This is a genomic window from Pseudomonas sp. OV226 (assembly GCF_003148705.1).
GTDB lineage: Bacteria > Pseudomonadota > Gammaproteobacteria > Pseudomonadales > Pseudomonadaceae > Aquipseudomonas.
The window spans coordinates 59212-116335 of record NZ_QGGS01000020.1; the positions used below are offsets into that span (position 1 = coordinate 59212).

General features: G+C 60.1%; 52 protein-coding genes (1 of these 52 cut by a window edge). 35 read left to right on the forward strand and 17 right to left on the reverse strand.

From position 1 onward, the window contains the following. Positions 1 to 1757 carry the 3' portion of a mechanosensitive ion channel family protein gene (locus tag C7534_RS24680; RefSeq protein ID WP_109787322.1) on the forward strand. The gene continues 367 nt to the left of window position 1, outside the view, so 1757 of the gene's 2124 nt are visible here — the last part of the coding sequence; the start codon falls outside the window, past its left edge; it ends in the stop codon at positions 1755 to 1757. Positions 1758 to 1872: 115 nt separating this feature from the next. Here the strand turns inward: C7534_RS24680 and C7534_RS24685 are convergent, their stop codons facing one another. Further along, a complete protein-coding gene (locus C7534_RS24685) occupies positions 1873 to 6189 on the reverse strand; it encodes an Lhr family helicase (protein WP_109787323.1) in 4317 nt (1438 codons plus the stop codon). A 325-nt stretch (positions 6190 to 6514) separates the two neighbouring features. Between C7534_RS24685 and C7534_RS24690 the strand changes: the two genes are divergently transcribed. After that, positions 6515 to 7399, forward strand: coding sequence for a sugar nucleotide-binding protein (locus C7534_RS24690; protein WP_077431185.1), 885 nt, complete (start codon positions 6515 to 6517; stop codon positions 7397 to 7399). After that, positions 7392 to 8321: an NAD-dependent epimerase/dehydratase family protein gene (locus C7534_RS24695; RefSeq protein ID WP_109787324.1), complete on the forward strand. Its 930-nt coding sequence runs from the start codon at positions 7392 to 7394 to the stop codon at positions 8319 to 8321. The genes C7534_RS24690 and C7534_RS24695 overlap by 8 nt, the downstream gene beginning before the upstream one ends. A gap of 97 nt (positions 8322 to 8418) precedes the next feature. Here C7534_RS24695 and C7534_RS24700 read toward each other — a convergent pair whose 3' ends face one another. The 5 genes from C7534_RS24700 to C7534_RS24720 all read right to left on the reverse strand — a co-directional run bounded on the left by C7534_RS24700 (position 8419) and on the right by C7534_RS24720 (position 12527). After that, positions 8419 to 9120 carry an OmpW/AlkL family protein gene (locus C7534_RS24700; protein WP_109787325.1) on the reverse strand — a complete coding sequence of 234 codons (702 nt, stop codon included), beginning with the start codon at positions 9118 to 9120 and terminating at the stop codon, positions 8419 to 8421. 177 nt (positions 9121 to 9297) lie between these two features. Then, the gene (locus tag C7534_RS24705; protein ID WP_109787326.1) at positions 9298 to 9816 is read right to left on the reverse strand and encodes a DUF3299 domain-containing protein; all 519 of its coding nucleotides are present in this window, start codon (positions 9814 to 9816) and stop codon (positions 9298 to 9300) included. 11 nt (positions 9817 to 9827) lie between these two features. Continuing rightward, the gene (locus tag C7534_RS24710; protein ID WP_077431186.1) at positions 9828 to 11093 is read right to left on the reverse strand and encodes an ABC transporter permease; all 1266 of its coding nucleotides are present in this window, start codon (positions 11091 to 11093) and stop codon (positions 9828 to 9830) included. Position 11094: 1 nt separating this feature from the next. Next, complete coding sequence (locus tag C7534_RS24715; RefSeq protein WP_046028882.1) at positions 11095 to 11805, reverse strand: ABC transporter ATP-binding protein; 711 nt, start codon at positions 11803 to 11805, stop codon at positions 11095 to 11097. Between the two features lie 131 nt (positions 11806 to 11936). Then, a complete protein-coding gene (locus C7534_RS24720; protein ID WP_109787327.1) occupies positions 11937 to 12527 on the reverse strand; it encodes a DUF2796 domain-containing protein in 591 nt (196 codons plus the stop codon). Between the two features lie 134 nt (positions 12528 to 12661). Here C7534_RS24720 and C7534_RS24725 point away from each other — a divergent pair, with 134 nt between their 5' ends. Further along, positions 12662 to 13015 carry a hypothetical protein gene (locus tag C7534_RS24725; protein ID WP_109787328.1) on the forward strand — a complete coding sequence of 118 codons (354 nt, stop codon included), beginning with the start codon at positions 12662 to 12664 and terminating at the stop codon, positions 13013 to 13015. 63 nt (positions 13016 to 13078) lie between these two features. Here C7534_RS24725 and trxA read toward each other — a convergent pair whose 3' ends face one another. The 3 genes from trxA to C7534_RS24740 are packed head-to-tail and all read right to left on the reverse strand — an operon-like array spanning position 13079 to position 15108. Continuing rightward, on the reverse strand, positions 13079 to 13951 hold the full coding sequence (trxA, locus tag C7534_RS24730) for a thioredoxin (RefSeq protein ID WP_109787329.1): 873 nt from the start codon (positions 13949 to 13951) through the stop codon (positions 13079 to 13081). Positions 13952 to 13990: 39 nt separating this feature from the next. After that, complete coding sequence (locus tag C7534_RS24735) at positions 13991 to 14647, reverse strand: class I SAM-dependent methyltransferase (RefSeq protein ID WP_109787330.1); 657 nt, start codon at positions 14645 to 14647, stop codon at positions 13991 to 13993. Continuing rightward, on the reverse strand, positions 14644 to 15108 hold the full coding sequence (locus tag C7534_RS24740; protein ID WP_046028791.1) for a YbaY family lipoprotein: 465 nt from the start codon (positions 15106 to 15108) through the stop codon (positions 14644 to 14646). Before C7534_RS24740 ends, C7534_RS24735 begins: the two co-directional genes overlap by 4 nt. Before the next feature lie 127 nt (positions 15109 to 15235). Here C7534_RS24740 and nrdR point away from each other — a divergent pair, with 127 nt between their 5' ends. The 12 genes from nrdR to C7534_RS24800 all read left to right on the forward strand — a co-directional run bounded on the left by nrdR (position 15236) and on the right by C7534_RS24800 (position 24080). After that, on the forward strand, positions 15236 to 15700 hold the full coding sequence (nrdR, locus tag C7534_RS24745) for a transcriptional regulator NrdR (RefSeq protein WP_003228656.1): 465 nt from the start codon (positions 15236 to 15238) through the stop codon (positions 15698 to 15700). Continuing rightward, positions 15697 to 16830 carry a bifunctional diaminohydroxyphosphoribosylaminopyrimidine deaminase/5-amino-6-(5-phosphoribosylamino)uracil reductase RibD gene (gene ribD / locus C7534_RS24750; protein ID WP_046028789.1) on the forward strand — a complete coding sequence of 378 codons (1134 nt, stop codon included), beginning with the start codon at positions 15697 to 15699 and terminating at the stop codon, positions 16828 to 16830. Before nrdR ends, ribD begins: the two co-directional genes overlap by 4 nt. 46 nt (positions 16831 to 16876) lie before the next feature. Next, complete coding sequence (locus C7534_RS24755) at positions 16877 to 17554, forward strand: riboflavin synthase (protein WP_109787331.1); 678 nt, start codon at positions 16877 to 16879, stop codon at positions 17552 to 17554. A gap of 16 nt (positions 17555 to 17570) precedes the next feature. Continuing rightward, entirely contained in the window at positions 17571 to 18662 is a 1092-nt protein-coding gene (gene ribBA, locus C7534_RS24760; RefSeq protein WP_007944233.1) for a bifunctional 3,4-dihydroxy-2-butanone-4-phosphate synthase/GTP cyclohydrolase II, read from the forward strand. 91 nt (positions 18663 to 18753) lie between these two features. Continuing rightward, positions 18754 to 19230 (forward strand): 6,7-dimethyl-8-ribityllumazine synthase, encoded by a 477-nt coding sequence (gene ribH, locus C7534_RS24765; protein ID WP_003185938.1) that lies wholly within the window; start codon positions 18754 to 18756, stop codon positions 19228 to 19230. Continuing rightward, positions 19227 to 19727, forward strand: coding sequence for a transcription antitermination factor NusB (gene nusB / locus C7534_RS24770; protein WP_008033741.1), 501 nt, complete (start codon positions 19227 to 19229; stop codon positions 19725 to 19727). Before ribH ends, nusB begins: the two co-directional genes overlap by 4 nt. An 18-nt stretch (positions 19728 to 19745) precedes the next feature. Then, complete coding sequence (thiL, locus tag C7534_RS24775) at positions 19746 to 20711, forward strand: thiamine-phosphate kinase (RefSeq protein WP_109787332.1); 966 nt, start codon at positions 19746 to 19748, stop codon at positions 20709 to 20711. Further along, positions 20708 to 21211: a phosphatidylglycerophosphatase A family protein gene (locus C7534_RS24780; RefSeq protein ID WP_109787333.1), complete on the forward strand. Its 504-nt coding sequence runs from the start codon at positions 20708 to 20710 to the stop codon at positions 21209 to 21211. Before thiL ends, C7534_RS24780 begins: the two co-directional genes overlap by 4 nt. A gap of 21 nt (positions 21212 to 21232) precedes the next feature. After that, a complete protein-coding gene (locus tag C7534_RS24785) occupies positions 21233 to 21964 on the forward strand; it encodes a substrate-binding periplasmic protein (RefSeq protein ID WP_109787334.1) in 732 nt (243 codons plus the stop codon). Positions 21965 to 22246: 282 nt separating this feature from the next. Then, complete coding sequence (ribA, locus tag C7534_RS24790; protein WP_046028778.1) at positions 22247 to 22864, forward strand: GTP cyclohydrolase II; 618 nt, start codon at positions 22247 to 22249, stop codon at positions 22862 to 22864. Next, positions 22861 to 23280: a hypothetical protein gene (locus tag C7534_RS24795; RefSeq protein WP_046028775.1), complete on the forward strand. Its 420-nt coding sequence runs from the start codon at positions 22861 to 22863 to the stop codon at positions 23278 to 23280. Before ribA ends, C7534_RS24795 begins: the two co-directional genes overlap by 4 nt. Further along, a complete protein-coding gene (locus tag C7534_RS24800) occupies positions 23280 to 24080 on the forward strand; it encodes a cobalamin-binding protein (RefSeq protein WP_109787335.1) in 801 nt (266 codons plus the stop codon). The genes C7534_RS24795 and C7534_RS24800 overlap by 1 nt, the downstream gene beginning before the upstream one ends. A gap of 166 nt (positions 24081 to 24246) precedes the next feature. Here C7534_RS24800 and C7534_RS24805 read toward each other — a convergent pair whose 3' ends face one another. The 4 genes from C7534_RS24805 to C7534_RS24825 form a co-directional block, all read right to left on the reverse strand. Beyond that, entirely contained in the window at positions 24247 to 26130 is a 1884-nt protein-coding gene (locus C7534_RS24805) for a TonB-dependent receptor domain-containing protein (RefSeq protein ID WP_077431190.1), read from the reverse strand. Between the two features lie 187 nt (positions 26131 to 26317). Beyond that, complete coding sequence (gene dxs / locus C7534_RS24815) at positions 26318 to 28216, reverse strand: 1-deoxy-D-xylulose-5-phosphate synthase (protein WP_109787337.1); 1899 nt, start codon at positions 28214 to 28216, stop codon at positions 26318 to 26320. Positions 28217 to 28308: 92 nt separating this feature from the next. Then, positions 28309 to 29196: a (2E,6E)-farnesyl diphosphate synthase gene (gene ispA / locus C7534_RS24820; protein WP_046028769.1), complete on the reverse strand. Its 888-nt coding sequence runs from the start codon at positions 29194 to 29196 to the stop codon at positions 28309 to 28311. Next, positions 29193 to 29435, reverse strand: a complete 243-nt coding sequence (locus tag C7534_RS24825) for an exodeoxyribonuclease VII small subunit (RefSeq protein ID WP_007894317.1) — start codon at positions 29433 to 29435, stop codon at positions 29193 to 29195. The genes ispA and C7534_RS24825 overlap by 4 nt, the downstream gene beginning before the upstream one ends. Positions 29436 to 29956: 521 nt before the next feature. Between C7534_RS24825 and C7534_RS24830 the strand changes: the two genes are divergently transcribed. The 6 genes from C7534_RS24830 to C7534_RS24855 are packed head-to-tail and all read left to right on the forward strand — an operon-like array spanning position 29957 to position 40143. Further along, positions 29957 to 30748, forward strand: coding sequence for a YfaP family protein (locus C7534_RS24830; protein WP_109787338.1), 792 nt, complete (start codon positions 29957 to 29959; stop codon positions 30746 to 30748). A 51-nt stretch (positions 30749 to 30799) separates the two neighbouring features. Then, positions 30800 to 32512 carry a DUF2138 domain-containing protein gene (locus C7534_RS24835; RefSeq protein WP_046028766.1) on the forward strand — a complete coding sequence of 571 codons (1713 nt, stop codon included), beginning with the start codon at positions 30800 to 30802 and terminating at the stop codon, positions 32510 to 32512. Beyond that, positions 32482 to 33147: a DUF1175 domain-containing protein gene (locus tag C7534_RS24840; RefSeq protein ID WP_046028765.1), complete on the forward strand. Its 666-nt coding sequence runs from the start codon at positions 32482 to 32484 to the stop codon at positions 33145 to 33147. The genes C7534_RS24835 and C7534_RS24840 overlap by 31 nt, the downstream gene beginning before the upstream one ends. Continuing rightward, positions 33144 to 37709, forward strand: a complete 4566-nt coding sequence (locus C7534_RS24845) for an alpha-2-macroglobulin family protein (protein ID WP_109787339.1) — start codon at positions 33144 to 33146, stop codon at positions 37707 to 37709. Before C7534_RS24840 ends, C7534_RS24845 begins: the two co-directional genes overlap by 4 nt. Position 37710: 1 nt before the next feature. Next, the gene (locus C7534_RS24850; RefSeq protein ID WP_109787340.1) at positions 37711 to 39330 is read left to right on the forward strand and encodes a DUF2300 domain-containing protein; all 1620 of its coding nucleotides are present in this window, start codon (positions 37711 to 37713) and stop codon (positions 39328 to 39330) included. 3 nt (positions 39331 to 39333) lie between these two features. After that, on the forward strand, positions 39334 to 40143 hold the full coding sequence (locus C7534_RS24855; protein ID WP_109787341.1) for a YfaP family protein: 810 nt from the start codon (positions 39334 to 39336) through the stop codon (positions 40141 to 40143). 78 nt (positions 40144 to 40221) lie between these two features. On the opposite strand, the gene C7534_RS24860 is transcribed toward C7534_RS24855, so the two are convergent. Further along, the gene (locus C7534_RS24860) at positions 40222 to 41283 is read right to left on the reverse strand and encodes a PDDEXK nuclease domain-containing protein (protein ID WP_109787342.1); all 1062 of its coding nucleotides are present in this window, start codon (positions 41281 to 41283) and stop codon (positions 40222 to 40224) included. A gap of 475 nt (positions 41284 to 41758) precedes the next feature. Here C7534_RS24860 and C7534_RS24865 point away from each other — a divergent pair, with 475 nt between their 5' ends. The 12 genes from C7534_RS24865 (at position 41759) to C7534_RS24920 (ending at position 51559) form a co-directional block, all read left to right on the forward strand. After that, complete coding sequence (locus C7534_RS24865; protein ID WP_109787343.1) at positions 41759 to 43015, forward strand: tyrosine-type recombinase/integrase; 1257 nt, start codon at positions 41759 to 41761, stop codon at positions 43013 to 43015. Between the two features lie 13 nt (positions 43016 to 43028). Further along, a complete protein-coding gene (locus tag C7534_RS24870) occupies positions 43029 to 43442 on the forward strand; it encodes a hypothetical protein (RefSeq protein ID WP_109787344.1) in 414 nt (137 codons plus the stop codon). Between the two features lie 83 nt (positions 43443 to 43525). Then, positions 43526 to 43915 carry an AlpA family phage regulatory protein gene (locus tag C7534_RS33160; RefSeq protein ID WP_109787345.1) on the forward strand — a complete coding sequence of 130 codons (390 nt, stop codon included), beginning with the start codon at positions 43526 to 43528 and terminating at the stop codon, positions 43913 to 43915. 110 nt (positions 43916 to 44025) lie between these two features. Further along, positions 44026 to 44718, forward strand: a complete 693-nt coding sequence (locus C7534_RS24880; RefSeq protein WP_109787346.1) for a KilA-N domain-containing protein — start codon at positions 44026 to 44028, stop codon at positions 44716 to 44718. After that, the gene (locus tag C7534_RS24885) at positions 44715 to 45611 is read left to right on the forward strand and encodes a toprim domain-containing protein (RefSeq protein WP_109787347.1); all 897 of its coding nucleotides are present in this window, start codon (positions 44715 to 44717) and stop codon (positions 45609 to 45611) included. Before C7534_RS24880 ends, C7534_RS24885 begins: the two co-directional genes overlap by 4 nt. After that, complete coding sequence (locus C7534_RS24890) at positions 45598 to 47187, forward strand: YfjI family protein (RefSeq protein ID WP_177412276.1); 1590 nt, start codon at positions 45598 to 45600, stop codon at positions 47185 to 47187. The genes C7534_RS24885 and C7534_RS24890 overlap by 14 nt, the downstream gene beginning before the upstream one ends. A 320-nt stretch (positions 47188 to 47507) precedes the next feature. Continuing rightward, positions 47508 to 48041: a hypothetical protein gene (locus C7534_RS24895; protein ID WP_109787348.1), complete on the forward strand. Its 534-nt coding sequence runs from the start codon at positions 47508 to 47510 to the stop codon at positions 48039 to 48041. Then, entirely contained in the window at positions 48038 to 48463 is a 426-nt protein-coding gene (locus tag C7534_RS24900) for a hypothetical protein (protein WP_109787349.1), read from the forward strand. The genes C7534_RS24895 and C7534_RS24900 overlap by 4 nt, the downstream gene beginning before the upstream one ends. After that, positions 48460 to 50121 carry a terminase large subunit domain-containing protein gene (locus tag C7534_RS24905; protein WP_109787350.1) on the forward strand — a complete coding sequence of 554 codons (1662 nt, stop codon included), beginning with the start codon at positions 48460 to 48462 and terminating at the stop codon, positions 50119 to 50121. Before C7534_RS24900 ends, C7534_RS24905 begins: the two co-directional genes overlap by 4 nt. 5 nt (positions 50122 to 50126) lie before the next feature. Continuing rightward, on the forward strand, positions 50127 to 50546 hold the full coding sequence (locus C7534_RS24910) for an HNH endonuclease signature motif containing protein (RefSeq protein WP_109787351.1): 420 nt from the start codon (positions 50127 to 50129) through the stop codon (positions 50544 to 50546). Positions 50547 to 50896: 350 nt separating this feature from the next. Next, positions 50897 to 51301: a hypothetical protein gene (locus C7534_RS24915; protein ID WP_109787352.1), complete on the forward strand. Its 405-nt coding sequence runs from the start codon at positions 50897 to 50899 to the stop codon at positions 51299 to 51301. Positions 51302 to 51310: 9 nt separating this feature from the next. Beyond that, positions 51311 to 51559: a hypothetical protein gene (locus tag C7534_RS24920; RefSeq protein ID WP_109787353.1), complete on the forward strand. Its 249-nt coding sequence runs from the start codon at positions 51311 to 51313 to the stop codon at positions 51557 to 51559. Between the two features lie 260 nt (positions 51560 to 51819). Here the strand turns inward: C7534_RS24920 and C7534_RS24930 are convergent, their stop codons facing one another. Beyond that, entirely contained in the window at positions 51820 to 52353 is a 534-nt protein-coding gene (locus tag C7534_RS24930; protein ID WP_256594814.1) for a hypothetical protein, read from the reverse strand. A 270-nt stretch (positions 52354 to 52623) separates the two neighbouring features. On the opposite strand from C7534_RS24930, the gene C7534_RS24935 reads away from it, so the two are divergent. Continuing rightward, positions 52624 to 53349 carry a hypothetical protein gene (locus tag C7534_RS24935; RefSeq protein WP_146206193.1) on the forward strand — a complete coding sequence of 242 codons (726 nt, stop codon included), beginning with the start codon at positions 52624 to 52626 and terminating at the stop codon, positions 53347 to 53349. A 162-nt stretch (positions 53350 to 53511) separates the two neighbouring features. Here the strand turns inward: C7534_RS24935 and C7534_RS24940 are convergent, their stop codons facing one another. Next, the gene (locus tag C7534_RS24940; protein WP_109787356.1) at positions 53512 to 54675 is read right to left on the reverse strand and encodes a hypothetical protein; all 1164 of its coding nucleotides are present in this window, start codon (positions 54673 to 54675) and stop codon (positions 53512 to 53514) included. A 111-nt stretch (positions 54676 to 54786) separates the two neighbouring features. Next, positions 54787 to 55971, reverse strand: a complete 1185-nt coding sequence (locus C7534_RS32395) for an HNH endonuclease signature motif containing protein (RefSeq protein ID WP_146206194.1) — start codon at positions 55969 to 55971, stop codon at positions 54787 to 54789. Positions 55972 to 57124: the final 1153 nt, after the last annotated feature.

Below are 57124 nucleotides of genomic sequence, written 5' to 3' on the forward strand. Positions count from 1 at the left end.
GGTTGTTGGCCAAGCGACTGAGCGAGCACCGCTTGCTGCTCACACGAGAACGCGGCCAAGCCGTGCTCGGTTATGCATTGCCTTACAGCATTCCAGCGCTGGTCAGCCTGCCGCTGACGATTTTTGTCAGCCACTTCCTGCCCGTGTCAGCCGGGCGGGCGCTGGCGCTGTGTTTCGCCTATGCCACCAGCAGCGGGATCTTTGCCGCCTCGCTGGTCATGACGCTGGTGGTCCTGTTCAACACCGGGCACAAGCGCCGGGCGGTGCAGATCCTTCGTCAGTTCAGCCCGCGACCACTGTTTGGCATCGGCTTTCTGGTCGCGATCAGCGATGCCCTGACCAGCCCGCAAATCGCCCACCAATTGGGCGGCAATCTCACCAGCAGCATCGCGGTATTGACCGGGCTGGGGGCGTCGATTTCCTTCGGTTTGCTGGTGATCAAAATGCGTCGTCCAGTCGCGCATCTGATCCGCGTTCTGCCGTTGGCCCAGCGTCAGAGTCAGCCTGCACTGCGCGAGACGCTGCGGATATTTTCCGGCCTGTGGTACTGGCCGATCCTGTTGATGGTGATGGTGTCGATCATGAACCTGGTCAGCATCAGCGATGACAATCAGCAGGTGTTGCGCAGTGCACTGCTCACCACGGTTCTGTTGATCGCGACGGTGTTCCTCAGCACCACGTTGCATCACCTGTTCAAGTCCCGCAGCGAGCAAGCGGTACGGCGCAGCAATGCCTATAAAGAGCGCTTCCTGAGCCTTTCTCACGCCTTGCTGCGGATCGGCATGGCAATTGTGTTCATCGACATCCTGGGACGTATCTGGGGGGTGTCACTCTTCGAGTTCGCGGTGAGCAATTCGGTCGGCCGGGCGATCAGTGATTCGCTGAGCCGCATCGGCTTGATTTTCCTGATGACCTGGATGGTCTGGGTGGTGCTCGACACGGCGATTCAGGAGGCCCTGAAACCACCGGTCAGCAAACGCTCGGCACGCCAACCGAGCACGCGGGTGAAAACCATCCTGCCGCTGCTGCGCAATGCGATCAAAATCCTGCTGGTGGTGATCTGTGCGATCACCACCATGGCCAATCTCGGGATCAATGTCGCGCCGTTTCTGGCCGGCGCCGGGGTGGTGGGGCTGGCCATCGGTTTCGGCTCACAGCAACTGGTGCAGGATGTGATTACCGGGCTGTTCATCATCATCGAAGACACCCTGTCGATTGGCGATTGGGTGGTGCTCGATTCCGGGCATGCCGGCACGGTCGAAGGCCTGACCATTCGCACCCTGCGTCTGCGTGACGGCAAGGGCTTTGTGCACTCGGTGCCGTTCGGCCAGATCAAGGCGGTGACCAACCAGTCCCGACAGTTTGCTTATGCGTTCTTCTCGGTGCAGTTCACCTACGACACGGATGTCGACAAGGCGATTGAGTTGATTCGCGAGGCCGGGCATTCGATCAGCGACGACCCGTTTCTCAAGTACAACCTGCAAGGACCGCTCGACGTATTCGGGGTCGACAAAATGGACCTCAACGGCGTGGTGCTGACGGCGCAGTTCCGTACGGTGTCGGGCGGGCAGTATGCGGTGAGCCGAGCCTTCAACCAGCGATTGAAAAAGCTTGTGGATAACAGCCCTTGGGTGCATTTCGCGCAGACTTATCCACAGCAGGTTTTTATTCCCCAGCGGCAGGTGGATGAGGGAGAGGGCGGGCTGGCGCCGGAGCATTCGTCGGTTTTGCTGCCGGATCAGCCGCGTACCCAGTAGTACCAGGACAGATCGTTCCCACGCTCTGCGTGGGAATGCCTCACCGGACGCTCCGCGTCCACTCTTGAGACGCAGAGCGTCTCTGGCTGCATTCCCACGCAGAGCGTGGGAACGATCAATGCCGGATCAGTTTGTTGTGCAATTCAGCAGTCGCCTGCTGATCCAGCTCCATCCAGAAATGCTGCTTGCCGGCAATCTCCGCCGCCCCCGGCAATCCATCGCGGTACACCAACCGATTACTCGCCAACGCCGGCACTTTCACGCCCGGTAAAAGCGTGCCTGCCAGGTTCAGCGGGTCAACCCCGCACACCGCGATCAAACTGCCGTCATGCGGCCGTCGGCGTACTTCGCGTAGTAACGGGATCGCCTCGGGCAGCGCAAACTGCTCCCCCGCCAGACCACTGACAAACCGCCCGCCACGTATTTCGCCCCGTGCCTCCAGTCGGTGAAATGTGCGCAGCAATTCGCGCCAACTTGGCAGCCAATCCGCCTCACGCTCCAGCAAGCGCCAGAACACCACGCCATAGCGCCGCAGCAAGGTCATGGCGATGTGTTCCAGGGTTTCGTTGGGTGTGGGCGCCGGGCGTTTGTTATCCACAACCGGCGCGGCAGGCCCGCGTCGCAACAGGGTCCAGCGACCGGCATCGTCCATGCCGCCCACAAACGCTCCGCGCCCGCGTCGGCTGCTGCGATTCTGGCGTTTGCTGGCCGGGGTAATCAGCGCCCGCAACCCGGCGAAGCTGTCAGCGTTCACAAGCCCCGCACCGACCAATTCCTGCAAGGCGATTTCCAGTTCCGAGCGCAACAGGTGCGCTTCATGAATCAACTCATCGAAAAACAGCGCGCCATGTTGGCTGAGCGCTTCATAGACCTTTTGCGTCTTGGGCGACAACTCGCTGACCGGTGTCTGCTCGGTCAAGCTGACCCATAACCCGATCTGGCCGCGCGGCAACAACACAATGGGTGTGCTGCGCAGTGCCGTGCTGGCGCCTTTGTTGCGAGCGGTCAGGCGTGTCCAGACGAGTTTTCCGCTTCGGCACAGGTCATCCAGCCAGCCCGGCGAATAGTCTTTGATACGTCCGGGCAACATATCGCTGTCCCAGGCTGACGCAGCGGCCGGGTAGCCTTCGAACTGACTGATGATCGCCGGCAATACGGCACTGCCCTGGCCTTGAGTCGCCGCCGACAGGTGCTGCCAGTCGAACAGAAAACGCATGAAGTCCTGCAACGCCACCGGCTCGATTTCCCGACGTAGACGCTTGACCGTGTAGCGGTGAATTCGTGCCAGCAGATGCCGTTCGCACCATTGCTCCACACTGGCGCCGGGTGTGAAGCGACCGCGCAATACATAGCCTTCGCGTTCCAGTTGGGCCAAGGCCTGGGTGACTTGATTCACTGTCAATCCAAGCGGTTCGGCAATGGCATCGAGCGGTAACGGCCCGAAGGCGCTGAGCCGCGCGCGGATCACTTCAAGCATCGCTTCGTCGGGCTCCCAGACTTCATCGAAGCCGGGTAGCGCTTGCAGTGCCGGCAACAACCTGGCCTGTGGATAAATCGATTTGAAACAGGTGAGTCGCTCCAGTGCCAGCCACAATGATTGCCTGGCGTTGATCCGCAAAAGGCTGGCGCGACCGCTGTCGGCCAAGGCGTTCAGCCAATCGAGCCAGTGCGGATTGGCCTGCGCTTCCGCGTCGGTGATGCACGCCAGGCTCATCAATGCCTCGTGCATCTCATCGATGCCGGAAGGTGTCGGCCAAGCCTCATCGCGCACCGCTTGAATCGCCTCGGCATCCAGCGCGCCGAGGTCGTCAGTGGATTGCGGGTCGGTCCAGCGACGGTTGAGCACCGCTTGCGTGCGGCGTTCTTCCAGCGGCGCATCGTCGAGAAAAGTGTAGGGCCGGGCGCTGAGGATTTCGGCCGCCAAAGGGGAGGGCGCCGGCAAGTCACGGCTGATCAACCGCACATCGCCACGTTCCATGCGCCGCAGCAGCGCCAGCCAGCCGTCACTGTCCATCGCCTCGTGCAGGCAATCGTCGAGGGTTTGCTCCACCAGCGGATGGTCGGGAATTTCGCGCTCGCCGGCGAGGTTTTCCACGCAGGCAATCTGGTCGGGGAAGACGCTGGCAATCAAGTCTTCGCTTTTCATCCGCTGGATCTGCGGCGCGACTTTGCGTCCGCCGCTGTAGCGCGGCAATGCCAGGGCGACGCCGGCATTCCAGCGCCAGCGCACACCGAACAACGGCGCGTCGAGCACTGCTTGAATCAGGATGTGCTCGGCGCTGTTGCTGTGCAGGTAGCGCCAGACATCGTCGAGTTCGAAACTGTGGCTGGTGGACAGCGACAGGACAATGGCGTCTTCGCTGGCGGCGGCCTGCAATTCGAAGTTGAAGGTGCGGCAGAAGCGTTTGCGCAGGGCCAGGCCCCAGGCCCGGTTGATGCGGCTGCCGAACGGCGTGTGGATGATCAGTTGTGTACCGCCGGACTCGTCGAAAAACCGCTCCATCAGCAGCGTGTCTTGTGACGGCAGGGCGCCGAGCGTCAGGCGCGCTCGGGCGAGGTAATCCACCAGTTGCCCGGCGCTGTCGAGGTTGAGGCCGAGGGTGTCGGTCAGCCAGTCGAGGGCCGGTTGCAGATGGCCCTGTGTGGCGCCGAGCAGGTCGTCGAGGTGCGCCTGCAAGCGAGCGACGGCAAAGGACAGTTCGGCGCTGCGACCGGGCGCTTCACCGAGCCAGAACGGAATGGTCGGCGGTTGCCCCTGAGCGTCTTCGACCCGGACCTTGCCAGTGTCGACCCGCAGGATCCGGTAGGAGGTATTGCCCAGCTGGAACACATCCCCGGCAATGCTTTCCACCGCAAAGTCTTCGTTGACGCTGCCGATGTTCAGCCCTTGGGGCTCCAGCAAGACGCTGTAGTCGGCGTTGTCCGGAATAGTCCCGCCACTGGTCACGGCGGTCAGTTTGGCCCCCCGACGACCGCGTAAAGTACGGGTCACGGCGTCGCGATGCAGGTAAGCGCTGCGGATACCCTGACGACCGTTGTAACCCTCGGCAAGCATGTGCAGCAGCGCCTGATAGTGCTTTTCGTCGAGCCCGGCGTAGGGCGAGGCGTTGCGCAACATCTCCAGCAGCGCCTGTTCCGGCCATTCCTGGCAACTGACCTCGGCAATGATTTGCTGGGCGAGCACGTCCAGCGGTGCCTCGGGGATCTGCAACGTATCGAGTTCACCGCGTCGTACACAATCGAGCAGGGCGGCGCATTCGATCAGGTCGTCGCGAGTGGTGGCAAACAAACGGCCCTTGGGCGTACCGCCGACTTGGTGCCCGGAGCGGCCGACCCGTTGCAGAAACCCTGAAATCGAGCGCGGCGAGGCGATTTGGCACACCAGGTCTACGTCGCCAATGTCGATGCCCAATTCCAGCGAAGCGGTGGCGATCAGCACTTGCAGGTCGCCGCGCTTGAGCCGTTGTTCGGCGTCCAGGCGAAACTCTTTGGCCAGGCTGCCGTGGTGGGCGGCGACGGCGTCCTTGCCCAGGCGTTCGCTCAGGTGCCGGCTCAAGCGTTCGGCGAGTCGCCGGGTGTTGACGAAAATCAGTGTGGTCCGGTGTTCGCGGGCGAGGGCGGCGAGGCGGTCATAGACCAGCTCCCACACATCATTGGCCATGACCGCCGATAGCGGCACCGGTGGCACTTCGATGTCCAGGTCCCGTGGACGGGCGTGGCCGATGTCGACGATCTCGCAAGGGCGGTCACGGCCCACCAGAAAACGCGACACCGCTTCGATGGGTTTTTGCGTGGCTGACAGACCAATGCGCACCAGCGGATCTGCGCACAGCGCCTGCAATCGCTCAAGGCTCAAGGCCAGGTGGCTGCCGCGTTTACTGGCGGCGATGGCGTGAATTTCATCGACAATGACCGTGCGCGTGGTGCCGAGCATTTGTCGGCCGGAATCGGAGCCGAGCAGCACGTAAAGGGATTCTGGCGTGGTCACCAGAATGTGCGGTGCGGTCTTGCGCATGGCCGAGCGATCTTTTTGCGGTGTATCGCCGGTGCGCACGGCGGTGTTGATCTGCAAGGGGGGCAGGCCCATCACGCGCAGTTGCTCGGTGATCCCGGCGAGCGGGTCTTGCAGGTTGATCTGGATGTCGTTGGACAACGCCTTGAGCGGCGAGACATAGACCACCAGGGTTTCGTCTGGCAGCCCGTCGTCGGTTTCCAGGCCCCGGTGAACCAGGTCGTCGATGACCGCGAGGAAAGCGGTGAGGGTTTTGCCAGATCCGGTGGGCGCGGCGATCAGGGTCGAGCGGCGCTGACGGATCAACGGCCACGCCCGGGCCTGGGCGGCGGTGACCGTCGGGAAGGTGCTGCTGAACCAGGCGCTGACGGCGGGGTGGAAGCCTGCCAGTGCAGCGTCCGTGGGAATGGGCAGATTCATGGGGTAATTTATGCGGGTGGGGTGGTTCAGATGCAAGTACCATTCAAGCCCTTCGCCGAGCCTGAGGGCCTCATCGCGGGCAAGCCCGCTCCCACAGTGGTTTCTGTTGTTCATAAATTTTGTATTCATAGGAGATCCCTGTGGGAGCGGGCTTGCCCGCGAAGGGGCCATCACCGGCGGCACAAATCCCGGGCATCTACACTTTACGGATGACGGTTGCGCACTAAACCCGCAAAATGCAACGATTCCGGCAACTATCAACGGCATTGCCTGCGGGCATTGTCGATAAAGCCATCGTTCCAATCAGACTGGGCCTGCTGACTCTATGCGAATGCGCCTTATGTTACTGGGCGGCGGAAATGCCCTTGGGCAGGCGCTGATTCGCCTCGGTGCGGAGGAAGACATCGGTTTCCTCGCCCCCCGCCCCCCGCAAGACGGCTGGGATGCCGCGAGCCTGACGCAACTGCTCGACGACACCCGTCCGGACGCGTTGATCAACCTCGCCTACTACTTCGACTGGTTTCAGGCAGAGACGGTCAGCGAAATGCGTCTGGCCGGGCAGGAGCGGTCGATCGAGCGTCTGGCCGAACTGTGCCAGCATCACAACATCGTTCTGCTGCAACCCTCGAGCTATCGTGTGTTTGATGGCTCGCGTGCCACCGCCTACAGCGAAAAAGATGAGCCGGTTCCTCTGGGGCTACGCGGTCAGTCACTGTGGCGCATCGAACAAAGCGTTCGCGCAACCTGTCCACAGCACGTACTGCTGCGTTTTGGCTGGTTGCTCGATGACAGCCCTGACGGCACGCTCGGGCGCTTCCTTGCACGAGCGGAAACGCCTGACGAACTGTTGTTGGCCGACGACCGCCGGGGCAACCCGACTCCGGTCGACGATGCAGCCCGGGTGATCATTTCGGTGCTCAAACAACTCGATTGTGCAGCGCCGCTGTGGGGCACCTATCATTACGCCGGGCATGAGGCGACCACGCCGCTGGCGCTGGGGCAGGCCATCCTGACTGAAGCACGCAGCCTGCATCCGTTGGCCATCGAAGCGCCGACGGCCCAGGCTCACGCCGCGCGACCGGATGCCGCCGAAGAGCCACAACACGCGGTGCTGGCCTGCAAGAAAATTTTGCACACGTTCGGGATCAAGCCCCGCGCCTGGCGCGCGGCACTCCCGGGCTTACTGGACAGGTTTTATCGCCATGGCTGACGGCCCTGTTTTTATCACCGGCGGCGCCGGTTTTATCGGTTCGCACCTGACCGATGCCTTGCTCGCCAAAGGGCATTCGGTGCGCATTCTCGATGACTTGTCCACCGGCAAACGCAGCAACCTGCCGATGGATAACCCCAACCTGGAATTGATTGTCGGTGATGTCGCCGATGCGTCGCTCGTGGCTCAGGCGATGGTCGGTTGCAGCGCTGTGGCGCACTTGGCGGCAGTGGCCTCGGTGCAAGCGTCGGTGGATGATCCGGTGAAGACTCATCAGAGCAACTTCGTCGGCTCGCTGAATGTCTGCGAAGCCATGCGCCAGGCAGGCGTCAAACGCGTGCTGTTCGCTTCCAGCGCGGCGGTCTACGGCAACAATGGCGAAGGTGAATCGATCGATGAGGACACCCCCAAGGCGCCCTTGACGCCCTACGCGTCGGACAAGTTGGCGAGTGAGCACTACTTCGATTTCTACCGCCGCCAGCATGCGCTGGAACCGGTGATTTTCCGCTTCTTCAACATTTTCGGCCCGCGTCAGGACCCGTCCTCGCCGTATTCCGGGGTGATCAGTATTTTCGGCGAGCGGGCGCAAAATGGCCTGCCGATCACTGTTTTCGGTGACGGTGAGCAGACGCGTGATTTCGTTTACGTCGAGGATCTGGTGGACCTGCTGGTGCAAGCCATCGAAATGCCGCAGGTTGAAGTCGGCGCGGTGAATGTCGGCTGGAACCAGGCGACCAGTCTCAAGCAAATGCTCGAAGCCCTTGAGACGGTGGTGGGCCAGCTGCCCCCCGTGAGCTTTGGCCCGGCACGTTCCGGTGACATCCGTCATTCGCGAGCGAGTAACCGGCGTTTGCTGGAGCGTTTTGTCGTACCCGGGCAAACACCGATGAGTGTTGGATTGGCCCGGTTGCTGGGACGATAGCCAATAGAAAAGGCGCCTGTTAAGGCGCCTTTTTTGTTGCTGATCGTTCCCACGCAGAGCATGGGAGCGATCGATTCACCACCACGTGAATGTACCTTTAGAACTTGTAGCCCAGGCCTACCATGTAGACGAACGGGTCTACATCCACGTCGACCTTGGCCCGAGTGCCCGGCGCAATCCCGTTGTTTTCCACGGTCGCAGTGGTGTCGATGTCGATGTAGCGCACCTGGGCGTTGAGCAAGATGTTGTCGGTGATCATGTAATCGGCGCCGACCTGGAACGCCATGCCCCAGGAGTTATCCGCTTCGAAGTTGCTGAAGCCCTTGGCCTGCGCTTCGCTGCCGACGTGTTCGTCGTAGATCACGGTGTAGTTGATACCGGCGCCGAGATACGGCTGGAAAGCGGACTTCGGGTCCAGCGGGTAGTACACGACGCTCAAGGTCGGTGGCAGGTGTTTCAGAGTGCCGAGTTTACCGTTGGCCGCTGAGCCCAGGGCAGTGCCTTTGAGTTTCACGTCATGCTCGAACGGAGTGGCCGCCAACAGCTCGATCCCCCAGTGGCTGTCCAGCATGTAGGCAAAGTTCAGGCCCAGTTGCGTGTCGCTGTCCATGGTGGCCTTGCCACCCAGGTTGGTACCGGCCAACGGGCCCTGGTCGACCTTGACGCTGGAGCTGTCGGCTTTAGGGTTGACGGTGATTGCACCGGCACGAATCAGGATATCGCCTGCCTCGAAGGCGTGGGCGAGCGGGGCGGCGAGCGCGAGGGTAATCAGCGAGGCACTGAGCAAAGACTTGTGCATGGGAGGCTCCAAAGGACGTTAAAAATTTTTGATGTCCAATGGTACAAAGCTGCCTGATACGGTCTTTTGATTCAGCTCAATGAAACTGTGATGACCGGGTTTTGTGGTGAATTTGATAGCCCCATCGCGGTCATGTCGAATCGTCGCACCCTTGTGAGTGACTCAGAATTACCGGATTCATTCGGGCAATTCATACACATAAATCTTGTCCGCTTCCATCTGATACCCGGCATCCGCCAGCTCACTGGTCGACGCCTTGACCTGCATCGCGCCCTCGATCCAGTACGGCTGATACAGCTCATCAAGCTTCACGCCGACTTCGCTTTTTACATGCACGATCTGGTTTGACGGTGGTGGCGGCACATGGATGCAGGCGCCGAAATACGGCACCAGCAAAAACTCGGTGGTACGCCCGTCTTCACCGACTTCCAGCGGCACGATGTAGCCCGGCAGGCGAATGTTCTGGCCATCAAGGCTGCTCACCACCGGCGCATTGGGCATGTCCTGCTTGGCGGCGGGCGCTGACTCGGCAGACAGCGTGCTGCTCATCTGCGACAAGTCGTGCAGCGGCGTCATGTTCGGCACTTCCGGCGCGGCGTCCGGCGGGATCATTTCCGACCAGGTCAGGTCTTTCGGCTCGGCCGCCCACAGGGGCAGGGCGACCAGCATCAGCAGCGCAAGCAAGGCGCGGGGCATGTTCAACGTCCTCATAGTCGGATCGACAGGCCATCGGCCAACGATTGGCGATACGCGCGCCAGGCCGGCACGCTGCCCATCAACAAAGCGGCGATCAGGATGCCACCGAGCAGCGTCCATTCATACTCGCTCGGCCACGCCAGCGGCAGGTACAAACCGTAATTGGCTTGCACGTAACCCTGGGCGGCGGCGATGCACACATACAGCAGCGCCACGCCGGCAATCACCCCGGACAGCGCCAAGGCAAAGGCCTCAAGCACCAGCAAGGTCGCGATGTGCCAGGGCCGGGCGCCGACTGAGCGCAGAATCGCCATCTCGCGGCGACGTTCATTCAGGCTGGTGAGAATCGCCGTGAGCATGCCGATCAACCCGGTCAGCACCACGAACAGTGAAACCACGAACAAGGCTTTTTCCGCCGTGCTCATCAAACTCCACAGCTCTTGAAGCGCCACGCCGGGCAGGATCGCCAGCATCGGTTCACCACGGAATTCGTTGATTTCACGTTGCAACGCAAAGGTCGAAATCTTGCTGTTGAGGCCGAGCATGAACGCGGTGATCGCTTGCGGCGTGAGGTCCATGTTGCGTGCCTGATCGGCACTGATTCGGCCTTTTCCTTGTGCCGGCACGCCGTTGTGCCAGTCGACATGGATCGCCTCCATGCCGCCAAGGCTGATGTGCAACGTGCGGTCCACGGGCGTGCCGGTGCGTTTGAGGATGCCGACCACGGTGAACGGTTTGTCGTCGTGCTTGACCAGGCTGATCACCGCCACGCCGTGGGCCAACACCAGTTTGTCGCCGAGTTTGTAGTGCAGCGCATCCGCGACTTCGGCGCCGAGTACTACTTCAAACGGGTCGGTGGCGAAAGCGCGGCCGTCGGCCAGTTCCAGGTGTTGCTGATGGCCGTACTGGTAATGCTCGAAGTACGCCTCGGTGGTGCCCATCACCCGGTAGCCGCGATGGGAGTCGCCGAGGGACATTGGAATCGCCCACTTCACTTTCGGGTTGTTGGCGAAGTGTTCGAAGCTGTCCCAGCGAATATTGTTGGTGGCATTGCCGATGCGAAACACCGAGTAGAGCAACAGGTTCACCGAACCGGAGCGTGCGCCGACGATCAGGTCGGTGCCGCTGATGGTGCTGGCAAAACTGGCTTTGGCTTCGGTGCGCACGCGCTCCACGGCCAACAGCAGGCACACCGACAGGGCGATGGCGAACGCGGTGAGTATCGCGGTGAAGCGCCGGTTAGCCAGACTGGCCATGGCAAGACGAAACAAATACATCTCAGACCTCTGCAGGCGTGGCGGCGCGATTGAGTTCGGCCAGCGACAGGTTGCGATCAAACAGCGGTGCCAGGCTCTGGTCGTGGCTGACAAACAACAGGCTAGAGCCGGCTTCACGGCATTCGGCGAACAACAGGCGAATGAAGTTTTCCCGAGCGTCGTAGTCCAGGGCTGATGTCGGTTCGTCGGCGATGACCAGTTCCGGCTGGCCGATCAGCGCTCGCGCGGCGGCCACTCGTTGCTGTTGGCCGATGGACAGCGAATCGGCGCGTCGGCTGAGGATGCTTTCGTCCTTCAAACCCAAATGGGCGAGCAGGGTGGCCGCCGCCTGATCGACACTGCCGTGGCGCTGTTTCGCCCGTTCGGCGCGCAACCTGGAGAAGTGGCAGGGCAGTTCGACGTTTTCGCGAACCGACAGGAAGGGCAGCAAATTGAATTGCTGAAAGATGTACCCGGTGTGATCGACGCGGAAACGGTCGCGTGCGCCGGCACCCAGTTCGGTCAATTCCTGTCCGAGCAGCCGAATGCTCCCGCGATCAGGTTTCTGCACGCCGCCGAGCAGGCCGAGCAGGGTGGTTTTACCACTGCCGCTGGGGCCTTTGAGGAACAGGGTTTCGCCAGGCTCCAGGCGAAACGCCGGGATGTCCAGCAACGGCGGGTGACCGGGCCAGCTGAAGCCCAGGTCGGACAGTTCGATGAGTGCTTGGGTCATAGCGCCGATTTCATGGGTGTTGATGACCTGTAGGAGCATGGCTTGCCCGCGATGAACGATGACGCGGTCTAATCGAAACCTGCGACGTCTTTATCGCGGGCAAGCCTTGCTCCTACAGGATCGGGGTGGATTCAGTATTTCAGGGCAGCAGTCTTGGCGGTCACTTCGACGCCTTGCTGGCCGCTCGGGCTGATCAGTTGTACCTGAATTTTCTGGGTCGCCGGGAACGTGTTGAAAATAGTTGCCAGGTCGAGGTTCTTCAGTGCACCCGGAGCTGCGCAGGTGAATTGGTAATGAGCGTGGATCTCGCTGTGGTCGTGATGATGTTCATGACCGTCCTTGTCCGTTTCATCTTCGTCGTGATCATCATCGGCGTCAGGTTTGTCGCCGAACAACGGGCTTTCCAGTTCCTGCATGGCGACTACGCAACCGGCGGCTTTCGGCAGATTGAACAGCGCCAGCGGTTTCTCCAATTGTGCCCGGGCCGCAGCGACCTTGGCTTTATCGGCGTCGGTGGTGGCCGCGTGTTCGAAGCCCACCAGGTTCATCGCCGGGCTTTCCAGTTCAAGCTCCAGGGTCTGGCCGTCCAGCGCCGCGTTCAAGCGCGCGACACCATGTTCGTGAGCGCCAAGGCTGCCGTGCTCGTGATCATGCTCCTCGGCGGCGTGGGCGGCGGCCAATGGCAACAAGGCAAACGGCAAAGCGAGCAGCAGACGGTGCATGGTGGGTCTCCGGCAGTAAGATGAATAATTTGTTATGTAATCTTATAACGTAAGCGTGGAGAGTTTGACCGCCTGCTTGGCGTTGCACAAGTCCCATGGGAGCATGCAAGTCAGAAATGTGCAGGAGCAGACTCATGTTGCGAATACGCGGAAGCATCGGCGACTGGCCGGTGGATTTGACGCTGGAGATGGATGACGGTGATTGGGCGCGGCTCGGTGCGCAGTTGCAGGTGAGCAAGCCCGAGGCTAGCGCGGCTGCGGCCAAACCACTGAATCAGGATGATGCGCTGTGGCAGATCGCCAAGGACTTGTTGCGCAAGGCCGGACAAATGAGCGGGCCGGATTTGCTCGAGCAACTGGAAGGGCTGACCGGTAGTGCGGCGTCGGGCAAACGCCTGTTGGTGCGCTTGCGCCATAGTGCCGATGTGAAGGTGTCGAGCGGCGGGGATACGCCGCTCTACAGCTGGCAAGCGCCAGGTAGGAGCTGAGCTTGCTCGCGATGGCGATATTTAGGGCGCCATCGCCGGCAAGCCGTGCTCCTACAAGGTGACTTAATACAGCGCGGCAAACAGTTTGCGACGGTACGTAGTCACCAGCGGGTGGTCATTGCCCAGCAGTTCGAACACTTGCAGCAAGGTCTTGTGCGGCAAGCCTTCGCTGTAGCTGCGATTGCGGATGAACAGCTTGAGCAACGCATCCAGGGCCGCTTCGTACTGCTGGCGAGCCAATTGCTGAACCGCCAGCTGATACACGGCTTCATCATCCAGCGGGTTTTTCGCCAGCCGTGCTTTCAGGTCCGCCGCATCCGGCAGGTCCTTGGCCTGGCCGAGAAACTGGATCTGCGCCTTGGCGCCGGCCAGGGCCGCTTTGTGTTCATCGCTCTTGACCGCGTCGAGCACGGTTTGCGCTTCACCCAACTCGCCACGCTCGGTGAGGCAGCGGGCGTAGAGGATCAGTGCTTTGGCATTGGTGTTGTCTTCGCCCAGCAGCACTTTGAGCACGGCTTCGGCGTCGGCGAAACGACTGTCATCGAACAAGGCCTGAGCCTGCTCGAACGGGTCGGAGGCGGCCGGAGGCGGCATTTGTACGTGAGGCTCAAGCATCGTGCGCACGGCGGATTCCGGTTGCGCACCGGCAAAACCGTCAACCGGTTGGCCATCCTTGAACAGCACCACGGTCGGCAGGCTGCGAATACCGAAACGGGCAACGATGTCTTGTTCCAGGTCGCAGTTGACTTTGGCCAGCAGCAACTCGCCCTGATAGCTTTCGGCGATGGTCTGCAGCATCGGCATCAGCACTTTGCAGGGCGCACACCATTCGGCCCAGAAATCCACCAGCACCGGTTTGTGGAAGGAGTTCTCGATCACCGACTGGTCGAAATCGGCAGTCGTGGCGTCGAAGATGTACGGCGTTTCCTGACTCATGGGGGATCTCGTAAAAGCGTGAATGTGGCAACTATAAGGCTAGGTACGCCGCGCGTGGTAGAGGCTCACATGCCGAAACTCTTCGGGTTCGGCCAGATCCGGCAGGGTCATCGCTTCCAGCATCTCGATGCGTTGATACAACGGGTGACGGAAATCCCTGACACGCGAGTCGGCCACCAGCGCCTCATTGCCGCGCGTTAAAAACTCATCGAGCAAGGGCAAATTCGCCCGGTCGTACAGCACGTCCGCTACCAGAATCAGATCGAACCGGTCGGCCTCGGCGAAAAAATCTGCCGAATAGTTGAGCTGTACGTCATTGAGTTCGGCATTCGCCCGGCACGCGGCAATGGCCAGCGGATCGAGATCACAGGCCACAACTTCGAGGGCGCCGGCTTTCACCGCGGCAATTCCCGCGATACCCGAACCCGCGCCGAAGTCCAGTACCCGCTTGCCTTTGACCCACTCGGGGAATTCGACGAGATAGCGCGCCACCGCCAGGCCGCTGGCCCAGCAGAAACTCCAGTACGGCGGCTCATGCAGAATCCGTCGGGTTTCTTCAGGGCTGAACGCACGGTCCATGTTGTCGCCGTCGATTAGCCAGAGCTTCAGGTCGGTATCGGGCAATGCAACAGGGACAAGGTGCGCATCACCCAGCAGTTCACCCAAGGCCTGTTGCAGGTCGAGCGGTGCAATCATGGTGCTTTGACAAATTGCAGCTGACCCAGTGCCTGTGTCGTTGGCTGCGAAATGACCTGCGACGGCAGATGCAAAATCAGCTGGCCGGACTGGCTGGCGCGGCCGCGCAGTTCAACGCGAGCACCGCTCGGGAAGGAGTCCGGGTTGAAGCGTAGATGAAACGGCAACACTTGATTGGTGCCGATCAGGCTGGAACTGGCGAGCAATTGCTGCGGGCGATCTTTCTCGTCGATCACCAGCAACGCCAGTTCGACTTCGGCGCCGGCCGGCACGCCTTGCAGGGTGCCGCTCAACTCACGTTGATACGCCGGCAGCGGTCCGAGGTTGGCCGACTCCTGCGCTTTTTTCTGCGCAGCTTGCGGTGCCGGGCCGGGTGTCGGTGGCTGGGGCTTGGGCGCATCGCTGCCGCAGGCCACCAGCAGGCTGAAAAGACTGAGCAAAACGAGCGGTCTTAAGGACATTTATGGCTCCAGCAAGATGAAATCCACGGATCAAGCGCTATAGCCGACTGTATACCGCAAACCCTATGGCTTGTCTTGCCACCGGGATGCGCTACCATGGCCCTCCCTTTTTTTGTTGCCTGCCACCATGCACTGTCCCTTCTGCGGTGCCAACGACACCAAGGTCATCGACTCGCGTCTGGTCGCCGAGGGCGAACAGGTGCGCCGCCGGCGTGAATGCCTGGCCTGCGGCGAGCGTTTCACGACGTTTGAGACCGCCGAACTGGTGTTGCCGCGCCTGATCAAAACCGACGGCAGTCGCCAGCCGTTCGACGAAGAAAAACTGCGTGCCGGCATGCAGCGAGCGCTGGAGAAGCGCCCGGTGAGTGTCGAGCGCCTCGAATCGTCGCTGGTGCACATCAAACACAAACTGCGCGCCACTGGCGAACGCGAGGTCAAATCCCTCGTGGTCGGTGAGCTGGTGATGGCCGAGCTGCAAAAGCTCGACGAAGTCGCCTATATCCGCTTCGCTTCGGTGTATCGCCGCTTCCAGGACCTCAACGAGTTCCGCGAAGAGATCGATCGCCTGGCCCGTGAGCCGGTGAAAGAATGAGCACACCCGCCGAACTCGCCATCCTCGACGCCCATTACATGGCCCGCGCGCTGGAACTGGCGCGCAAAGGTCATTACACGACGCATCCCAACCCGCGGGTCGGCTGTGTGATTGTGCGTGACGGGCAGATTGTCGGTGAAGGCTGGCATGAGCGCGCCGGTGAGCCTCACGCCGAAGTCCACGCCTTGCGCGCCGCCGGTGAATTGGCCCGGGGCGCCACGGCCTACGTGACACTTGAGCCTTGCAGCCATCACGGCCGCACGCCGCCCTGCGCCGATGCGCTGGTGACTGCCGGGGTTGCCCGTGTGGTCGCGGCGATGCAGGACCCGAACCCGGACGTCGCCGGTCGCGGTCTGCAACGTCTGGCCCAAGCCGGTATCGCCGCCGAAAGCGGCGTGCTGGAAGGCGAAGCGCGCAAGCTCAACGAAGGCTTCCTTAAGCGCATGGAACACGGCTTGCCGTTCGTGCGGGTCAAGTTGGCCATGAGCCTGGACGGTCGCACGGCGATGGAAAGCGGCGAGAGCCAGTGGATCACCGGCCCCGCCGCGCGTTCGGCGGTGCAGCGGCTGCGTGCCCAGGCCAGCGTGGTGCTGACCGGCGCCGACACGGTACTGGCGGACAACGCCCGTCTGACCGTGCGCGCTGACGAGTTGGGCCTGGATGCGCAGCAAACCGCGTTGGCCATGAGCCGTCCGCCGCTGCGCGTATTGATCGATGGTCGCCTGCGGGTGCCGCTGGATGCGCCGTTCTTCAAGGCCGGCCCGGCGCTGGTCGCCACCTGCGTGGCAGTGGAAGAACAGTACGCCAACGGCCCGGAATGCCTGATCGTGCCCGGCTACGATGGTCAGGTCGATCTGCGGCAATTGCTGGTCGAGCTCGCCGCCCGTGGCGTCAATGAGGTGTTGGTCGAAGCCGGCCCGCGCCTGGCGGGCGCATTCGCTCAGCAAGGCCTGGTGGATGAGTTCCAGATTTTCATCGCCGGCAAGTTTCTGGGTTCTTCGGCGCGACCGCTGCTCGACTGGCCGCTCGCGCAAATGAAGGATGCGCCCGAGCTTAAAATCACCGAAATTCGCGCGGTTGGCGATGACTGGCGGGTCACAGCCATTCCTTCGCCAGCCGCGAGCGTATAATTCCTGGCCGCAGCCTAGCGACGGCTTTGTTCTCGAGGAGGACTCCATGTTTACCGGCATTATCGAATCCATCGGCAGTATTCGTGCATTGACCCCAAAAGGCGGAGATGTGCGGGTCCACGTAGAAACCGGCAAGCTCGACCTGAGCGACGTCAAGCTGGGTGACAGCATCGCGGTCAACGGCGTGTGCCTGACGGCGGTTGAACTGCCGGGCAACGGCTTTGCCGCCGACGTCAGCCGCGAAACCCTCGACTGCACCGCCATGAACGACCTTAAAAGCGGCAGCCCGGTGAACCTGGAAAAAGCCCTGACCCCGACCACTCGCCTCGGCGGGCATCTGGTCAGCGGTCACGTCGATGGCGTGGGTGAAGTGGTTGCCCGCACCGAAAACGCGCGTGCCGTGGAATTCCGCATCCGTGCGCCGAAAGAACTGGCCAAGTACATCGCCCATAAAGGCTCGATCACCGTCGACGGCACCAGCCTGACCGTGAACGCGGTCGATGGCGCCGAATTTATGCTGACGATCATCCCGCATACCCTGAGCGAAACCATCATGGCGTCGTACCAGCCAGGTCGCCGGGTGAATCTGGAAGTCGACTTGCTGGCCCGTTACCTGGAGCGCCTGCTGTTGGGCGACAAGGCCGCCGAGCCGAGCTCTTCGCAAAAGCCTGGCAGCACCATTACCGAAAGCTTTCTGGCCGCCAACGGCTACCTCAAATCCTGACTCAAGGGGGTGCCTTGTGGCGCTCAATAGCATCGAAGAACTGGTTGAAGACATCCGCCAAGGCAAGATGGTCATCCTCATGGATGACGAAGACCGCGAGAACGAAGGCGACCTGATCATGGCCGCCGAGTGCTGCAAGCCCGAGCACATCAATTTCATGGCCAAGCACGCCCGTGGCTTGATCTGCATGCCGATGAGCCGCGAGCGTTGCGAGCTGCTGAAGCTGCCGCTGATGGCGCCACGCAATGGTTCCGGTTTCGGCACCAAGTTCACCGTCTCCATCGAAGCCGCCGAAGGCGTGACCACCGGCATCTCCGCTGCCGATCGTGCGCGCACCGTGCAAGCCGCTGCCGCCAAAGACGCCAAGGCTGAAGACATCGTCAGCCCGGGTCACATCTTCCCGCTGATGGCCCAGGCCGGCGGCACCCTCGCTCGCGCAGGCCACACTGAAGCGGCCTGTGACCTGGCGCGCATGGCCGGTTTCGAGCCGAGCGGCGTGATCTGCGAAGTGATGAACGACGACGGCACCATGTCCCGTCGTGCTGAACTTGAAGCGTTCGCCGCTGAACACGACATCAAGATCGGCACCATCGCCGACCTGATCCACTACCGGATGATCCACGAACGTACCGTTCAGCGGATTGCCGAGCAGCCACTGGACAGCGAACTGGGCCAATTCAACCTGGTGACCTATCGTGATTCCGTGGAAGGCGACGTGCACATGGCACTGACCCTGGGCACTGTCTGCGCCGAAGAACCAACGCTGGTTCGGGTGCACAACATGGACCCCCTGCGCGACCTGTTGATGGTCAAGCAGCCGGGCCGCTGGAGCCTGCGCGCCGCCATGGCCGCGGTTGCCGAGGCTGGCAGCGGCGTGGTGCTGTTGCTCGGTCACCCGCTGGATGGCGACGTGTTGCTGGCGCACATCCGCGAAACCGCTGACCAGGCGGCGGTGAAAAAACCGACCACCTACAGCATCGTCGGTGCCGGTTCGCAGATCCTTCGGGACCTGGGCGTGCGCAAAATGCGTCTGATGAGTGCGCCAATGAAATTTAATGCGATATCCGGTTTCGATCTGGAAGTTGTAGAATACGTGCCCTCCGAATAATGACCGGTTATTTCCAGTCCTTGATTCGCGGTTAACACATCACTGAGGGACGCGTAGAAAACGCGTCCCGGCTCTTTAAGAGATCTAACGAATGACCCTGAAGACCATCGAAGGTACCTTCATCGCCCCTAAAGGCCGCTACGCTTTGGTAGTGGGCCGTTTCAACAGCTTCGTCGTTGAAAGTCTGGTCAGCGGTGCAGTGGATGCCCTGGTTCGCCACGGCGTAAGCGAAAGCGACATCACCATCATCCGCGCTCCTGGCGCCTTCGAAATTCCGCTGGTTGCGCAGAAAGTCGCTCAGAAGGGCGAATACGCGGCAATCATCGCCCTGGGCGCGGTCATTCGTGGCGGTACTCCGCACTTCGAATACGTGGCGGGCGAATGCACCAAGGGCCTGGCCCAGGTGTCCATGGAATTTGGCGTTCCAGTCGCGTTCGGCGTGCTGACCGTTGATTCCATCGAACAAGCCATCGAACGTTCCGGCACCAAAGCCGGTAACAAAGGTGCCGAAGCTGCCCTGTCCGCTCTGGAAATGGTCAGCCTGCTGGCGCAGTTGGAGGCCAAGTGATTAGCGACGAAAGCGATCGTTTCAACCCGCGCGATCCAAAGCCTGCGGATGCCGGCAAGCCATCGAAAAGCGTCAAGCGTCGCGAAGCCCGTCAGCTCGCAACTCAGGCGCTGTACCAATGGCACATGGCCAAGCAGTCGTTGAACGAGATCGAAGCGCAGTTTCGGGTCGATAACGATTTCAGTGATGTCGACGGTGCCTACTTCCGTGAAATCCTCCACGGGGTTCCGGCACAGAAGGACAAGATCGATGCGGCGCTCAAGCCTTGCCTCGACCTGACCATCGAAGAACTGGACCCGGTTGAACTGGCGGTATTGCGCCTGTCCACCTGGGAACTGCTCGAGCGCGTCGACGTGCCGTACCGCGTTGTGATCAACGAAGGTATCGAACTGGCAAAAGTCTTCGGTTCCACCGACGGCCACAAGTTCGTCAACGGTGTACTCGACAAGCTGGCCCCACGTCTGCGTGAAGCTGAAGTCAAGGCGTTCAAGCGCTAATTAGCGCTTGGGTCTGCGATGGGCGAGTTTGAGCTGATCCGCAATTTCTTCGCCGCCGCGCCTTGTGCGCAGGGCGGCGAAGGCGTTGCCCTTGGAATCGGCGATGACTGCGCCTTGCTGGCTGTTCCCCCCGGGGAGCAGTTGGCGATTTCTACCGATACGCTGGTGGCCGGTGTACATTTCGCCGACCCTTGCGATCCGTTTCTGCTCGGTCAGCGCTCGCTGGCCGTAGCGGTCAGCGATCTGGCCGCCATGGGCGCCACCCCCGTTGCCTTTACCCTTGCCCTGACCTTGCCGACGGTGACCGCCGATTGGCTGCAAGCCTATGCCCGTGGTTTGAACCTGATGGCGCAAGGCTGCGGCGTGGCGCTGGTGGGCGGCGATACCACCCGTGGGCCGCTGAGCCTGACCATGACCGTGTTTGGCCGTGTGCCGGTCGGTCAGGCGCTGACCCGCAGTGGCGCGAAGCCGGGCGATTTGTTGTGCGTCGGTGGCGAGTTGGGCAATGCGGCCGGGGCACTTCCTCTGGTGCTTGGCCAGCGGATGACCGAGACGGCCATTGCCGAGCCATTGCTGGCGCACTACTGGGCGCCACAACCGCAACTCGCGTTGGGCCAGGCGTTGCGTGGCAAGGCGACATCGGCGCTCGATATCTCCGACGGCTTGCTCGCCGATTGCGGGCATATTGCGCTCGCCTCGCAGGTCGGCATTCAGGTCGAGCGTAGTAAGTTGCCTTTGTCGAAGGCATTGGTCGCCTTCCTCGGCCAGTCCGATGCTGAAATGGCTGCCCTGAGTGGCGGCGACGATTACGTGCTGGCCTTTACCCTGCCGTCCGTCGAATTGCCTGCCTTGCTGACCGATGGCTGGCCAATCCATGTGATCGGGCGCGTTGTGTCGGGGCAGGGCGTGCAACTGCTGGACGCCGCAGGACAAGACATCACCCCGCAAACCCGGGGCTATCAACATTTTCGGGAGACACCGTGACAGATCATCCCAAACAGGTCCCGGCGGAGTTCGTACCGCCATCGGTCTGGCGCAATCCCTGGCACTTCCTGGCGTTCGGCTTCGGCTCGGGCACCCTGCCAAAAGCACCGGGCACCTGGGGTTCGTTGGTTGCGCTACCTTTTATTCCGTTGTGGCAGATGCTGCCCGATTGGGGTTACTGGCTGATGCTCGGCATCACCATGCTGTTCGGCTTCTGGCTGTGCGGCAAAGTAGCCGACGATTTGCGAGTGCACGACCACGAGGGCATCGTCTGGGACGAAATGGTCGGGATGTGGATCACCCTGTGGCTGGTGCCGGAAGGTTGGTACTGGTTGCTGGCGGGTTTCCTGATGTTTCGCTTCTTCGACATTCTCAAGCCCTGGCCGATTCGCTGGATCGACCGGCATGTGCATGGCGGCGTCGGGATCATGCTCGACGACGTGTTGGCAGGCGTATTTGCCTGGTTGGCGATGCAAGGGCTGGTACGGATGTTCGCCTGATGGGCGAAGAGAGGGTTCAGGATGGCTCTGCGCGGGTTGGTGGTGATGTTTTTCGCCCTGTTTTGCTCGCTTGCACAGGCGGGGGACGAGCCGCCGACCGTGATTCATCTGGCCAGCGAAGAATGGGAAGACTACACCGCTGCTGACGGGCATGGCCTTGGCTGGGACGTGTTGCGGGCTATCTTCGAGCCGGCCGGGGTCAAGCTGGACATCCGCATTGAACCTTATACCCGCGCCGTGGGCCTGACCCAGCGCGGTGACGTGGATGCCTGTGTCGGCGCGTATCACAATGACGTCAGCGACCTGCTATATCCGCGCTGGAATTACGATACCGATCACATCTATGCCCTGGGCCTGGCCAGTCATCCTGTGCCGACCCCGCAGACCCTCGGCAACTATCGACTGGCCTGGGTCCGCGGTTACGAGTACCAGAATTACCTGCCCAACGTGCGTCGCTATAACGAGGTCATTCGGCGCACCGGCATTTTGTCGATGCTGATTCACGACCGTGCCGACTTTTACATCGATGCGCTGACCGAGATCGATTACGTCCTCAAGCGGGCCAAAGATCCCTCCCTGTTCCGTCGCACGCCTATCGCAGAATTGCCGCTTTACCTGTGCTTCGCCAATACGCCCAGGGCTCGTACGTTGATGGAGTTGTTTGACCAGCGCATGGATACGCTGGTGAAAAGCGGTCAGTTGAAGCCGATCTTCGAGCGCTGGAAACAGCCTTACCCCTTTGACGCGAACTGAACACATGTAGCCGCTGGCGAAGCCTGCGTTCGGCGGCGCAGCCGTCGTAAATTCAGGTGGCGCGGTGTATCAGACTGATCGAGTGTGCAGGTTTCACGACGGCTGCGCCGCCGAACGCAGGCTTCGCCAGCTGCTACAGGGGATCTGCACGCCGGGCGTCAGGCGTCTGAGATCTAACATTTTGATCGTTATGTCCCATAATTCAGCCTAAGCGTCTGTAGGAACCTGCTGTTACAATGCCGCGTCTGCGAATCTCCAGTAATTATGATCAGGAGCACACCGGTGCCTGTCGTTTTTGTCGCCGCTTCCAAGCTGCCAACGCCTTTTGCGCAATTCACCATGCATGGCTTTCTCGATGAAGCCACTGGCCGCGAGCATGTCGTGCTGAGCCTGGGTGATTTCGCCGACGGTGCCCCGGTACTCGGCCGGCTGCACTCCGAGTGCCTGACGGGCGATGCCTTGTTCAGCCAGCGTTGCGACTGCGGTTCGCAACTTGAAGCCGCCTTGCAGGCCATCGCCCGTGAAGGCCGTGGCGTATTGCTGTATTTGCGCCAGGAAGGCCGTGGCATTGGCCTGCTGAACAAGATCCGCGCCTATGAGTTGCAGGACGGCGGTGCCGACACCGTTGAAGCCAACGAGCGTCTGGGCTTTGCCGCCGACCAGCGCGACTACGCCATGTGCCTGCCGATGCTTGAGCACCTGGGGGTGAAGTCCGTGCGCCTGATGACCAACAACCCACGCAAGGTCAAAGCCTTGACCGACATGGGCATCGTGGTGGCCGAGCGCGTGCCGCTGCACACCGGCCATAACCCGCACAACAAACTTTACCTGGCCACCAAGGCCAGCAAGCTCGACCACATGATGGGCAACGAGCATCAGGGCGAGGCGGATCGGGCGTGACCCGCGGTCAGGTTCGGCGTCGACTGTCGTTCAATTGGTGGCAATACCTGGCGTTGGCCTTGTTGCCGCTGTTCGTGATCAACGGTGTGTTTGGCCAGGGCGAGGCCATCCTGCCGGTGCTGGCGATGCCATTGTTCATCGCCGGTGTCGCCTCGATGTTTGTCAGCCTGAAGTTTTTCGGTGGCTACAAGCACGCGCTGATCGCCACTCAAAAAGCCCTCGACACCCCTGAAGAGCCCGCTGCCTGGATCGCCCTGGCCGCCAAGCGGCGTACCGCGTTCCTGGCGGCTGCATTGCCCGCCTGGATTGGCGCGCTGGCGGTATTCGTCGGCCTCGAAGCCGTGCCATTGGTGTTGCTGGCACTGTCGACCACGGTGTTGTTCTACCTCTACCGTATTCCGCGTCAACTCGGCTGATGTTGCGCTATTGGCTGGCGGTTTTGCTGCTGGCCGTCAGCGGTTCGGCGGCTGCCGTCGAACGAGTCGTCAGTCTGGCGCCGTCCCTCTCTGAAATCGTTGTCGAACTGGGATCAGCCGACCTGCTGGTCGGTGTCCTGGATGCCGGTGAGCGTCCCGCTGAACTCAAAGACCTGCCTTCGGTGGGCCGCTACGGTCAGTTGGATATGGAGCGCTTGCTCAGTCTCAAACCCGATTTGCTGTTGCTCTGGCCGGGCAGCGTTGGCCCGGCCCAGCGCGAGCAGCTCAAGCGATTGAACATCCCCACCTACGTCGCCGAACCGCATTCGCTGGAACAACTGACGACGCAGATTGAAGCCATTGCCAAGCAACTGGACCGCCCGGAACGTGGACGTTCATTGGCTACCGATTTGCACCAGCGGCTGGAAGCATTGCGTCTGCGCTATCGGCGAGACACGCCATTGCGGGTGTTCTATCAGGTGTGGGACCGGCCGTTGTACACCGTTGGTGGCGGGCAGATCATCAGCGATGCGCTGGCGGTCTGCGGCGCCCGCAACGTGTTTGCCGACCTGACATTGCCGGCACCGCAGGTCAGTGTCGAAGCGGTGTTGCAGCGTGATCCCGAGGTGATTCTGGCCAGTGATCAGGCGCAGTTGGATGCGTGGAAGGCGTGGTCGCAGGTCGCGGCGGTGAAGCAGGGGCAATTGTTGCTGGTAACGGACAAAGGCCTGGAGCGGCCGAGTGGACAAATGATCGAAGCGACGGCCAAGCTGTGCCAGTTGATCGCACCATCACGCTGATCGTTCCCGCGTTCTGCGTTGATCGTTCCCACGCTCTGCGTTGATCGTTCCCACGCTCTGCGTGGGAATGCCGCCATGGACGCTCTGCGTCCGCTTCTGAGGCTGTGACGCAGAGCGTCACAGGATGTATTCCCACGCGGAGCGTGGGAACGATCAGGTGATCAGGTTAAATTGCCGGTGTCCAGGTCACCCCGAACATCAATGCCCGACCCTCTTCGCGGTACCCATACTGATTGCTGTCGTGGCTGTACAAGGCCCGGCTGTAGCCTTTGTCCAGCAGGTTATCGACCTTCAGCTCAAGCTTGATCTCACGATCGAGTTCCCAACTGCTGCGCAATCCGAGCAACGCATACCCACCCAACGGCTGCTCATTGTTCAAGTCGTCGTAGCTGCTGCTGACGGCTTGCCAACTGGCACCGAGACCGAGGCGATCAAACTGTCGATCCAGGTCCAGACTCAACGTCCGTCGTGCCCGGCGAGCCAAGGTGTGGCCGGTGTCGCGATCGCGAGGGTCGATGATTGCGACGCCAAGGTTGCTCTGCCAGCCGAACAACTCCTGTTTCAACGCAGCTTCAAACCCGTTGATCCGTGCTGAAGCGACGTTCTCTGGCCGAGAGTTGCTGCCGAAAATAATCGCGTCTTCGAGGTCCGTGCGGTATAGCGACGCTTCCAGTCGACTGGTTTCAGTCAACTGGCTGCGCCATTGCAGTTCATAGCTTTTCGACGTTTCAGGTTTCAGGTCCGGGTTGCTGAAATCCGGGTAGTACAAGTCATTGAACGTCGGCGCACGAAAGCCTTCGCTGTAGCTCAGCAGTACGTCGTTATCCGGGTTCAGCGGCAAAGTGAAGGTGCCGCTCCAGCTGTTCTGACTCCCAAACTGCTGGTTCTCGTCGTGGCGCAGGCCCAGCTCAGTGGAAAAACTGTCCGCACGGTAGTGATGCTGGAAAAATGCCGCGCGGTTCCAGCGACTGTCTTCATCGAAGGCCGTGCTGCTGTTGACCCGGTCTTCGTACCAGTCGCCGCCCAGGAGCAGGTTGTTACGGTCGTTGAGCGTCAGGTCGTTCTGCCAGTTCACCGAGTCGCGGTAGGTGTTGAATACGCTGCGTTCATCGCTGAGCTTGTCTGAGGTTTTCTCGCGGTTTTCGCTATGGCCGAATTCGAGGCGGGTTTTCCAGGCGTCGTTGACCCGTGCATCGACGTAACTGCTGACGCTGCTCACGTCGAAATCGCTGGAAGGCTGCTGCTGGACCGACTCGAAAGTGGTGGTGTCGAAGCGGCCAAACGGGTTGTCGAACTCGCTTTTGCCCCGGTTATCCAAGACGTTGGCGCCGATTTCGAGATCGTCGGTGAGCGCGTGGCTCACGCTGAAACTGACCGATTGATTGCGGTACTCATCGTGATCGCCATCACTGGGAAACGACTGCTGCGTGCGATTGATCCCGGCGGTTTCATTGAGGCTGGCACCGAGATTGAAGCGGGTTTTCTCATCGCCGCCGGACAGCCCGAGGCTGCGTTCCCAGGTCTGGTAACTGCCAAATCCCACGTGCATCCGCGGTTGCAGGCCTTGCTCGTCACCACGGCGGGTGAAGATCTGAATCACCCCGCCGATAGCGTCGCTGCCATAAATCACCGAACGGGAGCCGCGCAGCACTTCCACGCGCTCGACCTGTTCGATGTTGATGTGCTGCAGGTTGCTGTCGCCCGACGTCGAATTGCCGATGCGCTGACCGTCCACCAGCACCAGACTTTGCGCCGACTGAGTGCCGCGAATGTAAACCCCCGGCAGACTGCCGCGCCCGCCGGTTTGCGCAACTTGCACACCCGGCACCCGGCTGAGCAGGTCGGTGATGCTGTTCGGCTGCAGGCGGTCGATGTCTTCGCGGGTGAATACCGTGTTGGCGGCGCTGCTGTCGTTGCGCGCTTCAACCTGACGGTTGGCAGTGATCAGAACGTCCGGCAGCTTCAGGGCTTGATCGCGTTCGAAGGTATCGGCCAGCAACTGGCCGGCCGGCAGCAGGGTCAGCGTCAGGGCGAGGGGGGAGAGTTTCATTGGCAATCCGTTGGCTCGTTCTAGCGAACACAATTTTGATAGGTCCACAAAACACTGTGGGAGCGGCGGTGCGGCGATCCGACTTGCCCGCGAAGGCGTCGGCACAATCAACATTGAAGTTGGATGTGCCGGCCTTTTCGCGGGCAAGTCGGATCGCCGCACCGCCGCTCCCACAGGGAGAGTGTATTTAGCGGTTCAGCAGTTGCAGGCGTTCGCGGATCGAAGCTTCGATCCCGGCCTCGTCCAGCCCGCACTCGGCCAGCATCTGCGCAGGCTTGGCGTGTTCGACGTAGAGGTCCGGCAAGCCCAGGTGCAGCACCGACTTGAGGATGTTCTCGCGCGCCAGGAATTCACTGACCGCGGCACCGGCACCGCCCATGATCGCGTTTTCTTCGATGGTCACCAGCAGCTCATGGCTGGCGGCGATGTCACGAACCAGCGCTTCATCCAGCGGTTTGACGAAACGCATGTCGACCACGGTCGCATCCAGCGTCTCGGCGACTTTCAGCGCCTCGGCCAGTTGCACGCCGAACACCAGCAGGGCGGCTTTGTTGCCCTGACGACGAACGATGCCTTTGCCGATTTCGATCGGTTGCAGGTCCTTCTCGATGGGCGCGTTCGGCCCCGAACCGCGCGGATAGCGCACTGCCGCCGGGCCGTTGTAGAGGTGGCCGGTGGTGAGCATTTTACGCAATTCGTTTTCGTCGCTCGGGGTCATCACCAGCATGCCGGGGATGCAGCGCAGGAACGACAGGTCGAAGCTGCCGGCGTGCGTCGGGCCGTCTTCGCCCACCAGACCGGCGCGGTCGATGGCGAACAGCACGTCGAGGTTTTGCACCGCGACGTCATGGATCAATTGGTCGTAGCCGCGTTGCAGGAAGGTCGAGTAAATCGCCACCACCGGTTTCGCGCCTTCGCAGGCCATGCCGGCGGCGAGGGTTACTGCGTGTTGTTCGGCAATCGCCACGTCGAAGTAGCGCAGCGGGAATCGTTCGCTGAACGCCACCAGGTCCGAGCCTTCTTTCATCGCCGGGGTGATGCCGACCAGGCGTGGATCGGACGCGGCCATGTCGCACAGCCATTCGCCAAAGACCGCCGAATACTTCGGCCCGCCGGCTTTCTTCGGCGCGGCGGCCGGTGCGTCCAGCGGTTCGAGTTTGGTGATGGCGTGGTAACCGATCGGGTCGACTTCAGCGGGGGCGAAGCCTTTGCCTTTCTTGGTGACGACGTGCAGGAACTGCGGGCCCTTGAGGTCGCGCATGTTGCGCAACGTGGCGATCAGGGTCGGCAGGTCGTGGCCATCGATCGGGCCGATGTAGTTCCAGCCCAGCTCTTCGAACAGCGTGCCGGGTACCAGCATGCCTTTTGCGTATTCTTCGGTGCGACGGGCGATTTCCCAGGCGCCTGGAAGACGCGAGAGAACTTTTTTGCTGCCCTCACGCATGCTCGCATAAGTGCGGCTGGAAAGAATTTTCGCCAGGTAGTTCGACAGCCCGCCGACGTTGCGCGAGATCGACATGTCGTTGTCGTTGAGGATCACCAGCATGTTGGCGTCCACTTCCGGCGCATGGTTCAGCGCCTCGAACGCCATGCCGGCGGTCAACGCGCCGTCGCCAATCACTGCAATCGCCTTGCGATCGCTGTTTTGCAGACGGGCGGCAATCGCCATGCCCAGTGCAGCGCTGATCGAGGTGCTGGAGTGGCCGACGCCAAAGGTGTCGTACTCGCTCTCGGAACGACGCGGGAAGGCGGCGACGCCATCCTTCTGGCGCAGGGTGCCCATGCGCTCGCGACGGCCGGTGAGGATTTTGTGCGGATAAGCCTGATGACCCACGTCCCACACCAACCGGTCGTCCGGGGTGTCAAAGACGTAATGCAGCGCGATGGTCAGCTCGATGACGCCCAGGCCGGCGCCGAAATGCCCGCCGGTCTGACCGACCGTGTAGAGCAATTCCAGGCGCAACTCATCGGCCAGGGTTTCCAGCTCGGCTTCGCCTAACCGGCGCAGGCCGTCCGGCGTGTTGGCGCGGTCGAGCAGGGGCGTGGTCGGGCGTTTGCGGGGAATCTCATGAAACGTCGTGGGCATCAGGCGAATCGTTATAGGTATAAAAGATGCGGCAGTTTACCTGATGCTTCGCCCCCTGCCCACGCGTTGGTCTTAACTTGGCCGATACGCTGTCAGCTACGCCGTTCGACGATGTAGCGGGCCAGATCGCGCAAGGGCTCGGCGGCCGCGTCAAACGGTCGCAGCGCGTGCAGGGCCTGGTCGCGCAGTTCCAGCGCGTAGGCCTTGGCCGCGTCAAGGCCGAGCAGCGCCGGGTAGGTCGGCTTGTCGCGAGCGATGTCAGCGCCCTGGCGCTTGCCGAGGGTTTCGGTATCGCTTTCGACGTCGAGAATGTCGTCCTGGACCTGAAACGCCAGGCCGATGGCTTGTGCATACGTTTGCAGCGCTTTGAGTTCGTCCTTCTCGGCGCGGCCGCTGGCCAGGGCGCCGAGTTTGACGCTGACTTCGATCAGCGCGCCGGTCTTGTGCCGGTGCATGTACTCAAGGGCTTTTTGATCGAGCTTGAGGCCAACCGAGCCGAGGTCGATGGCTTGACCGCCGACCATGCCCGCCGGGCCTGCCGCGACGGCCAGTGCGCTGACCATCTGCAGGCGGATCTCGGCGTCAGCTTCGTTCAGGTGCGGGGCAAGCAGGGCGCTGAAGGCCAGGCTCTGCAAGCCGTCGCCAGCGAGGATGGCGCAGGCTTCATCGAATTTCTTGTGCGTGGTCGGCTGGCCGCGACGCAGATCGTCATCGTCCATGGCCGGCAAATCGTCGTGCACCAGAGAATACGCGTGGATCAGCTCCACCGCGCAGGCCGCACCGTTGGCTTGCTCGGCCTTGCCACCCAATGCTTCGCAGGCGGCATAGGCCAGCAGCGGGCGCACGCGCTTGCCGCCATTCATCACGCTATAGCGCATGGCTTCATAGAGGCGGGCGAGTTCGGGGCTCGGTGCGTTGAACAGGGTTTCCAGTGCCGCGTTGACACGGGCCTGGCTGGTCGCCGAATACGCTGCAATCATTCTGGCTGATCCGCGTCGAAGGGTTCCTCGGCCAACTCGCCATCACGCTCGAGCAGCACTTGAACCTTTTGCTCGGCCTGGGCCAGCGCCGCCTGGCAATCGCGAGTCAGACCGATGCCTTGCTCGAAAGCCGTCAGCGAGTCTTCCAGCGACAATTCGCCGTTCTCCAGACGCTCCACCAGCGTTTGCAGGTCAGCGAGAGATTGTTCGAAATCCAGTGCAGCTTTTTTGCGGGCCATGGCGGCTATTTCCGGTTGACGTTAAACCGGCGCGACACTAGCAGACATGGGGGTTATGGGCAAATGAGCAGGGCAGTTCTGCCACAGTGCCGGCGGCAACCGTTTCAACTGCGACGCATCCTTTGTAGCAGCTGGCGAAGCCTGCGTTCGGCTGCGCAGCAGTCGTAAAATAAGCGCTCGCGGAGTATCAGACATACGGTGCAAACAGGATTGACGACTGCTACGCAGCCGAGCCCAGGCTTCGCCAGCTGCTACGTGATTGTGGGACGGCTCAACTTAGCGACTTATTCGGCTCATTTTGTGAGCCGAATAACACCGCTATTCGGCTCACGTCCCTGAAAGTTCGTGATTCGCGCAGCAAACCCATATGTATCCGATTGTTAAAAATCCGCCAAATGGCTACTCTTCGCGCCTTCTACGACCCAATAGTCACGGGTCTTTTTGACGAAACGCAGTATTTGGATCTGTAACGCGCCGAGGATCGGGCGCAAGGTTTCGTTATGCATGGCAGGAGGCGTCACATGCGTTCACTTCTTTTGCTGCTGATGGGGCTGGTCTGCGCGAGCGCGGCCTTGGCCGAGCCTGCGGCCGTGCTGTCGGAGCCGGTCGGTGGCTGGCGCTTCAACGGCCTGCTCGACCGCAGCGAAAATCCTCAAGTCGCCTACCCCACGCCACCCATCGACCGAGGGGTGCAGCGCAATCGCACGATGATCGAAGGCCAGCTCAAGGCCTTGGGCACTCAGCGCGGGCCGCACACGTTGGCGGTCAATGGCAATCCTTTGAATCTGTACACCGACGAGCAGGGGCGGTTTGCCCGGCCGTATGCGTTCGGCGCCGGTTCCAACAGCGTCGAAGTGCGCAGTGCCGAAGGTCAGTCGCTCAAGCGCGTTCAATTCTATGAAGCCAACAACCTGCGCACCCCGGCACGGATTCGTGTGGTGTTGGGTTGGGATGATCCGAAAGCCGAACTCGACCTGCACATTGTCACCCCCGACGGTCAGCATGCGTTCTGGGCTCATCCGGCATTGACCAATGGCGGCGGCCTGGACCCGGACGGTGTCGACGGCCCCGGTCCGGAAATGTTCACCATGACCGCGCCGCTGCGTGGCACCTATCTGGTTTACGTGAACTATTGGGGCAACTTCGGCAACGGCGGCTATAACTTCGATGAGACCAGCAACCAGAACGAGGTGATTACCTCGCAGATCAACCTGGTGCTCAACGAAAACACCGTCGACGAAAAACGCGAGACCTTCATCGTGCCCCTGCGGGCCATCGGTGACCTGCTGCTGGTCAAGACTTTCAACTATTAAGCATCCCGCTCCACGGATGAATTGCTGAACTTTGGGAACATGAGCGTAAACATGAGCGAAAAGACTGTTTCCCCGGCCGCTGAAACGCCTGCTGCCAAAACTCCTCGCCGCTGGCCGGCGCTGCTGGTCGGGCTGTGCCTGGTGGCGGGCGTGGCGGGCGGTCTGGGCTGGTTCATGCACAAACCCAAGTTGCCGGTGGCGGCGCTGGCCAGTGACAAACTGGGCATGAGCCGACCGGACGGCCTGCTCGAAACCCGCTCCTTGAGCCAATTGCCCAAGGACTTGCTGGCGGTGCCGTTCCTCAAGGAAACCCTGACCGAAGATTTCGTCTTCTATTACGAAGCGCATGCCGATCGCCTTGGTTTGATCGGCAGCCTGCGGCGGATCATCTACGAGCATGACCTCAAATTGCAGGACAGTCTGATCGAGCAACTGTTCGATCAACCGGCCGACGTGGCGCTGTGGCGCGGGGCGGATGGCCGGCTCAAGGATTTCCTGTTGGTGATGGATCGCGGCGGTCTGGCCAAGGTGCTGGAACCGCTGGCCAAAGTGGCGCTGGACGATGCGCAACTGACAACACTTGGCGAGGTGAAAGTCGGCACCGACGAGGTGGCGCTGTACCAGCTCACCTACAACAACAGCAAAGCGCTGGTGTTCGCCTCCCATGGCGACAAACTGGTGGTGCTGTCCAATCCCGCCAAACTCTATGACCCGGCCAATGGTCCGAGTGAAGAGCCGGGCAGTGTCTCGACCCTGGCGCTGGCGGCATTGCTCAATGGCGACAAACTGTTCCCGGAGGCGTTCGGCCTGCCACCGCGCGCACCGGAAGTGAAGCAACGCCTGTCGGTCAATTCCAGCGTCCTGGCCATGGGGTATCAGCGCTTCATCCCGAACTTCGCCGGCGTCCGTTTCGACATGGACGACAAGGGCTGGCACAGCTTCCTCGCCCTGGATGAACTGGAGGATCAGCCGGACTTCGACTTCAAGCCGATCTGGCAAGCCATGCCGATGGGCGCCAGTGCCTGCGTGGCTTTGCCGCTCGCCGCCGAACAACAGAAACCGTTGCTGGTGAAACTCGGCGCCGAAGAACCGGTGGCCGAGGCCCTGACCGAACACATGGCCGGCGCGGCGGGCCTGTGCTGGTACGCCGATTCTCGTCTCTACACACCGTTGCTGGTGGCCAGCCTGAACGACAAGGGCAGCGCTAAACTCGATGCGGACCTGGGCACTTTGTTCGGCTCGATGGTCGGTGCCTTTGAACCCAACGTTGAAGAACACGCCTTCCCGGTGGTCGAGAAACAGACCGACCAAACTCATCAATGGCTGCGTCAGGTCAGCTCCAACTTCGGTCCTTATAAAGCCAAGGAGGCGCAAGACCCGGAAGCGATCTCCGGCAAGGCTTTCATGAAAGTCAGCCTCGCGCGTCACGGCTCGACGCTGCTGTTCTCCCTCGACGACAAACTCGTCGACAAGGCCCTCGGCACCCTCGACAAGCGCTTCCCGCCGATGGCCGACGTGGTGCCCAAAGACCTGCTGATGCCGATGTACTTCGGTCCGGATTCCATGGCGCAACTGATGCAACAGGAAACCCTCGACAGCCTGCCGCAAGACATGGAGCCGGTGTTTTACAACGCCGCGCAAACCTACCTGATCCCGAAACTGCGCAAGCTCGGTGGTTATGGCAAGTACGCCCTGACCTTGCCTGAAGGCAGCGAGCCTGACGGCCACTGGCAATGGCTGCCGCTGGAGTGGAAAGCCCTGTGACCGCACTCATCCGAGGCCTCGGCTTGCTGGCGATGTTGCTGGGCAGTCGCGCCTTTGCCACTGAGGCGGCGCCGCTGGACCCGCAGCAGTCCCAGGTGTTTCGCGCCTGGTTTGTGCGCATCGCCCAGGAGCAACTGACCCAAGGCCCAAGCCCGCGCTGGTATCAGCAGGACTGTGCCGGGCTGGTGCGTTTCGCGGCCAACGAAGCGCTGAAAGTCCACGACGATAAATGGCTGCGCAGCAACGGCTTGTCCAATCGCTATCTGCCGCCAGAGCTGCAATTGAGCGAGGCCCAGCGCGGCCTCGCCCAGCAATGGCAGCAGGGCGGTGGCAAGGTCGGGCCGTACGTCAACGCGATCAAACTGATTCAGTTCAACAGTCATCTGGTGGGCCGTGACGTGGCGCAAGCCCGGCCCGGCGACCTGATGTTTTTCGATCAGGGCGACGACCAGCACCTGATGATCTGGATGGGCCGCTACATCGCCTATCACACCGGCACCACCACCCCCACTGACAACGGCATGCGTTCGGCAAGCCTGCAGCAACTCATGACATGGAAGGACACCCGATGGATACCCGACGCAGCCAACCCCAACTTCATCGGCGTCTATCGACTGAACTTTCTCTCCCAATGACCGGTGCCCGCATGCTGCGTTTTCTGCCTCTACTGTTGGTATTAGTGCTGCCTTTTTCGGCGGTCAATGCCGAAGACACCGTCGAGCCGAGCGGCTATACGCCGGTGGCCGGCGAAAGCTTTTTCCTGCTGGCTGACAGCAGTTTCGCCAGTGACGAACAGGCCATGGTGCGCCTCGAAGCGCCGGGTCGCGATTACCGTCGGTTCCGCATGGAGCCTTATGGCGGCGCCGACATTCGCGTGTACCGCATCGACAAACCGCTGGATTTTCTCAAGCGCCAGAAGAACCTGCACCGCGTGGTCAGCGATGGTCAGTTCAAGGGTGAAGGCCTGTCGAATACCCTCGCGTACCTGTGGGACAACTGGTACCGAAAATCCCGTCGCGTGATGCAGCGGGCGTTCTCCTACGAGTCGCGTCAACAGGTCACCGAGGAAGTGCCGGAACTGAAGATGGGCAATGCGATGTCGGCGCCAACGCCCTACGACGCTCAGCCACAATTCGCCCTGATCCCGGGCCTGCCGGTGGTCAGTCAATTCCGCTATCCGCTGTGGCAAGCCAAACCGATCCAGCCACCGACCGGGGTGAACCTGGCCGGCTCTTCCAGTGAGTTCGTCAGCGTTGCACCGGGCAATGTGTACATCCCGTTGGGCAACCTGAAACCGGGTCTGTATCTGGTGGAAGCGTTGATCGGCAAATACCGTGCGACGACCATGGTGTTTGTCTCGAACACCGTGGCCGTGAGCAAGATCGCCGGTGATGAACTGCTGGTCTGGGCCGCGCGCAAACATGAAGGCAGTTCGGTGCCCAAGGTCAATGTGCTGTGGACCGATGGCCTCGGCGTAATGAGCAGCGGCGCCACCGATGCCGATGGTTTGCTGCGTCTGAAACACGTCAGTCCCGAGCGTTCGTTCGTGATTGGCGAGGACGAAGAGGGCGGGGTGTTTGTCTCCGAGAACTTCTACTACGACAGCGAAATCTACGACACCAAACTCTACGCCTTCACCGACCGGCCGCTGTATCGGCCGGGGGATTGGGTGTCGCTGAAAATCGTCGGACGCGAGTTCAAGAATGCCCGGGATTCAGTGGCGCCGAGCGCTGCCGACGTCAACGTGACCGTGCTCGATGCCACTGGCACGGCGCTGCAATCGCTGGCGCTGAAACTCGATTCCAAGTCCGGCACACAAGGTCGCTTCCAGTTGCCGGATAACGCGGTGGCGGGCGGTTATGAGCTGCGTTTCAGCTACAAGGATCAGGCTTACAGCAGCGCGTTCCGGGTCGCCGAATACATCAAGCCGCACTTCGAGATTTCGCTGAACCTGGCCAAACAGGATTACCGCACCGGCGAACCGGTCAAGGGCAGCCTGGTGTTGTTGTACCCGGACGGCAAACCGGTGGCCAATGCCAAATTGAGCCTGAGCCTGCGTGCCCAGCAATTGTCGATGGTCGACAACGAGTTGCAATACCTCGGGCAATTCCCGGTTGAGTTGACCAGCACCGAACTGACCACCGACGCCAAGGGCAACGCGACCCTCGACCTGCCGGCCGCCGAGAAGCCGAGCCGCTACATGCTCACTGTGTTCGCCAGCGATGGCGCGGCGTATCGCGTCAAGACCACCAAGGAAATCCTCATCGACCGTGGTGCGGCAAGTTTCAGCCTGAGTGCACCGCGTCGCTTCAGCGCGGTAGGCGACAAGGTTGCTTTCAGCTACGTCAATGAAGGCGCCAACGAGCAGAGCAAAGCGGTGACGCCGAGCAGCTACAGCTGGGTGCGTCTGGAGGACCAGACCACTGGCGAGGGCAAACTCGCGGCCACCGATAAAAGCTTCACTCTGGCCTTCGACCGTCCGGGCACTTACAACCTGACGTTGAAGGATGAGCATGGCCGCGTGATTGGCGCGACCGGTCATTCGGTCACCGGCGACGGCGTCAAAGCCGTGCCGGGCACCGTGGAAATCGTCCTCGATAAACCCGAGTACAAGGCCGGCGACGAAGCCCTGGCATTGATCACGTTCCCGGAGCCGATCAGCGATGCGCTGCTGTCACTGGAGCGCGACAAGGTCGAGGCCACGGCGTTGCTGTCCAAGGGCGGTGACTGGCTGAAGATGGAAAAACTCAGCGACACCCAGTACCGCGCGCGCATCCCGGTGAAGGACAGTTTTGCGCCGAACCTGACCTTCTCCGTGCTGTACACCAAGGGCGGCCAGTACAGCTTCCAGAACGCCGGCATCAAAGTGATTGCACCGCAAATCGACGTGGCCATCGCCACCGATAAAGAGACGTATCAGCCCGGCGATACCGTGTCGGTCGACCTGACCACGCAGTTCGCCGGCAAGCCGATTCCGGCGCACCTGACCGTCAGCGTGGTCGACGAAATGGTCTACGCGCTGCAACCGGAAGTCGCGCCGACCATCGACCAGTTCTTCTATCACCCGCGTCGTAACAACGTGCGCACCAGCGCCAGCCTGTCGTTCATCAGCTACGACGTTGCACTGCCGGGCAGCCCGGGCGCACCGGGCAAAGCCAACCGCAGTGAGCGCGGGGTGAAAGTGCTGGAGCGGCCGCGTCGTGAAGACGTCGATACCGCCGCGTGGCAGCCGGAACTGCTGACCGATGCCAACGGCAAAACCCGCTTCACCTTCAAGATGCCGGACTCGCTGACTCGCTGGCGCATTACCGCCCGGGCCATCGCCGATGACGGTCAGGTCGGGCAGAAGAAACAGTTCGTGCGCTCGGAAAAACCGCTGTATCTGAAGTGGAGCGGCCCGACCAAATTCCGTAGCGGCGACCAGCCTTCGCTCGGTGTTTTCGCCTTCAGCCAGGCAGAAAAGCCGGTCAAGGCTGAGCTGGTGATTCACTTCGCAGGCACCGAACAACGCGTGCCGGTGACGCTGAACAACGGCATCAACTACATCGCACTGCCCGCGTTCGCCTTGGCTAACGGTGAGTGGACCGCTGCGCTGGTACAGGACGGCAAAACCGCCGACGCTTTGGCTGTGCGTCTGACCGCGACCGGCGAAGGTTGGCAGGTCACACAAAGCCAAAGCCTGGACGTGGCCAGTGGCGATACGCCGCTGACATTGCCGGCAGACGCCAGCGACATTCGCCTGCGTCTGGATGACAGCCCGCAAGCGCTGTTCCGTTCGGCGCTGGATGATCTGTTGAGCTACCCGTACGGTGGCGTCGAACAGACGTCCAGCCAGTTGTTGCCGCTGAGCATCGCTTACCCGACCTTGTCGTCGAATCCGCAAATCCGTGATCGCTTGCGTTTGATCATGCAGAACAGCCGTCTGCGTCTGGTGCAAATGGCCGGGCCATCCGCGAGCTTCACCTGGTGGGGCATGGACGGTGAGCCGGATGCGTTCCTGACGGCGTACGCTTACTACGCCGACTGGCACGCCAGCAAGGCGCTGGAATTGAGCCTGCCGCCGGAGCATTGGCAGCGGGTGCTGGAGGTTTACGCCAAGCAAGCCAAGAACACGCCGCTGTTGCAGCGCGCGCTGATCCTGTCGTTCGCCAAACAAATGCAATTGCCGGTGAACACCTTGCTCAGCGGCTTGATGGACGATCTGGCGAAAGCCGGCGAGGGCAATGCCGCCAACCTGATGGAGGACGGCGAAGACAGCCTCGTCATGAGTGATCCGGATTCGGCGCTGGGCCTGGCCGCAGCACGTACCTTGACCGCCTCGTTGGCCAAGCAGTCGAAGGTCGCTCTGCCGGACGCGTTCAATCGGCAACTGGCGGCTGCGCAGCAACGGTTGGCGGTCAGTTCCCAGCCATTTGCCGAAGCGCTGAACCTGTCGCTGCAAGCCTTCGATCAGGCTCACGCGACAGCGCTGTTGCAACGGTTGCTGCCACAGCAATCGACGCTGGAGCGCGCCCTGGCGCTGACCTGGTTGCAACGCAGCATCGAGCAGGCGTCGCCGACCATCGCCCTGGCACCGGGCGAAGGCTGGAAGAAAAACTACGGTGATACCGGTGAGATGTACTGGACGTGGCAGGGCGCTACGCCTGTGCCGGCGGTGTTGTCGTTGAGTGGGGAGCAAGAGCGTCCCTTGCGTGCCGCGCTGAGCTTCCAGACCAGGCAACCTGCGGTTGATCCGATGGCCGTGACCATCACCCGTCGCCTGTCGCGTCTGGTGCCGGGTGACGAAGCCTTCACCTTCAAACTCGAAGCGGTCGGCTCCCAGCCGTTGTCCAGCGACAGTCTGTACCTGGACGAAGTCATCGTTACCAGCAAAGCCGCCAAACCGCTGCGGTACGGCATGGTCGAAGTGCCGTTGCCGCCGGGTGCCGATGTAGAGCGCACGACGTGGGGCATCAAGCTGATGGGCAAGGCGGGTACCGAACCGACTTCGCTGGAAAAAGCGCGTTTTGAACCGGGGCAAATGGCCTATGCCATTCCGGTGGATGCCTTGAGCGGTGAGTTGCGCCTGCGGCATCTGGTGCGTTTCTCGCAGAAAGGCCAGTTCAACCTGCCGCCGGTGCGTTTCACTCAGGTCTACGCGCCGCAACATCAAGCGCAGGAGCAGAAACCGGCCCTGGGCCAGGTCACGGTCAACTGACATGACCCGACCTCTGGTCTGGTTACTGCTGTGTTTGATCCCTGCGCTGGCGACAGCGCAGGACGAACCATTGCGGCTGGGCTTTAACGGTGAATTGCTGTCGCTGAGCCGGACTCAGGTGATAGCCCGCGAGCCCATGCCCGCTGATTTTCAAGCGCCGCTGGGCAGTCTGTGGAAGTTGTTCGTTTATGGCTGGCTGGTGGATACCGGCGCCCATGAATCGCCTTATGAGTGTCGCGGCCAGTCGAAGGACGAAGTGTATTGCTGCACGGCCGGCGGAAAAATTGAGCGCGATCAGGCGTTGGTCAAATCCTGCGGCTTGTACTTTGAGCCGGCGCGTCTGGGCATTGTTTCTGCTGATTGGCGCCAGTATTGGCAAAACCGACAAGCACCGGAGTGGCTACTGGACTTGCCATCGTTAAAGCCTTCCACGCGAGTTTCCGTCGCTGAATTGCTCAAGGTGCTGGCCGTGATGCCGGCGCAGGATCAGGCGCGGCGAGTGTTGCTGGACGTGGTGCTCAATGCCGCTGATGGCAATGTCGTGGGGGAACTCGGGGGCCGCTTGCGGGTGAAAACCTGGAGCTGGTTGGGCGATCAGGACCCGTCGTCGCGTCAGGGCGGGTTTGCCGGTTGGACCGCTGCTGGCGCGCCGATCTGGGCCGGTGGGCGCGGGACCAGTCAAATGGTGCTGCGCCATTACGGTCAGGCGTTGTCGTCGGTGTTGCCGGTTGATTGGCCCCTGGAGGCGGGGCGCTGCGTTGAAGTCGGGCTATTTTCTCGCTACCCGATCGGGCGTGTTCTGGCGGGAGATCGTGTTGTTGATTCGGGGCCATTGCAGGGCGACTATCGCGTCGAATTCAGCAACGGCAACCAACTCGATATTCACAGCGACGGCGAACTGTTTCTGCTCAAGGACAAGCTCGTCGCCCGTCTGGATCGTGAAGAGTACGTCGCTCGTGTCCTTCAGCGTGAAGCCAAACCGGAACCCGTCGAAGCCGCCAAAGCCCTGGCCATCGCCATCCGCACTTACCTGCTGCAAAACGCCAGCCGCAGCGGCGACTGCCTGAGCATCGACGACAGCAGCAGTCGTCAACGCGTCGCCCCGCGCCCGGCCACCGCCGAGTCGCGGCACATCGCCGCCTGGACCAGCGATCTGGTGCTGGCCGGCAGCACCGTCACCTACCACTCCGACCAACCCGGTCCGGACAAACTCTCCTGGACACACGCCGTCGAACAAGCCAACGCCGGCCAACGCTTCGACGCCATTTTGCTGCACGCCTACCCACGCGCCAGTCTCAGCCGCTGGGACAACCCCGTCGCCTCCTGCGAAGCGCTGCCCGCCGCGCAAGACTGGCTGCAAAAGCAGCGTCGCGGCTGGCGCCTGCGCCTCGAAAGCGAAGTCGGCTACAACGAAGTCAGCACCTTCGCCGTCTGTCGCCTGGCCTTCGGCCGGCCCTATGTCGACCGCGAACGCCAGCGCATTTACGTGCGCGGCGTGCTGTCGCTGCAAGACCGCCTCGACCTGACTCACGAATACCTGCACCTGGCCTTCGAAGCACACCCCAACGGCCAGGATGAAACCTACATCGAAGGGCTCGCCCGCCACCTCTTGCTGGAATAGGCCATGAAACTCCGTTATCCACAGGTCCTCCTGTTCCTTTGTTCTTTTGGCGTACTGCCGACGATTTTCGCGGCCGCCGTCAACCTTGACACTCCCGTCGGAGGTTGGCGCACAGGCGCGGTTGAAGGCGAAGGTGAAAACTTCCGCCAGACCGTCAACTATCCCGCTTCGTCGGTGAACACCCCCGTAGGCCAGGCCAACACCGCGCGCATCAGCGGCCAGATCAAAGCCACGCCCAAGTCTGCGGAGCCTGGCCGATTGATCGTCAATGGCGTGAGCATGCCGCTGAAAATCGACCCGACGGGCCGCTTCGATCGCCCGTTCTCGTTTCCGAACGGCAGCAACAGCGTCGAAGTGCGCAGCGCCGATGGCCAGCAACGCCATCGCACCCAGTTCCTCAACGCCAGCGGCGGCGCCACACCGGCCAAGTTGCGGGTGTTGTTGTCGTGGGACAGCGACGGCACCGACCTCGACTTGCACCTCATCACCCCGGATGGCGCCCACATCTGGTACGGCGACCGGGTCGCACCTAACGGCGCTGCGCTGGATGTTGACGTGACCACCGGCTACGGCCCGGAAATCTTTGCCATGCCGGCGCCGATCAAGGGGCAGTATCTGGTGTATGTGAATTACTTTGGCGGCGGGTATCGCAGTGATGAAGAGGGGGAAGAAGATGCGGTTCAGCCGCTGACGACTGCGCAGGTGACGGTGATTACGGAGGAGGGGACGCCGAGCGAGAAGATGGAGACGTTTCTGGTGCCGATGCGGGCGGTGGGGGAGTTGACGTTGGTGAAGTCGTTTAGTTATCCGTGAGGGGGTAATTGAGCATTGCATAGCGTCCTTGGTAGAACTACAAGCCAGTCCATTAGTGGGGTTTTCAGGCCTGTTCCGTCATTGCGCGTCGTCCTTCATAGATGCGTCATCACTGGCCAATTCGCGCTCAATCTGTTCGATGCTGGGCAGGCTCGTTTGCAGTTCCGTCGGCAGAGACTCCACTAATTGGTATTCGGCCACGCCGATAGGGCGAGCGTTATCGCGCAAGGCATATTCGGCCACTACCTTGTTCTTGCTCTTGCATAGCAAAAGGCCGATGGTCGGGCCATCCTGTGGGTGCTTGAACTGAGCATCCACTGTAGTGAGGTAAAAACTCAGTTGCCCCAAATGCTCTGGCTTGAACTTGCCAGCCTTGAGTTCGATCACCACATAGCAACGAAGTTTTAGGTGATAAAACAGCAGGTCGATAAAGAATTCGTCACCGCCGACATCCAGCAGCACTTGCTGGCCGACGAAGGCAAAGCCCGCGCCTAGCTCCAGTAAGAACTCGGTGACATGCTTGACTAGAGCGTTTTCAATCTCGCGCTCCTGAGCATCAAGAGTCAGGCCGAGGAAGTCGAAGCGGTAAGGATCCTTCAGCGACTCGCGGGCCAGATCGGACTGCGGTTTGGGCAGGTGGCTATCGAAGTTACTGACTGCCTTGCCGCTACGCTCCAGCAGACGGGTCTCTATCTGCATCACCAAAATGTTGCGCGACCAGTTGTGCTCGATGGCTTGGGCTGCATACCAGCAGCGGGTTTCTGGGCTGGGCAATTTGTCCAGCAGCGCTAACTGGTGATACCAAGGTAATTGTGCAAGCACCTCTTGCACAAATTTGGCGTCCGGCCAGGCTTCAGCAAACGCGCGCATGTACTTGAGGTTGCGAGGGGAAAAACCTTTCATATCAGGAAAGGCTGTGCGCAAATCCTGAGCCAAGCGGTCGATCACCTTGGCTCCCCAACCTTGTTGTGCTTGCCGGGACAAAATACCTTGACCGATCTGCCAATAGAGCAGCACCAGTTCACGGTTCACCGCAAGAGTGGCGCGTTGTTGGGCACTATGGATGCGACCTTTGAGCTCGCTCAGCCAATCGCCATAACCTTCGGGTGGCATGCTCAGGCTGACAGGGGTGTCGCTCATGCGTTGTTCCTCGTGGCTTTTTTGGCGCGATTTCGTTGCGTTTGCCGGGATTCCGTGAAGAACCATAAAAAAAGCGCATGCGAATGGGGAGCAATCTGTCCGACTCAACCGGTGGGATGGTGAATCCAATGCTGGTTTGGCAGGGACGGTCGAAGATAAGTCAGCGCAATTATCCGGCGCAAGCAGGTTGGATTTTCCGGATGTTTCCTTCGATAGAAAGCTGCTTGCTTATTAACCCTCTATCGCCTGCTGGAAAAGAGTGCCAGCACTGCTGAAGCTGGATAAGAGTTTTTCTACAGGCATTAAAAAGCCGGCTTGTGGCCGGCTTTTAGTATGTCCAAGATTATCCGTATTTGTCAGGATCCCCAATAAACATGCGAGCTGTAGCCGCAATTCGTCCAAATTAGGTCAAAGCCATCCATAGGAATCCAGCGCCAAGGTGTACAATTACGTGTACAAAGGCTCAGGAGGCGCTATGGCCAAGAACGTACTATCCACCAAAGAACTTGACCGACTGATCAGGGCGCGAAAGCCAGGCCGATTTGGTGATGGCGGTGGCCTGTACCTGAACGTCAACGCCTCAGGTGCTGCCAGTTGGCTGTTCCGCTACAAGCTCGGCAAAGCCAAGACCCGCATCATGGGGCTGGGTTCCTACCCTGGCGTCTCACTGGCCGATGCCCGTATTAAGGCGGAGGCTCAGGCCAAGTTGCTGGCAAGCAAAATTGACCCGCTCGACCAACGTGATGCCACCTTGCAAGCCGAGGCACTGGCAGAAGCCAGTCGCGCCACCTTCAAGGCGCTGGCCATCGAGTACCAGACCGCCCACGGTGCAAGCTGGTCGGAGAAGTGGCGCAAGGGCTGGCTGCGCAAGCTGGAGTTGTATGCCTTCCCGCATATCGGCCTGCTGTCGGCTGCCGAGATTGGTACCGGGCAGGTGCTGAAGGTGCTGCAACCGATCTGGAGCAGCAAGACCCGCACCGCCGACGAGGTGCGTGGCCAGGTCGAAGCCATCCTTGATGCCGCCAAGTCCCGTGGCTTGCGTGAAGGTGATAACCCGGCGCGCTGGCGCAGTCACCTCGACAACCTGCTGAGCAAGACCGATAAGCGCAAGGCACGCCAGCGCCGGCACTTCGCTGCCATGTCATGGGCCAAGGTGCCGGAACTGATGCAACAGTTGGTGCAGATCGACAGCTTTGTGGCCGTCGCCACTCAACTGATGATCCTGACCGGTGCGCGAGCGCAGATGATCCGCTTCGCTGCCTGGGACGAGTTCGACCTGGAGGCCGGCGTCTGGTCGCTGCCAGCTGACCGCATGAAGATGCGCAAGGCGTTCGCCATACCTTTGGCGGCTGAGGTGGTCGTTTTACTGCAGCAGCTGCCGCGCATCGAACGCAACCCGTACCTGTTCCCCGGCCAGCGTCTGGCTGGCGGTCGGCAAGCCACCGTCATTCACGCCAACGCCATCCGCAACCTGCTGCACCGCATGGGGCGCGATGATGTTACCCGCCATGGCTTCCGCTCCAGCTTCCGCGACTGGGCCAACGAGTGCACCAACTACCCGCGTGAAGTGTGCGAGTTGTCGCTGGCGCATGACGAGCGCGACCAGACCGAGGCTGCCTACTCCAGGTCGGACTTCCTGGAGAAGCGCCGGGCGCTGATGGCCGATTGGGCCAGCTACTGCACCCGCACCCCTGCCACCAATGTGGTGCGTATGCGTGAGGCGAAGGTATGAGCCGGCGCAAGGTATGAGCCGGCGCAAGGTCAAGGAGCGCCAGCTGTCCTTTGCGTTTCCAGATGGCGACGAGCGCGTGGCGCTGGTGAAAGCGGCCATGGATCAGATTGCTCAGTGGGGCTACCTGTATGTCACTGGTGACCCCCGACAGCGCGCCGAACTGCGCCCCCGGCTGATGGAGGTGGCCGAAGCTGCGCTGGCCTGGCAGTACACGGAAGAAAAGAATGCCCGCAATGGCATCACCAGTGGAGAGGAAAGGCGATCTGAGCGCCAGCCGGAATGGGATTGCTGGCAGGCTAGGGCAGAAGAAATCCGTGCAGCCAATCCAGCACTGAGCAAAAACGCAATCCATAAGAAGTTGGCTAAAGAGTTCGACGTTGACGAGAGCACCATTCGGCGCCGCGTACATTTGCCACCAGCCGATTGAAAATAGTTAGGCACGAACGTGCGATGCCTAACTTTCTGCTGCGTAGATTCATAGCCGTCCATGTCCACTGAGGATTGATGGTTATGCCTGCTACCAACACCACTCTTGCCGCCGAACGCCTTGCCGAAAAGCGCGAAAAGGCACTTCGCCAAGCTCAAGCCATTCGTGGAAAAGCCCGCCGCTACATCATGCGTCTGCCGGAAGTCACTGCTATCTCCGGCCTCAAGCGCAGCTCCATCTACAACCTCATGGCCAAAGGTGACTTCCCGAAGAGCCGCCGTATTGGCTCTGGGGGCGCGATTGGCTGGGACTCGCTGGAAATCACGGCATGGGTTGACGCCCAGATGGACGCGGCGCCAATCGACGATCACTTGGACATCCAGGACGAGGAAGAGGCCGAACCGGAGTCGGCGCCAGCCAAATGCACTCGTACCCGCCGTGCTCACCATGACAGGAAGAGGCCTAAGCAATGACTACGGCCAACCACCTCGACAGGCGCAAGCCGCCCGCCTGATCCAGCTCCAGCAGTACCTGAAATTACCTGCAATCGCCAAGGCTCTCAACGGGCCTGACGGGGGAAGTCATGTCTAAGAAAACCAAGCGAACCCGTATTGCCAAGGGGGGCGTCGAACTCAAGGTGGTGAAGATCATCCCCGCTGGCCTACAAGGCCTGGTTGTGGTGTTCAACACTCAAGGCCGGGCCAATGCCACACAGGCAGCGGCACACTTCGGCAAACGCCCTGTGGAATGGCTGCGTCTGCCAGAAAACAAGCGCTACATGGAGGCTCTCGAAAAGGGTGGGATTTCCCCACCGTTTGTTTGCACGATAACTGGCCGTAACGGCGGCACCTGGTTGCACCCCAAGCTGGCGGTGGCGTTCGCCCGCTGGCTGAGTCCAGACTTTGCTGTGCTCTGCGTTCTGCGCATTGACAGCCTGCCGTGCGGGGAGTGGGTGGCGCATCGGCATGAGTCGTCTGCCGCTTATCGCGCCTTGAGCGATGTCGTAGCGGCCAGCTATCAGCTCTCACACCAATGCGCCAAGGTTCCGTTTTACGCCTTCATCAATGAAGCCCGCCTGGTCAATGGCGCTATCTCAGGTGCATTCAAGGGCCGCAACCGTGATCAGTTGAACGATGAGCTGAAGGTGCTGGCCCTGGTCGAGATGCACGATGTTGTGCTTGTCGCTCAAGGCAAGTCCTACGCCGAGCGCAAGGCCGACCTCCTGGCCTACGCGCAAAGCCTTGGCGTCAAACGCCTGAAAGGCGGTGCAGCATGAGCTGCCCGGAGTTTGAGTTTCTCGACGACATGCAGGACCGCTTCGGCCAGTTCGACTTCGTGCCGATCGGTGATGGAGGCCTGCATCGTTTCCATGTTCCAGGTGATAAGCCAGGCAGCAAGAACGGCTGGTACGTGCTGCATCTGGATGGCATTGCCTCGGGCGCCTATGGCAGTTGGAAAGCTGGGGTATCGGGCACTTGGTGCAGCCGTAAACCGGTCGACGCACTGGAGGCCGCGCTGGTCAGTCAGCGCATCGAGCAGGCCCGACTCCAGCGTGAGGCTGAGCGAGTGCAGCGCCAGCAGCACACAGCCCAATATGCCAACCGCCTCTGGAACTACGCCCGTCGCGCTGACCCTGAGCATTCGTACCTGGTGGCCAAGTGGTGTAGGCCGTATAGCCTACGCCAGCAGGGTCACGCCCTGTTGGTGCCGCTGTATTGGGAAGGCCAGTTGGTGAACCTGCAACGCATCGGGTCTGACGGGCAGAAACGCTTCCTGCCAGGTGGCCGCATCACTGGTTGCTACTCACCGATCGGCCTGATCGCCACCAGCAAGCCGCTGTACCTCTGCGAAGGCTGGGCCACAGGCGCAACCATTCACGCCGACTCGGGCTGCCCTGTGGCTTGCGCGATGAACGCCGGCAACCTGCTGGCAGCTGGGGAGGCGCTCAAGGCCCGCTACCCCGACGTTGAACTGATCGTGGCCGGTGACGACGACCGCCAAACCGAGGCCGAGGGGAAGGGCAATCCAGGGCGAGAAGAGGCAAGCGCAGCCGCCCTAGCCCTGAGCAGCGACGTGGTGTTCCCGCAATTTCCTAAAGACGCACCGCTGGACCTCTCTGACTTCAACGATCTACGCCAATGGATGGATACCCACCATGACCACGCCTGATGATGGCTCTGATTACAGGTTGCCTGACCTGGGCAGCGATGAACCGGCCAAGCCATCGATCATCCCACTGAGCAGCCCGGTTACGTACCCAACGCCTGAACCGCTGGTACAAGAAAACGAAACGGCGGCGCCTTACCCGCTCGATGCGCTTGGCGATCTTCTGGGCGGCGCAGCAGCGGCCATTGCAGAAATCGTCCAGGTGCCCGAGGCCATGGCGGGGCAGTCAATCCTGGGTGCTGCCGCGATGGCGGCGCAACCTCATGTCAACGTGCACCGCGACGGTGCTGAAATCCCGATAGTGCTGTTCCTGCTCACCATTGCAGAGTCAGGCGATCGTAAGTCAGCTGCCGATAAGCTGGCGCTGCGAGCACACGACCAGCACCAGCGCGAGCTGCTGAGGACTTACGAAGAGGAGGCCAGGGCCTACGAGGGACGCGAGGAGGCCCATAAGCTCGCCAAGTCCGCCATCAAGAGCAAGTACAAGAAAGACCCTCGCCAACTGGAGGCCGAGCTGCTGGGCCTGGAGGAACCGGTAAAGCCGAAATTTCCCTTCATCTTCTCTCAAGACCCCACCCTCGAGGGGCTACAAAAGTCACTGCTGCACGGCCATCACTCGCAGGGCCTGTTCAGCGATGAGGGCGGCTCTTTCTTCGGCGGTTATGCAGCCAAGCCCGAGAACATCATGGGTACGGTATCGGGCCTGTCCAAGCTGTGGGATGGCAGCCCGGTCGTGCGCACCCGGTCGGCTGAAGGCGAGAGCGCCATGCGCTACGGCTGCCGACTGACCGCGCATTTGATGATCCAGCCGGTGATCGCGTTCAACGTACTGAACAATCCGCTGATGCAGGGGCAGGGCTTTCTGCCGAGGTTTCTGATTGCCTGGCCGGAGTCGCTGGCCGGTACTCGTCTTTATCGCCGCCTTGATCCAACCAAGGACGCCCGGCTGCTGCGCTACTGGGAGCGCATGAAGGTGCTGCTGGAGAAGGAAGTCACCCTGCTGCACGGCGATCCGGCCCCTTTTAGTGTGTCGCTGGATCAGCCCGGCATGGATCTCTGGGTAGAGGCGCATGATGCCATCGAAGTCCAGATTGGCAGGCTGGGCGACCTGGCGAGTATTAAAGCGACTGCCGGCAAGGCGGCTGAGAACGTCCTGCGCATTGCGGGCGGGTTCGCTGTCGTCGAGGATCGCGGCACCATCGGCGCCGATCTGATCGAACGGGCTACCAAGCTGGTGCACTGGTATCTGGCCGAGGACCTGCGCCTGACCCATCGCAGCAAAGGTGACGAGCAGCTTCAGCAGGCGCAGCAGTTGCTGGATTGGCTGGTGGAGAAGGATTGGCAGAGCTTTGACCGAGATAAGCTATGTAGAAGCGGGCCGCCATTCGTTCGCAAGGACACCAAGAAGCGCAACGCCTTGCTGGGCGAATTGGTGGAGCGCCGTTGGCTGCTGACCGCCGACACCAAGACCTTCAAGCTGCACCCGCTGGCGCTGAAGAAGACAGCCAAGGCACCCGTCACTCGCCCATCTTCATCCCTGAATGGCGCTTCCAAGCCGATGTTCGGGGGCGAGATATGAACGTCGAAGCAATTTTCAAATTGAAACCAGTGCGGTGTCTGCGGTGCTTTTCGCATAAACCCCGGAATAGAGCGGTTTGCTTTCTGCGGTGTAGTTGCGGTGTGCCTGCGGTGCTCTGCGGTGTATTTGCGGTGAAGCCTGATTCCGGTAAGAAAACCGCAAAACACCTCAACCCACCTCAACCCACCGCAACTACACCTCAGGCGCCAAACCTATCTATCTCGCAGCTTTCAGAAAGAACACCGCAGACACCTCAAAAGCCGCAGTCCTCTCAAAACAAAAAACGCACATTCGCCTGCCTGGCAGGCATCGAGTGAGCCATGGGCGCCCATGATCTGATCAAGCAGGCCAAAGCCGAGGGCGTTGTCTTGGTGCTGGCCGAAGGAAGGCTGACCTGGGAATCCGATCACCAGCCATCAGCTGTGCTGCTCGAAAGTGTCCGCGCCAACCGCTTGGCGATCATCGAGCACCTAAGCCGCCCCTGGCTGGTGCGACTGGCTCAATTGCAGGGCTGCTCGCCGGAGTACCTGTTCGAGCACCGCTTCATCGATCACGACGATCTGTTGGAGCAGCATCAGGTGCCTACTTGGAAGGTGGCCATGGCACTGCGCACCCATCCGAACTGGTGCCAGGTCGGAGCCGAGCAGACCCGGCCAGCCCTGGAGCTGGCGCCAGCACCCGTAATCCAGCAACACCACACAGTGGAATGTCACCAGTCACTGGAATGGCTCGCCGCCCGCGATGCCTTTCACAGCCATGTCTTGGGCAACTGCCCGGAATGCTACCCACCCACGGGCCGCTACTGCGCGATCGGCGCAGAGCTGCGCGCCCGCTATCTGGAGGCGACACCATGAACAAGACCTATTCCACGGCAGGTAACCGGGCCAAACCACGGGTCAAACCGACCGAGCTGCGAGCGATTCTTGATGGCCTGCCCGATAAACCAGAGATCAAGCGCCAGATCGAACGTCTGGCCAATCAATTGCTGGTAGCCGGGCGGGAGATCACCGCCACCGATGCACGCCAGCTGCGTGACATAGCCGAACTGGAGCTGCGCGCGCTGGAAACGCGGCAGATCGCTGATGCCTTGAAGGCCGAGGGAGACCTGAAAGGCTGGGCATCGGCGCTCAAGGCCTTGGACGGCTACACCGCCTTGAAGCGTGGCCTGCTGCGTGATCTGAAGCTAACCCGCATTACAGCGGTTGTGACCACTGCGCCAGCTTCTGAACGCAAGCAAGACAGCAAGTCCGCCAGGGGCTGGGAGGGCGTTCTGTGAAAGTCGATCTGAGTTTTGCCACGCCTGACTGGGCAGAGCGGCTGCAACGCCACGAAATGCCAATCGACTTGGCCGCTGCTGACCGATACTTAAACCAGACCCGCGTGGCAGCGGCTCTAAAATTGTTTGATTCGCTGTGCTGCCCTGACGTGCCGGGACAGCCAACAATGCGGGAGGCGGCGGCACCGTGGCAGCGGGAGATTGTTAGGCTGGCAGCCGGTGGCTTGCAGAAAGACGGCAAGCAGAGCGTGGGCACTCTGGGCGTGATGGTGCCGAAAAAGAACAACAAGACGACTTTTTCCGCAGCTATGACGCTGACCTTGGCAACCATGAGCCCACGCCCCAATGCTGAGTTTCTGTTGATCGGTGCTGAGCAGTCGATTGCCAACATCGCCTTCAACCAGTTGGCCGGGATGATTGCCTGTAGCGATGCCATGCGGGACATGTGGCACGTTCGCGAGCACCTAAAGCGAATCGAGAATCGTCAGTCGGGCGTGTCGATCACTGTTAAGACTTTCAGCATGGAAGCGGTGACCGGCTCCAAGCCAGCGTTTGCCTTGATCGACGAAGCCCACTTGCTGACAGGTGCTGACGCGGCCCGTGTGATTGGGCAGATTCGCGGCGGCATGGCAGCCATCCCAGAGGGCCTGCTTATCTGGATCAGCACACAGTCAGACATTGCCCCCCGTGGCTTCTGGAAAGATGAGTTGACCAAGGCCAGGGCAGTGCGGGACGGTGCCTTGCACCTGCCAGGCTACGCTCCGGTTCTGTATGAACCCCCGCCCGGAATGGCAACTGACTTGCTCAAGGCGTCGCACCCAGACCTGTGGCGTCTGGTTAACCCCAGCCTCGGCTATTCGATATCGGAGGCGTGGTTGGTTGCGTCGTTTCGCGAAGCTCTGGCAGTAGGTGAGCACGAAATCAGGCGGTGGCTGTCACAGCACGCCAATGTCGAGATAGCCGCGTTTGAGATCGGAGACGACGCATGGGGTGGAGCCCAGCCGTGGGAGCGTGGGCGTTATCCAGGGCTTACCTTCGACTTGGTGATTGCCACTGCTGAAACCCTGGTGATCGGACTGGATGGCGGCGGCCTTGACGACCTGCTAGGGGTGACGGTGTTGGGGTTGTGTGGCGGGCAGTGGCTGACAGCCACCAAAGCGTTTTGCTACCCGATTGTCTTTGAGCGGCGTATGCAGATTGCCGGCCTTCTGCGAGACTTTGAGGCGTCGGGCGATCTGGTAGTGATGGGTGAGGCAGACGGCCTGGAGCCGGTCATTGGTTTGTTGCTTAGCATTCAGAATGAGCGAGGAGGCTTCGCAGTGCTAGCAGCTGACCCCAATGGCGTTGCAGTAGAGATCGGCCACGCCTTGCTGGCGGCGGGCTTCCCTCCGGGCAGTATCGTCGGAGTGAAACAGGGCTGGGGCTTACGGCCGGGGTATCAGGCTTTGGAGCGTCGCTTGCGGGCCGGTACGTTGCAGCACGCTGGTCAGCCTTTGTTCGACTGGAGCGTTGCTAATGCTCGCGTTGATGCACAGGGGTTGGTGACCAAGAAGGTGGCAGGCTCGGCCAAGATCGACTGCCTTGTTGCACTGGCAACGGCGGCGGTGGTGATGATGGAGCAGCCTGAGCCCTTCAATGTTGGACTCTACATTGGTTGAGTACCATGGCCCGGAAACCAGACAGTCCGTTCCGCCAGCACCGGCCAAGTACACGCCCGCACCAGCACCTGTGCCGAGAAGCCAAGCCCAGTACGCCTGTCGAGCGACGAGCCGGGCACGACGTCTACCAGTCGGCTAAGTGGGCCAAGCTATCGGCCAAGCTCCGTAAGGAAGTCGGGCACTGTGAGAAGTGCGGGCGTAACGACGGCCAGTTGTATGTGGACCACGTTATCGAACTGCGTGATGGCGGCCCAGCTTGGGACCGCTCCAACCTGATGGTGCTCTGTGCCCACTGCCACACGACCAAGACCAAGGCCGCTGCCAAGGACCGAGTGTGGCGACCGTTGGCTGAGCAACTGGAGGACCAATTGCGTTCGGCTGGCTGGGCAAAGGGAGATGAGAGCCAATCACAAGTCGATGGCTGAATATGAAACGATTCATCAAGGGTCATTGGCAGATACCCTAGCATCGCTATTGCCTGATTTGCTCGGCTCGGCCTACCTGTGGCACGTCACCAACGACAACCCTGGCCAAGGGTAGTGGTGGCGGTGGGGCCGGTGGCGTCGGGCGGGGGGGCAGTGCGAAAGATAAGGCGACGACTGGTCAAGCGATCCCCACTCTCACGCATGGTTTTTTTTGCGTCATTTAACGTATCGTTTGGCGCATTAAATTAGCTGACTTTAAGGTCAGATTATTGATCCGGCGCAACATCCCCGATGGCGGGCCTTGAGATACTGATATTGAGGGGAGTAGAACCCTGAGCTAGGTAAGTGTCATGAGCATTCAATCCCGCCTGAACCAGTACCAAGCCTTGCACCGCGACGAACGCGCAGACGGCGCCCCGGCTGGTGAGCTGGTCGGCCTGAGCCGCCGCATGGGCGAACTGTTCGCCGCCCTGCATGTCGGTGGCAGCATGGCCGATAAGGTGAACCAACCCGGTTTCGATGTGGTTGGCCCTGCCGGCGAGCGCATCAGCGTCAAGACCGTGCAAGGCATGGCCAAGGGTAAGGACGTGCCGGGCTTCAATCTGCGCATGGCGCACCTTGTAGACCGGGTGATCGTGGTTTGCCTCGATCCGGCCACCGCCGAATTGTCCATTATCCACGACGAAGCCGCCGCCGACTTCTTGCCACGCCTCAACAGGCGGGGTTTCGTCACGCTGCATGCCCTGACTCATTAAGGAGGCCATATGTTCATTGCAATCATTCTTTTGTTCTCCTGCCTGTTCGCGCTGTTCTACCGCATCGCCGTATTGCAGATGCAACTTCGTGACGCGCAAGGTCGGTTGGAACGATTAGAACAAGGCCTCAAGTTTCAGCATGAGAATGCCCTGTATCACAGGCAGTACCTCTGGCAGTTTGCCTACGACCTGTGTGATCGCATCGGCGCAGATGACCTGCCGAAGCCATTCAAAAGAAGCGAGGATGACGAAGCATGATAGCTCTGATGGCCCCGCTTGGCCTGATCACGGTTGTGGCCTGCCTGTGGTGTGTGCTCGGCGCCCGGCATAAAGGCTGGGCCATGGTGCTGGCCGTTGGCATGCTGGGCTTGTCTCGATGCACCACCTGTCGGCCTGTAGCAACCGAGGCAACCATGAAGGTTGCCAATCTAGGAGCTTTTCGCAGCGATGGATAGGCGTCAGTTTGCATACGTCGTGAGCTAGCTCCCCGGCGTCGCTATGGCCAATCAGCGCTCAGTTCAGAAAGCGGTTGGTGCCAGATCCATGCTGAAGCTGGTGTCGATCGAAATACGGTACTTCTTCACCGCCCCCGCATCGAGCACAAGTGAGCGTTCCTTGAGACCGCCGCCACAAAATTGAGTGGAGTTGACGCCGATGATCCGTTCTCCAGGCTCCAGGTAGAACCTGGCAGTTTCGCCTGGAGCGATTTCGGCCGACTTGCTTCCATCGATGTAGAGGATGGTGTTGCAAGCGCTTCCTGTGAGCCCAGTGTCTCGGGTAACGACCAACGTTCCGTGCGCAGCTTCAGCTTGGGCTTGAAAGGCAAATAGCCGCTCTGGCGGGACTGGCTTCGCTTGCGAAGAGGGAGTAGGGCTGGTGGCGCACCCAGACAGCAGGGTCGATCCCAAGAGGGCGATGCAGGCGATCCGCATGGTGTTAGTTTTCCTAAGCAGTGAAGTATTGAACGTAACATGCCGCTGTTGGGTAATTGCACGGACTTGACCACCCGCTTGCATTCGGCCTGACCATTCATTTGCATTGGATTTGACCATCACGCTTCGTGGTCATGACCGGCAGAGTACGACCCAAAGCTGCCCTTCGTGGAGGGCAGTAGTCGGCCAATAGCCCCATGGGCACGCTACAATGACAGAATAATGTAGACAGAATTCATGTCGCTTTTCTTCCTCGCTTCATGTTCCTTTTTTAGCTAGACACTAAAAATAAGCAAGGAGATACGCATGACCAAAGAACATTATCAGGCACAAATGGCGAATAACATTACGCCACTAGTGTCGTCTACTAATAGTTAGATGGGGCTGAGTATGTCGAGCTCACTTTATAGGACGATTGGAAAGTTGGTTGCCGATAATCGGATGACATTTTTCGGAGCGCTATCCAAGACGAACTCAGTGTTTTATGTGTATGTTCTGTGTGAGCCGCCGATAAGAAACGAAGTCCGGCCTTTCTATGTCGGCATTGGTCAACTCGATCGCGTGTTTGCTCACGAATTGGAAGCCAAACGTCCATACTCGATCGGAGCTAAGGTCGAGAAAATACGGCAGATATGGGACGCTGGCGGGGAAGTAATCCGTGTCATCGACGGGTTTTTCCCGTGGGAACCTTGGGAGCGCGAAGAAGAATTGATCAATCTGTATGGATTGATCAAAGACGGAACCGGCATCTTAGCAAACGAACAGCGCTATTCACCGTCTCACGTTCGAGATGGCGTCGAGCTAAGGAAGTACGCTGATGAGGGCAACGAGCTGCCGAGTAATTTCATTCGGCGAGATGTGCGTCTTCAAATTGGTCCGCGTTCGCCTTCGAGTCAGACTTCAGTTTATGGCAAGATTTGTAGTGTTCTGACTAAGAGCCCTGGAGTGACGGGGGCTGAATTGGTCGAGCTACTGCTCAATGTTGACTTCTCAGCGAACAAGTCCGCGTACACCAAATCGGGGGTCGTGAGCAGGCCATGGTTGGCGAAATACATTGATGGTGGTTTCTACGAGAAAAACCACTGCATTCAGGAGTTCCAATCCAGTGCGGGCTAACCATTGCTTGGGTGAATCGCTTCCAATTTCGTAGATATTTCCGTACGGCTACTTTTGGCTGATTGTAGTCCATCACGAAGGGCTGAAGTCGACCCAAAGTTGACGGTGGCGAAAGGCAAAAAAATAGACCCATAATCATGCGTTTGAACTCGGCTAAACGCTCTATTTCTTGCCCTGTGGATCCACCAATGAGGTGAGCGTGGCAGCGAGTTGGGAGAGCGAAAGCTCTCTTTCCACATGGTTCCACCAACACTCGTTGGTGTCTTCATGGTTAGGGCTCAGCAGGTCGTGAGCGAGAAAAGCCTCGCACCCTTTGCGGGCCGCTAAGTCCTCATCACTTAACTGATACAACCCGACATCAACCAGTACTTTTTTCACCATCAAGGGGAACAGCCAAGCGCTAAACAATAAGTGATTCTGGCTCTGCCAAATCGAAGATTGTCCATTCGCTCTAGCGCCATGCGCCGCAGAGTTTCTTGCATCACAGAAGTCCTCTACCCAGGCATTAAGGGGGCGGGTAGTTTTTGGCCACCGTTTCCTCCAGCACGCCTCTGTAAATACGCCATTCCCCCATTTCGGCGGGTTCGGTAGCTCCCCTCTGAAGTGTTCAATAAATTTGTTACATAAGTCATTTTTATTGTAGGACGCGCCAAGCAGGGTTTCAAAAGCAGACCTCATTAGCACCAATTCGGCATGTGGGGGCATGGAGGCAGAGTCGGTATTAGCTAGTAAGTATTTCTCTATTGCATCATCAATTCGATTTTTCAAATTACCTAGCGGCAGTTCCAATAATGCGCGCGCTAATGTCTCATCAATTTCAAGGTGCAAACTGCTATTTACGTGTTCCGGACGTATGAACCTGGGAGAGGAGGTTCTACTGATGTAGGTTCGAGTAAAACCGTCCCGACGTCGTGTTGTTATGGATATAGAGCCTGGCCTTTCTGCAACAAACCCCTGAGCTATAATCTGATAGCCGTCAGCGTTGCAGTAACCACCGTGACTACAAAAACGCCGCTGCGCTAGAGCGGAGAAGGCGATGTACCTAGCTTGCTCTAGACGGACGAAAATTTGACTTTCGGGAAGATCTAAGCCATCGGCATCATCAGCCCACGTTATTAGAGTTGCCTTTCGTACATTCGTGAAGGCGTTGAGTGACGGGGTAAAAGCAACATCTCCATAATTTTCAAGGACAGCATCAATGATTTCTTGAGAAACGCCATAAATTGTTCCAGGGGCCTTTCCGTGCTCGTATGGAATTAAACTCAGTTCACCAAGCTGCATCGCGCCATGACTCGCAATCCATGGAAAAAAGAACAATACGGACATGACCATTGCTCCAGCCGACATAAATACCTGCGAGAAGCCTAGCAAAAGGAGACAGAGCCAATTTTTTTAATTTCGCGGGCGTCGTCCGCGTTTTTACCGGGTCATCAATGATTAAGCAGTTGTAGACGAGAATCTGGTTTGCAAAGAAGCAACTTGTGCGTGCCACTTGGATGTCATAGACAAATTCCGCTCCTGTACCAGATCGGCCAGCCACGGATACGGTGTCTGGCTGGATTTGTGGTGGATGGCGTGGTGTGTCGGGCACATCAGAATCAGGTTGTCCGGCCCGTTGTTGGCGGGGTCTTCGTCCAGATGGTGAATCGGTGACCGACGCACCCAGTGGTTGCACACAGCGCACACCTTGTCGCGTTGGATAATCAGAGGACGCATGGATTTGAACCACAAGGAATAGCTGGTGCCATCTTTGAAGTGCGCATTACCGTCGCCCAGCATGCGCGCTGCATGCGCCCGGTTGGCACAGGTCCGCGAGCAGTATTGCGTCCGGCTGGACGTTGGTTGAAACAGCGTTTTGCATTGCGGACAGCATTTTTCGGCAAGTTGTGAGAGCTTCGGCCTGCATGCTTTTGAGCAAAATCGCGCGCCCGTTTTCTTCATTTTCCCGTCGCTGGCTAGTACGTGCGGTAAGGGTCCACCACAGGTTTCGCACTGACCGGCCACTCGCTGCGAAAGCCCGGTGCAGATGGTGCCACAGGTTAGGTTCACGTGGCCCCGGCGAAAGGCTTTGCGCATATCGGCCATGGACCGCGTCACTGGCTTGCTGCAAACCGGACAATGAAACATCAGAGAAAGCCCCTTGGTGTTCGTGCCGCGCTTGAAGGTCAGCGGCTCCTTGCCGATCCAGTGCGGTGCCCGTTGCACAAGCTGCGCGTGGAATTCTTCCAGCGAATGCGGCGACTTCGGCAACGTGACCACTTCGCCCAGGTTCTTCGTCCGGCACTCGTCCGAGCAAAACACTACGTTTGCGTTCGGCGTCTGTCCGCCGCATACCGGGCAAGGCGGGCGCTTGGTCCGGCCAATCGCCACGCACGCTTGGCTGCAATATGGTGCCGGTATGCCCTTGCGTATCTTCTTGGCGCTGTCTGCTGTTGTAGCGATCACGTCCGTTTTACAGATCTGGCAGTCCGTGACCACCCACAAGCTGGGCAAGGGGTTGGCCCCCTTGAAGTTGCCTGGCTTGGCGCCAGCCAGTTCCGGGAACGTAGAAACGATGATCGCCTGTAACGCGGACACTGTGCCCGGCAGCCGTTCCAACCTCAAATAGAGGGTCTTTTTCACAGGTTTTCCTCTTGGTCTCAAGGTTCGTTGCTACGGCTTTAGCTATTCATCGGTGTCCTCTTCGGTCATTCGATCCGGTTTCACTAGTTCTTCCTTGCAGCTTTTCTCTCCCCACGAAGGTGGTCGCGAATCTGCACGCAGGTCTTGGCGAACATCGAGAGCATTGGACGGACCGGATGGTGCAACACCGACACGGCACTTCGACTATCAGGCAGACATGTCGGCTGCTTTTTACGAACTTCTAAGGTTTTTTCGGCCCATTTCCGGAATAGTGTCTGCACGTTTAATCAAAATTCCCGCATATCGGAAGGCAGCGATTCCCCCTTATGCCTGGAGACGGATATTCGGCATATAATCAACAATCTTACTTTTGGAAAATATATATTAAGCAAGTGATAAATGATGAGAGTCGCTACTCGGCCGTTGAATAGCTCAAGCCCCAAAGCAGAATTACTCCATTTAATCTATTTTTAGATTTCTTGTTTAATGATGTCGACTAACTCTTACTTCTGGACTAAGAAGTCTGAAAAGTAATTTATTGTGGGGCGCTGTGACCTTGCGTGATAGTCGCCCACATGAACACCGCACATTGGAGAAGGTTTAATGCTCGTTCGGTAGGTAGCCGTTACCTTGATTTCGTGTTCTCTCTGGCGGTTTCGTTTTGTGAGCTTTGCATGTTAGGACCTGACGGCTGCTGACGAACTTGAAATTAATTGTTTTTATAGGTTTGGCGAAAATATAGTTTATTCAATCGCACCGTCGAACAGCTATGAAAATTCACTGGCAATCGATGGCTCGCGACGATGACAAAAAACAAAGTTTTGGCGATTGGTAGGAATCGCCGTGTTGGTGAATTATTCAAATTTTTCAGATCTCTGCAACATTTTTATTTTGCTCTGTCGGGGTTGTGGTTTTTATTTTTAATGTGCTAATGCGCGGACGGAATAATTAGTCGACTTGAGCTTGCTCTATATTTTGTGTTGCGCCCACCAATGCACCAATGCACCAATGTGCAAATGTGCAAATGTGCAAATGTGCAAATGTGCAAATGTGCAAATGTGCAAATGTGCAAATGCACGAGCGTGCATCAACGAATTCGAATTGGACAAATGGGCAAATGGGCAAACGGGCAAACGGGCAAACGGGGCAAGAA

Excerpts from the sequence above, each read along its gene's own strand:
- C7534_RS24685 (WP_109787323.1), bottom strand. The coding sequence starts at position 6,189 with ATGAATCTGCCCATTCCCACGGACGCTGCACTGGCAGGCTTCCACCCC.
- C7534_RS24690 (WP_077431185.1), top strand. The coding sequence starts at position 6,515 with ATGCGAATGCGCCTTATGTTACTGGGCGGCGGAAATGCCCTTGGGCAG.
- C7534_RS24695 (WP_109787324.1), top strand. The coding sequence starts at position 7,392 with ATGGCTGACGGCCCTGTTTTTATCACCGGCGGCGCCGGTTTTATCGGT.
- C7534_RS24700 (WP_109787325.1), bottom strand. The coding sequence starts at position 9,120 with ATGCACAAGTCTTTGCTCAGTGCCTCGCTGATTACCCTCGCGCTCGCC.
- C7534_RS24705 (WP_109787326.1), bottom strand. The coding sequence starts at position 9,816 with ATGCCCCGCGCCTTGCTTGCGCTGCTGATGCTGGTCGCCCTGCCCCTG.
- C7534_RS24710 (WP_077431186.1), bottom strand. The coding sequence starts at position 11,093 with ATGTATTTGTTTCGTCTTGCCATGGCCAGTCTGGCTAACCGGCGCTTC.
- C7534_RS24715 (WP_046028882.1), bottom strand. The coding sequence starts at position 11,805 with ATGACCCAAGCACTCATCGAACTGTCCGACCTGGGCTTCAGCTGGCCC.
- C7534_RS24720 (WP_109787327.1), bottom strand. The coding sequence starts at position 12,527 with ATGCACCGTCTGCTGCTCGCTTTGCCGTTTGCCTTGTTGCCATTGGCC.
- C7534_RS24725 (WP_109787328.1), top strand. The coding sequence starts at position 12,662 with ATGTTGCGAATACGCGGAAGCATCGGCGACTGGCCGGTGGATTTGACG.
- trxA (WP_109787329.1), bottom strand. The coding sequence starts at position 13,951 with ATGAGTCAGGAAACGCCGTACATCTTCGACGCCACGACTGCCGATTTC.
- C7534_RS24735 (WP_109787330.1), bottom strand. The coding sequence starts at position 14,647 with ATGATTGCACCGCTCGACCTGCAACAGGCCTTGGGTGAACTGCTGGGT.
- C7534_RS24740 (WP_046028791.1), bottom strand. The coding sequence starts at position 15,108 with ATGTCCTTAAGACCGCTCGTTTTGCTCAGTCTTTTCAGCCTGCTGGTG.
- nrdR (WP_003228656.1), top strand. The coding sequence starts at position 15,236 with ATGCACTGTCCCTTCTGCGGTGCCAACGACACCAAGGTCATCGACTCG.
- ribD (WP_046028789.1), top strand. The coding sequence starts at position 15,697 with ATGAGCACACCCGCCGAACTCGCCATCCTCGACGCCCATTACATGGCC.
- C7534_RS24755 (WP_109787331.1), top strand. The coding sequence starts at position 16,877 with ATGTTTACCGGCATTATCGAATCCATCGGCAGTATTCGTGCATTGACC.
- ribH (WP_003185938.1), top strand. The coding sequence starts at position 18,754 with ATGACCCTGAAGACCATCGAAGGTACCTTCATCGCCCCTAAAGGCCGC.
- thiL (WP_109787332.1), top strand. The coding sequence starts at position 19,746 with ATGGGCGAGTTTGAGCTGATCCGCAATTTCTTCGCCGCCGCGCCTTGT.
- C7534_RS24785 (WP_109787334.1), top strand. The coding sequence starts at position 21,233 with ATGGCTCTGCGCGGGTTGGTGGTGATGTTTTTCGCCCTGTTTTGCTCG.
- C7534_RS24800 (WP_109787335.1), top strand. The coding sequence starts at position 23,280 with ATGTTGCGCTATTGGCTGGCGGTTTTGCTGCTGGCCGTCAGCGGTTCG.
- C7534_RS24805 (WP_077431190.1), bottom strand. The coding sequence starts at position 26,130 with ATGAAACTCTCCCCCCTCGCCCTGACGCTGACCCTGCTGCCGGCCGGC.
- dxs (WP_109787337.1), bottom strand. The coding sequence starts at position 28,216 with ATGCCCACGACGTTTCATGAGATTCCCCGCAAACGCCCGACCACGCCC.
- ispA (WP_046028769.1), bottom strand. The coding sequence starts at position 29,196 with ATGATTGCAGCGTATTCGGCGACCAGCCAGGCCCGTGTCAACGCGGCA.
- C7534_RS24825 (WP_007894317.1), bottom strand. The coding sequence starts at position 29,435 with ATGGCCCGCAAAAAAGCTGCACTGGATTTCGAACAATCTCTCGCTGAC.
- C7534_RS24830 (WP_109787338.1), top strand. The coding sequence starts at position 29,957 with ATGCGTTCACTTCTTTTGCTGCTGATGGGGCTGGTCTGCGCGAGCGCG.
- C7534_RS24835 (WP_046028766.1), top strand. The coding sequence starts at position 30,800 with ATGAGCGAAAAGACTGTTTCCCCGGCCGCTGAAACGCCTGCTGCCAAA.
- C7534_RS24840 (WP_046028765.1), top strand. The coding sequence starts at position 32,482 with ATGGCTGCCGCTGGAGTGGAAAGCCCTGTGACCGCACTCATCCGAGGC.
- C7534_RS24845 (WP_109787339.1), top strand. The coding sequence starts at position 33,144 with ATGACCGGTGCCCGCATGCTGCGTTTTCTGCCTCTACTGTTGGTATTA.
- C7534_RS24850 (WP_109787340.1), top strand. The coding sequence starts at position 37,711 with ATGACCCGACCTCTGGTCTGGTTACTGCTGTGTTTGATCCCTGCGCTG.
- C7534_RS24855 (WP_109787341.1), top strand. The coding sequence starts at position 39,334 with ATGAAACTCCGTTATCCACAGGTCCTCCTGTTCCTTTGTTCTTTTGGC.
- C7534_RS24860 (WP_109787342.1), bottom strand. The coding sequence starts at position 41,283 with ATGAGCGACACCCCTGTCAGCCTGAGCATGCCACCCGAAGGTTATGGC.
- C7534_RS24865 (WP_109787343.1), top strand. The coding sequence starts at position 41,759 with ATGGCCAAGAACGTACTATCCACCAAAGAACTTGACCGACTGATCAGG.
- C7534_RS24870 (WP_109787344.1), top strand. The coding sequence starts at position 43,029 with ATGAGCCGGCGCAAGGTCAAGGAGCGCCAGCTGTCCTTTGCGTTTCCA.
- C7534_RS33160 (WP_109787345.1), top strand. The coding sequence starts at position 43,526 with ATGCCTGCTACCAACACCACTCTTGCCGCCGAACGCCTTGCCGAAAAG.
- C7534_RS24880 (WP_109787346.1), top strand. The coding sequence starts at position 44,026 with ATGTCTAAGAAAACCAAGCGAACCCGTATTGCCAAGGGGGGCGTCGAA.
- C7534_RS24885 (WP_109787347.1), top strand. The coding sequence starts at position 44,715 with ATGAGCTGCCCGGAGTTTGAGTTTCTCGACGACATGCAGGACCGCTTC.
- C7534_RS24890 (WP_177412276.1), top strand. The coding sequence starts at position 45,598 with ATGACCACGCCTGATGATGGCTCTGATTACAGGTTGCCTGACCTGGGC.
- C7534_RS24895 (WP_109787348.1), top strand. The coding sequence starts at position 47,508 with ATGGGCGCCCATGATCTGATCAAGCAGGCCAAAGCCGAGGGCGTTGTC.
- C7534_RS24900 (WP_109787349.1), top strand. The coding sequence starts at position 48,038 with ATGAACAAGACCTATTCCACGGCAGGTAACCGGGCCAAACCACGGGTC.
- C7534_RS24910 (WP_109787351.1), top strand. The coding sequence starts at position 50,127 with ATGGCCCGGAAACCAGACAGTCCGTTCCGCCAGCACCGGCCAAGTACA.
- C7534_RS24915 (WP_109787352.1), top strand. The coding sequence starts at position 50,897 with ATGAGCATTCAATCCCGCCTGAACCAGTACCAAGCCTTGCACCGCGAC.
- C7534_RS24920 (WP_109787353.1), top strand. The coding sequence starts at position 51,311 with ATGTTCATTGCAATCATTCTTTTGTTCTCCTGCCTGTTCGCGCTGTTC.
- C7534_RS24930 (WP_256594814.1), bottom strand. The coding sequence starts at position 52,353 with ATGGTCAAATCCAATGCAAATGAATGGTCAGGCCGAATGCAAGCGGGT.
- C7534_RS24935 (WP_146206193.1), top strand. The coding sequence starts at position 52,624 with ATGTCGAGCTCACTTTATAGGACGATTGGAAAGTTGGTTGCCGATAAT.
- C7534_RS24940 (WP_109787356.1), bottom strand. The coding sequence starts at position 54,675 with ATGTCCGTATTGTTCTTTTTTCCATGGATTGCGAGTCATGGCGCGATG.